The organism is Paracidovorax valerianellae (assembly GCF_900102625.1).
Lineage (GTDB): Bacteria > Pseudomonadota > Gammaproteobacteria > Burkholderiales > Burkholderiaceae_C > Paracidovorax > Paracidovorax valerianellae.
In genome coordinates this window covers 1-57,671 of the sequence record NZ_FMZC01000010.1, presented here as the reverse complement: position 1 = coordinate 57,671, position 57,671 = coordinate 1, and the positions used below count along the sequence as shown (strand labels likewise).

43 protein-coding genes, 1 tRNA gene and 1 pseudogene (1 of these 45 running past the window's edge) are annotated in these 57,671 nt (G+C 66.7%); 28 read left to right on the top strand and 17 right to left on the bottom strand.

Annotated features, from left to right (window positions below):
- The 3 genes from BLT03_RS15430 to BLT03_RS15420 all read right to left on the bottom strand — a co-directional run.
- On the bottom strand, nt 1–398 hold the 5' portion of the coding sequence (locus BLT03_RS15430; RefSeq protein ID WP_092744661.1) for a DUF2314 domain-containing protein. The gene continues 433 nt to the left of window position 1, outside the view; only the first 398 of its 831 coding nucleotides appear in the window; it begins with the start codon at nt 396–398; the stop codon falls past the left edge of the window.
- An 87-nt stretch (nt 399–485) separates the two neighbouring features.
- Nucleotides 486–1,289 carry an MlaE family ABC transporter permease gene (locus tag BLT03_RS15425; protein ID WP_092744775.1) on the bottom strand — a complete coding sequence of 268 codons (804 nt, stop codon included), beginning with the start codon at nt 1,287–1,289 and terminating at the stop codon, nt 486–488.
- 108 nt (nt 1,290–1,397) lie between these two features.
- Nucleotides 1,398–1,859, bottom strand: coding sequence for a Cd(II)/Pb(II)-responsive transcriptional regulator (locus tag BLT03_RS15420; protein ID WP_092744660.1), 462 nt, complete (start codon nt 1,857–1,859; stop codon nt 1,398–1,400).
- 79 nt (nt 1,860–1,938) lie between these two features.
- On the opposite strand from BLT03_RS15420, the gene BLT03_RS15415 reads away from it, so the two are divergent.
- The 10 genes from BLT03_RS15415 to BLT03_RS15370 all read left to right on the top strand — a co-directional run bounded on the left by BLT03_RS15415 (nt 1,939) and on the right by BLT03_RS15370 (nt 12,676).
- The gene (locus tag BLT03_RS15415) at nt 1,939–4,110 is read left to right on the top strand and encodes a heavy metal translocating P-type ATPase (RefSeq protein WP_092744659.1); all 2,172 of its coding nucleotides are present in this window, start codon (nt 1,939–1,941) and stop codon (nt 4,108–4,110) included.
- Nucleotides 4,111–4,420: 310 nt separating this feature from the next.
- Nucleotides 4,421–5,047, top strand: a complete 627-nt coding sequence (locus BLT03_RS15410) for a YitT family protein (protein WP_092744658.1) — start codon at nt 4,421–4,423, stop codon at nt 5,045–5,047.
- Between the two features lie 74 nt (nt 5,048–5,121).
- Nucleotides 5,122–5,658 (top strand): hypothetical protein, encoded by a 537-nt coding sequence (locus tag BLT03_RS15405; RefSeq protein WP_139160407.1) that lies wholly within the window; start codon nt 5,122–5,124, stop codon nt 5,656–5,658.
- A gap of 95 nt (nt 5,659–5,753) precedes the next feature.
- The gene (locus BLT03_RS15400; RefSeq protein ID WP_245711416.1) at nt 5,754–6,113 is read left to right on the top strand and encodes a hypothetical protein; all 360 of its coding nucleotides are present in this window, start codon (nt 5,754–5,756) and stop codon (nt 6,111–6,113) included.
- Nucleotides 6,110–7,549 (top strand): TolC family protein, encoded by a 1,440-nt coding sequence (locus tag BLT03_RS15395; protein WP_092744656.1) that lies wholly within the window; start codon nt 6,110–6,112, stop codon nt 7,547–7,549. The genes BLT03_RS15400 and BLT03_RS15395 overlap by 4 nt, the downstream gene beginning before the upstream one ends.
- 1 nt (nt 7,550) lies before the next feature.
- A complete protein-coding gene (locus BLT03_RS15390) occupies nt 7,551–8,966 on the top strand; it encodes a multicopper oxidase domain-containing protein (protein ID WP_092744655.1) in 1,416 nt (471 codons plus the stop codon).
- Nucleotides 8,967–9,191: 225 nt separating this feature from the next.
- Nucleotides 9,192–9,731, top strand: coding sequence for a DUF411 domain-containing protein (locus BLT03_RS15385; RefSeq protein WP_092744654.1), 540 nt, complete (start codon nt 9,192–9,194; stop codon nt 9,729–9,731).
- Nucleotides 9,728–10,156: a copper-binding protein gene (locus tag BLT03_RS15380; protein WP_092744653.1), complete on the top strand. Its 429-nt coding sequence runs from the start codon at nt 9,728–9,730 to the stop codon at nt 10,154–10,156. The genes BLT03_RS15385 and BLT03_RS15380 overlap by 4 nt, the downstream gene beginning before the upstream one ends.
- A gap of 34 nt (nt 10,157–10,190) precedes the next feature.
- Entirely contained in the window at nt 10,191–11,201 is a 1,011-nt protein-coding gene (locus BLT03_RS15375) for a P1 family peptidase (RefSeq protein ID WP_092744652.1), read from the top strand.
- Nucleotides 11,198–12,676, top strand: a complete 1,479-nt coding sequence (locus BLT03_RS15370) for a TAXI family TRAP transporter solute-binding subunit (protein ID WP_092744651.1) — start codon at nt 11,198–11,200, stop codon at nt 12,674–12,676. The genes BLT03_RS15375 and BLT03_RS15370 overlap by 4 nt, the downstream gene beginning before the upstream one ends.
- 42 nt (nt 12,677–12,718) lie before the next feature.
- Here the strand turns inward: BLT03_RS15370 and BLT03_RS15365 are convergent, their stop codons facing one another.
- Both BLT03_RS15365 and ettA read right to left on the bottom strand, forming a co-directional pair.
- Nucleotides 12,719–15,172 (bottom strand): DUF1631 family protein, encoded by a 2,454-nt coding sequence (locus BLT03_RS15365; protein ID WP_092744650.1) that lies wholly within the window; start codon nt 15,170–15,172, stop codon nt 12,719–12,721.
- Nucleotides 15,173–15,223: 51 nt separating this feature from the next.
- Nucleotides 15,224–16,885, bottom strand: coding sequence for an energy-dependent translational throttle protein EttA (gene ettA / locus BLT03_RS15360; RefSeq protein ID WP_092744649.1), 1,662 nt, complete (start codon nt 16,883–16,885; stop codon nt 15,224–15,226).
- Between the two features lie 461 nt (nt 16,886–17,346).
- Here ettA and BLT03_RS15355 point away from each other — a divergent pair, with 461 nt between their 5' ends.
- From BLT03_RS15355 to BLT03_RS15345, 3 genes are all read left to right on the top strand, one after another.
- Nucleotides 17,347–19,197: a DEAD/DEAH box helicase gene (locus tag BLT03_RS15355; RefSeq protein ID WP_092744648.1), complete on the top strand. Its 1,851-nt coding sequence runs from the start codon at nt 17,347–17,349 to the stop codon at nt 19,195–19,197.
- A gap of 62 nt (nt 19,198–19,259) precedes the next feature.
- Nucleotides 19,260–20,294 carry an endonuclease/exonuclease/phosphatase family protein gene (locus BLT03_RS15350; protein ID WP_092744647.1) on the top strand — a complete coding sequence of 345 codons (1,035 nt, stop codon included), beginning with the start codon at nt 19,260–19,262 and terminating at the stop codon, nt 20,292–20,294.
- 162 nt (nt 20,295–20,456) lie between these two features.
- Nucleotides 20,457–22,349, top strand: a complete 1,893-nt coding sequence (locus tag BLT03_RS15345) for a M14 family metallopeptidase (protein ID WP_092744646.1) — start codon at nt 20,457–20,459, stop codon at nt 22,347–22,349.
- A 184-nt stretch (nt 22,350–22,533) separates the two neighbouring features.
- Here the strand turns inward: BLT03_RS15345 and BLT03_RS15340 are convergent, their stop codons facing one another.
- Complete coding sequence (locus BLT03_RS15340) at nt 22,534–24,279, bottom strand: cation:proton antiporter domain-containing protein (protein ID WP_092744645.1); 1,746 nt, start codon at nt 24,277–24,279, stop codon at nt 22,534–22,536.
- A gap of 228 nt (nt 24,280–24,507) precedes the next feature.
- Between BLT03_RS15340 and BLT03_RS15335 the strand changes: the two genes are divergently transcribed.
- Nucleotides 24,508–24,584 (top strand) — tRNA-Arg (locus BLT03_RS15335).
- A gap of 224 nt (nt 24,585–24,808) precedes the next feature.
- Here BLT03_RS15335 and BLT03_RS15330 read toward each other — a convergent pair.
- From BLT03_RS15330 to BLT03_RS15320, 3 genes are all read right to left on the bottom strand, one after another.
- Nucleotides 24,809–25,015 (bottom strand): hypothetical protein, encoded by a 207-nt coding sequence (locus tag BLT03_RS15330; RefSeq protein ID WP_092744644.1) that lies wholly within the window; start codon nt 25,013–25,015, stop codon nt 24,809–24,811.
- Nucleotides 25,016–25,211: 196 nt separating this feature from the next.
- Nucleotides 25,212–28,589 (bottom strand): PAS domain S-box protein, encoded by a 3,378-nt coding sequence (locus tag BLT03_RS15325; protein ID WP_092744643.1) that lies wholly within the window; start codon nt 28,587–28,589, stop codon nt 25,212–25,214.
- Between the two features lie 141 nt (nt 28,590–28,730).
- Entirely contained in the window at nt 28,731–29,714 is a 984-nt protein-coding gene (locus tag BLT03_RS15320) for a GlxA family transcriptional regulator (RefSeq protein WP_092744642.1), read from the bottom strand.
- A 376-nt stretch (nt 29,715–30,090) separates the two neighbouring features.
- Between BLT03_RS15320 and BLT03_RS15315 the strand changes: the two genes are divergently transcribed.
- From BLT03_RS15315 to BLT03_RS15280, 8 genes and pseudogenes are all read left to right on the top strand, one after another.
- Complete coding sequence (locus tag BLT03_RS15315) at nt 30,091–31,197, top strand: S-(hydroxymethyl)glutathione dehydrogenase/class III alcohol dehydrogenase (RefSeq protein WP_092744641.1); 1,107 nt, start codon at nt 30,091–30,093, stop codon at nt 31,195–31,197.
- 32 nt (nt 31,198–31,229) lie between these two features.
- Nucleotides 31,230–32,147: an alpha/beta fold hydrolase gene (locus BLT03_RS15310; RefSeq protein WP_092744773.1), complete on the top strand. Its 918-nt coding sequence runs from the start codon at nt 31,230–31,232 to the stop codon at nt 32,145–32,147.
- 4 nt (nt 32,148–32,151) lie between these two features.
- A complete protein-coding gene (fghA, locus tag BLT03_RS15305) occupies nt 32,152–33,018 on the top strand; it encodes an S-formylglutathione hydrolase (protein ID WP_092744640.1) in 867 nt (288 codons plus the stop codon).
- A 91-nt stretch (nt 33,019–33,109) separates the two neighbouring features.
- Complete coding sequence (locus BLT03_RS15300) at nt 33,110–34,834, top strand: phosphoethanolamine transferase (RefSeq protein ID WP_092744639.1); 1,725 nt, start codon at nt 33,110–33,112, stop codon at nt 34,832–34,834.
- A gap of 46 nt (nt 34,835–34,880) precedes the next feature.
- On the top strand, nt 34,881–35,789 hold the full coding sequence (locus tag BLT03_RS15295) for a LysR family transcriptional regulator (protein ID WP_092744638.1): 909 nt from the start codon (nt 34,881–34,883) through the stop codon (nt 35,787–35,789).
- A gap of 201 nt (nt 35,790–35,990) precedes the next feature.
- Nucleotides 35,991–36,821, top strand: coding sequence for a putative hydro-lyase (locus BLT03_RS15290; protein ID WP_092744637.1), 831 nt, complete (start codon nt 35,991–35,993; stop codon nt 36,819–36,821).
- 57 nt (nt 36,822–36,878) lie between these two features.
- A pseudogene (locus BLT03_RS15285) lies at nt 36,879–37,110 on the top strand (MFS transporter); the annotation flags it as partial.
- Nucleotides 37,111–37,332: 222 nt separating this feature from the next.
- On the top strand, nt 37,333–38,976 hold the full coding sequence (locus tag BLT03_RS15280) for a methyl-accepting chemotaxis protein (protein ID WP_092744636.1): 1,644 nt from the start codon (nt 37,333–37,335) through the stop codon (nt 38,974–38,976).
- A 96-nt stretch (nt 38,977–39,072) separates the two neighbouring features.
- Here BLT03_RS15280 and BLT03_RS15275 read toward each other — a convergent pair whose 3' ends face one another.
- From BLT03_RS15275 to BLT03_RS15265, 3 genes are all read right to left on the bottom strand, one after another.
- The gene (locus BLT03_RS15275) at nt 39,073–39,951 is read right to left on the bottom strand and encodes a bile acid:sodium symporter family protein (RefSeq protein WP_092744635.1); all 879 of its coding nucleotides are present in this window, start codon (nt 39,949–39,951) and stop codon (nt 39,073–39,075) included.
- 12 nt (nt 39,952–39,963) lie between these two features.
- On the bottom strand, nt 39,964–40,731 hold the full coding sequence (locus BLT03_RS15270; protein ID WP_092744634.1) for a class II aldolase/adducin family protein: 768 nt from the start codon (nt 40,729–40,731) through the stop codon (nt 39,964–39,966).
- Nucleotides 40,732–40,834: 103 nt separating this feature from the next.
- Nucleotides 40,835–41,461, bottom strand: a complete 627-nt coding sequence (locus BLT03_RS15265; RefSeq protein ID WP_092744633.1) for an HD domain-containing protein — start codon at nt 41,459–41,461, stop codon at nt 40,835–40,837.
- Nucleotides 41,462–41,572: 111 nt separating this feature from the next.
- Here BLT03_RS15265 and BLT03_RS15260 point away from each other — a divergent pair, with 111 nt between their 5' ends.
- Nucleotides 41,573–42,289: a Crp/Fnr family transcriptional regulator gene (locus tag BLT03_RS15260; protein ID WP_245711415.1), complete on the top strand. Its 717-nt coding sequence runs from the start codon at nt 41,573–41,575 to the stop codon at nt 42,287–42,289.
- Between the two features lie 24 nt (nt 42,290–42,313).
- Here BLT03_RS15260 and BLT03_RS15255 read toward each other — a convergent pair whose 3' ends face one another.
- Entirely contained in the window at nt 42,314–43,186 is an 873-nt protein-coding gene (locus BLT03_RS15255) for a pirin family protein (RefSeq protein WP_092744772.1), read from the bottom strand.
- A gap of 160 nt (nt 43,187–43,346) precedes the next feature.
- Between BLT03_RS15255 and BLT03_RS15250 the strand changes: the two genes are divergently transcribed.
- Nucleotides 43,347–44,273, top strand: coding sequence for a LysR family transcriptional regulator (locus BLT03_RS15250; protein WP_092744631.1), 927 nt, complete (start codon nt 43,347–43,349; stop codon nt 44,271–44,273).
- A 36-nt stretch (nt 44,274–44,309) separates the two neighbouring features.
- Here BLT03_RS15250 and BLT03_RS15245 read toward each other — a convergent pair whose 3' ends face one another.
- A complete protein-coding gene (locus BLT03_RS15245) occupies nt 44,310–44,855 on the bottom strand; it encodes a GNAT family N-acetyltransferase (RefSeq protein ID WP_092744630.1) in 546 nt (181 codons plus the stop codon).
- 184 nt (nt 44,856–45,039) lie between these two features.
- On the opposite strand from BLT03_RS15245, the gene BLT03_RS15240 reads away from it, so the two are divergent.
- From BLT03_RS15240 to BLT03_RS15225, 4 genes are all read left to right on the top strand, one after another.
- A complete protein-coding gene (locus BLT03_RS15240) occupies nt 45,040–45,636 on the top strand; it encodes a putative glycolipid-binding domain-containing protein (protein ID WP_092744629.1) in 597 nt (198 codons plus the stop codon).
- 104 nt (nt 45,637–45,740) lie between these two features.
- Nucleotides 45,741–47,819, top strand: a complete 2,079-nt coding sequence (locus BLT03_RS15235) for an ankyrin repeat domain-containing protein (RefSeq protein WP_139160406.1) — start codon at nt 45,741–45,743, stop codon at nt 47,817–47,819.
- 899 nt (nt 47,820–48,718) lie between these two features.
- Nucleotides 48,719–49,858 (top strand): PQQ-binding-like beta-propeller repeat protein, encoded by a 1,140-nt coding sequence (locus BLT03_RS15230; RefSeq protein ID WP_092744627.1) that lies wholly within the window; start codon nt 48,719–48,721, stop codon nt 49,856–49,858.
- 120 nt (nt 49,859–49,978) lie between these two features.
- On the top strand, nt 49,979–50,653 hold the full coding sequence (locus tag BLT03_RS15225; RefSeq protein ID WP_092744626.1) for an ankyrin repeat domain-containing protein: 675 nt from the start codon (nt 49,979–49,981) through the stop codon (nt 50,651–50,653).
- Between the two features lie 412 nt (nt 50,654–51,065).
- Here BLT03_RS15225 and BLT03_RS15220 read toward each other — a convergent pair whose 3' ends face one another.
- The 3 genes from BLT03_RS15220 to BLT03_RS15210 form a co-directional block, all read right to left on the bottom strand.
- A complete protein-coding gene (locus BLT03_RS15220) occupies nt 51,066–51,332 on the bottom strand; it encodes a helix-turn-helix domain-containing protein (RefSeq protein ID WP_092744625.1) in 267 nt (88 codons plus the stop codon).
- Nucleotides 51,333–51,425: 93 nt separating this feature from the next.
- On the bottom strand, nt 51,426–57,005 hold the full coding sequence (locus BLT03_RS15215) for a DUF3320 domain-containing protein (protein WP_092744624.1): 5,580 nt from the start codon (nt 57,003–57,005) through the stop codon (nt 51,426–51,428).
- A 165-nt stretch (nt 57,006–57,170) separates the two neighbouring features.
- Nucleotides 57,171–57,671 (bottom strand): aldehyde dehydrogenase family protein (locus BLT03_RS15210; RefSeq protein WP_139160405.1); only part of this gene is annotated, 501 nt, incomplete at its 5' end.

The window sequence follows — 57,671 nt, the reverse complement described above, 5'->3', positions numbered from 1 at the left end:
GTCATGCCCCGGCGAAGCACGTCGACCGTGTAGCCCCCGTAGACCTTGCCGCCGATCACGTACATCCAGTCTTCCAGCTCGGCCAGCGGTGCCGAGACACGGTCGCCAGACTGCATCGACGCGATCCAGTCCGGGTCGTTGAGCAGCGTGCCCGAGACGGTTTCGCCGTCGAACTGCACGTCGCCGACCCACATGTGCTCGACAGGCGGCGCGTCGGCATCCGTGTGGCCGGTGGCGAAGCCCAGCTTGATGCCGGCGAAGTCCAGCCCCGGCACGACGCGGCGGTATTCCCAGGACAGTTCGCGCCACAGGAATTTGAAGGTCCGGCGCGCCTCGGCGTACGCCGCCAGCATGGCGGAGTCTTCGGAGTCGGCAGGAAAGATGTCTTGATCGACCATGAAAGCAGTTCCTCGGTGATGAAAAATGGCCCGCTTCGCGCGCCGTCGATAAGAAAGCGTGATTCAGCCAGTGATAGTCGGTATTCGTCAGTAGTAATTGCCCAGCAGGGAAGCGACTTCGATCAGCAGCAGCACCGCGAACATGCGCGCGAGACCGCCCAGCTCGGAGCCGTTGCGCCCCCGGCCATCGCCGTTGTCGTACAGCCCCGCCGCCATCGGGATGAGCGCCACGGCCAGGCTGAAAAAGAGCGTCTTGAGCACGAACACCAGGGTGACCGCCGGGGTGAACACCTGGCCGAACATGCGCGTGTAGCTCGGCAGCCCCGCAGTATTGAGCCCATACACCCCGAAATACGCCATGGCCAGCGCGACCACGCACGACAGCGCCGCCAGCGTGATGCTGGCGTAGATGCCCGCCACCACCCGCGGCAGCAATTCGACGCGGACGGGGTCGGTGCCGTGGTGGCGCAGCCGGTCGAAATGCCCGGCCTGGCGCATGAGGGCAAGCTGGGTTCCGTTGGGGATGGTGGTGCGCATGGCGACGAACAGCGCCGCGGTCAGCGGAATCAGCTCCAGCACCAGCACGCGGATGACCATCTCGAGCGCGTAGCGCGACAGGCCGTAGCTCAACGCGGTGACGACCACGATGCGGGTGATGACCAGGCTGACCAGCGCGGCCAGCACGGTGAAGCCCAGCAGGATGGGCGCCGTGTCCTGGTACATGTGCCGTGCGAGCCGCCACCGCATGGCGCGCCCGTAGCTGGACGGCGAAAGCATGAGCACCAGCGCCACCGAGCCCAGGTGCACGATGCGCCACCACGCCACCGCCCAGCCCCGCGCCGTGCGCCAGACGCGGTCGATCAGCGATGGGGAATTCAGGCCGGCGATCATGCGGCCATCATAGTGGACGGGGCCGTGGCGGTTCGTAACAAAAATGGCCTCCAGCGCATATTCCACTAGGGTGGTTAGCTATCAATTTCATTGCAAGTCGGGTTGGCGTCAGACGTGCCGCTTGGCCGTGGCGCCGAGCGGCGGCAGCGATTCGGCATCGGCGCGGGCATGCAGCGCCTCGATCACGTGGCAGCGGCCGGCGTCGGTGCCGTCGCAGCGGCCGCGCAGAGACAGCAGTTCCTGCTCCAGCGTGCGCAGTTCCTGCAGGCGGGTGCGCACGTGCTCCAGGTGCTCGTCCAGCGTGTCGCAGGCGGCATGGTCGTCGGCCGCGCCGCCGTGGTCCAGCGCGAGCAGGGTGCGGACCTCGTCCAGCGACATGTCCATGGCGCGGCACAGTCGGATGAAGCGCAGGCGGTGCACCTCGTCCGCGCTGTACAGGCGGTAGCGGTTGTCCGCCCGGGCCTGCTCGGGCAGCAGGCCTTCCTTCTCGTAATAGCGGATGTTGGCCGCGGGAACGCCCGACAGGCGGGCAGCATCTCCGATGCGGTGGCAGGGGCTTTGGGCAGACATGGCTTGACCTTCAAGCGGCTTCAAGGTTTTCAATGATGGCACGGCGGCGTTGCGCCACCCCGAAGTCCTCAGGAAAACCATGACAAAACACAGCCACGACTCTTCCCACGACAGCCATGACCACGCCCACGGCGGCGACGGCCATGCGGGCCACGAGCACGCACCTGCCACCACCACCACCACTACCACTACCACCACCGCTGCGGTGGCGGCTGCCCGGCCAGGCACCGGCCCCCGGCTGGACGTCTCCTGCTGCGGCGGTGGCTGCTCCTCGGCGCCGCCCCCGGCAGGCGCGAAAAAACCCTCCCCCGACAGCGAATCGCACGACGGCCACGACCATGCCTCCGGCGGCGATCACGACGGGCACGACCACGGCGCCCTGCCCGGCTGGGGCCGCCTGGCGGCCGCGCTGGTGGCCGCTACCGGCGCCGAACTGCTGCACCTGCTGGGCCCGGACACCACGCCGTGGCGCGTGGCAGGCATGGCGGTCGCCGCGGCGGCCATCCTGCTGGCGGGGCTGGGCATCTACCGCAGCGGCCTTCGCTCGCTGATGCGCGGAAAGCTCGGCATCAGCGCGCTGATGGCGGTGGCCGTGACCGGCGCCTTCCTGATCGGCCAATGGCCCGAGGCCGCCATGGTGATGGCGCTGTATGCCCTGGCCGAGCGCATCGAAGACCGCGCCGTGGGCCGCGCCCGCGACGCCATCGGCGCGTTGCTGGCCCTGAGCCCCGACCAGGCCGATGTGCGCGGCCCGGACGGCCAGTGGCGCACCGTGCCGGCCGCCCAGGTGGCCGTGGACGACACCGTGCGCATCCGCCCCGGCGGCCGCGTGCCGCTGGATGGCGTGATCACGTCCGGCCGCAGCGCGGTCGATGAATCCAGCGTCACCGGCGAAAGCCTGGCCGTGGACAAGGTGCCGGGCGACCCGCTGTACGCCGGCACGCTCAATGCCCAGTCGGAGCTGGAGTTCCGCGTGACGGCCGCGGCCGGCCAGACCACGCTGGACCGCATCATCCGCGCCGTGGAGCAAGCCCAGAGCGCCCGCGCGCCCACCCAGCGCTTCGTGGACCGCTTCGCCGCCGTGTACACACCCGCCGTGTTCGCCATGGCCGTCGCCGTGGCGGTCGGTGCGCCGTTGCTGCTGGACTGGACCTGGCTGGACGCCATCTACCGCGCCCTGGTGCTGCTGGTGATCGCCTGCCCGTGCGCACTGGTGCTGGCCACGCCGGTCACCGTGGTGAGCGGGCTGGCGGCCGGCGCGCGCCGCGGCATCCTGATCAAGGGCGGCAACTGGCTGGAGCTGGCGCGCGGCGTGCGCGCCGTGGCGTTCGACAAGACCGGCACCGTGACCGCCGGGCGCCCCGTGCTGGTGGGCCGCGAAGCCTTCGGCAGCGACGGCGCGGCCGACGTGGCGGCGGCACTGGCCGGGCGCTCGGACCACCCGGTGTCCAAGGCCATCGCGGCAGGGCTCGAGGTGCCTGCCGGAATGCCCGAGGTGGAAGATTTCACGGCCCTGCCCGGCCGCGGGGTGCAGGGCCGCATCGCCGGGGCGACCTGGTTCCTGGGCAACCACCGCCGGCTGGCGCAGGAGAAAGGCCTGTGGACCGATGCGGTGGAAGCCGCCGCCGCCGCGCACGAAGCCCAGGGCCGCAGCGTCACGCTGCTGGCCGACGGCCAGGCCGTGCGGGCACTGTTCGCCGTGGCCGACACGCTGCGCCCGCAGGCGGCACAGGCCGTGGCCGATCTGCGCGCGCTGGGCATCGTGCCGGTCATGCTCACCGGCGACCATGCCGCCGCGGCGCAGTCCGCCGCGCGCGAGGCGGGCATCGACGAGGTGCAGGCCAGCCTGCTGCCCGAGCACAAGCTGGCAGCCATCGCCGCCCTGCAGCAAAAGCACGGCATGACGGCCATGGCCGGCGACGGCATCAACGACGCGCCGGCCCTGGCCAAGGCCGACATCGGCTTCGCCATGGGCGGCGCCGGCACCGACGTGGCGATGGAGACGGCCGACGTGGTCATCATGAACGACGACCTGCGCCGCGTGGCCGAGACGGTGCGCCTGTCGCGCCGCACGCATGCCGTGCTGATGCAGAACATCGCTCTGGCGCTGGGCATCAAGACGGTGTTCTTCGGCCTGGCGCTGGCAGGCCACGCCACCATGTGGATGGCCGTGTTCGCCGACATGGGCGCCAGCCTGCTGGTGGTGGCGAACGGCCTGCGCATGCTGCGCAGCGAGTCGCTATCAAAATAATAGCTACCAGCGCAATAGATACGGCGGTGCAGGCCATTTTTCGCCAAAATTCTTGAAGGCGGCCTGCCGGGTGCGCACCGACCGGCAAGGCCTGCGCCGGCGGCGGGGCCCACCGGCGCATTCGAGTTCGCAGCCGTTTTCGCGACGGGCATGCGGCGCTTCGCACATTCGCTGCCGGGCGGGGCGGCGTGTGGGGTAATCCAAGGGTTGACGCCCCTCTAAAATTCGCCCACCTTCTGACTGGCGCCGGACCGCGATCTTTCAACGTCGCCGAGTCCCGGCATACGCCGCCTTCCCTCGCCCTTCTCGCATGAGCACCCCTTCCCCGACTTCCCTGCCGACCATGGTTCCCCATTCCGCCACCGAGGACACCGCGGCCCTCTTCACGGGCGTGCTGCTCATCTCGGTGGGCGTGGGCTTTTTCGGCAGCGCCGGCCTGCTCACGGGCGGCACCGCCGGGCTGGCGTTTTTGCTGCACTACGCCACCGACATGGGCTTCGGCAAGCTCTTCTTCCTGCTCAACCTGCCGTTTTACTGGCTGGCGTGGCGAAAGATGGGGCGCAACTTCACGCTGAAGACGTTCGTGGCCGTGCTGCTGCTGTCGGCGCTGACCGAGGCACAGGCGGGGCTGATGCAGTTCGTCGCGCTGCAGCCGCTGTACGCGGCGGTGGCGGGCGGGCTGATCACCGGCACGGGTTTCCTGGTGCTGTTCCGCCACCGGTGCAGCCTGGGCGGCATGGGCATCCTGGCGCTGTACCTGCAGGATCGCTACGGCTGGCGCGCGGGCAAGGTGCAGATGGCGGTGGACTGCTGCATCGTGCTGCTGGCCCTGTTCACGGTCGATCCCATGCGCGTGCTGTGGTCCATCGCGGGCGCTGTGGCGCTCAACCTGGTCGTGGCGATGAACCACCGGCCGGGGCGCTACATGGCCATGTAACCCTGTCGCGGGCCGGGGCCGCAGCTCGGAACTCTCGGGGCCCGGGGCTATCATTCCTCCCCATGCGCTGCGGCATGTTCCTCTTTCTCATCGTGCTCATGGCCCTGCGGGGCCTGGCGGGCAATGCGATGGCGGCCGGCATCGTGATGCCGGCGGGCGCGGCGATGCACATGGCCCACGCACCAGAGGCCCACGGACTGCCCACCGCCTTGGATCAACACGGTGAAGCCTTTCAGGAGTTCGCGGACCACGCAGCGGGTACGGACCACGGCACTCACCCACACACGCCTGAAGCCCCTGAAGTTTCCGCAGGCCACGCCCTGCACGCCGAACCCTCCGAGGCATCGCCGATGTCCTCATGGCAACCTCCCTGCCACGGGCAAGCCACTCCAGCACCCGCGCAGGGCAGCGATTGCGGCGCCGCCTCGCACCCCAGCACCTATGCGCACGACGGCGGTTGCTCGGCCTGCGGCATCTGCCACTCGGCCATGCTGACCCCTGCGCTGGCGGACCCGAGCCGCCCTGCGCTGCCCCGCGCGCCGCTGCCGATGGCAGAGCGCCGCTTCGCCAGCGCCCTGGCCGAGCAGGCCATCAAGCCACCCATTTCCTGAGCCCTGACGCCCGAAGTGCGTCCGCAAATCCGCGCCAGCCCCCGGCTGCGCGCGGGCCTGCGGCCGTTGTTTCCGCCTTTGCTCAAGAGATCGCCGTGCGCGCCCCCTCGTCCCGTTTCCTTTTTTCCTTTCGTACGCTGCTGCGCGGCGCCCTGATCGGCACCGCTCTGTTCCAGGCGTGGCACGCCATGGCCCAGGCGCCGTCGTCCGCCTCCGATCCACAGGTAGCGGCAGCCCCGCTGGCCCATCGCAGCGTCCCGGCAAGCCCCTCGCCGCTGGACGCCAAGTCCATTCCCTGGCGCGAAGCGAATGACGCCGTCGCCGCCACACCGCGCGGCCATGCCGACATCGTGGCGTGGGAGGCGCACACGGGCCAGGCCAAGCCACCCGCCGCGCCAGGCCATGGCGCACACCACCATGCCCCGGCCCCGCTGCCGGCCCGGGGGGCGCCATGACCGCGCCTGCCAGATCCCTGGGCGCGCTGGCCGCAGCCCTGCTGTTGGCCGGCTGCGCGAGCGTGGCGCCCGACGGGCTGCGCGGCAATGTGCAAGCCCTGGCCGATGGCCGCACGGCCGGCGTGGCCGCACCTGCGTTGCCCTCCACTGACCCTGCCGCACACGAGCAGGCCGATACCGCCGTGGCGCAATGGCTGGACGCGCCGCTGTCGGCGGATGCCGCCGTGCGCATCGCGCTGCTGCGCAACCCGGGCCTGCAGGCGCGGCTGGCCGCGCTGGGCGTGGCCGATGCGCAGCGCGTGCAGGCGCTCACGCTGCCCAACCCCACGTTGACGCTGGGGCGCTTTCGCAGCGGGCACGAGCGCGAGACCGAGCGCACGCTGGGCATGGGGCTGATCGACCTCGTCACCCTGCCCTGGCGCACGCGCTGGCAGGGCCAGCAGATGGAACAGGCCACGCTGGACGCCGCGCAGGACGTGGTGCGCCTTTCGTTCGACACGCGCCGTGCCTGGCTGCGCGCCGTCACGGCCGAGCAGGTGGCCACCACGCAGGAGCGCATGCACGAGGCCGCCGAAGCCGGCGCCGAACTGGCACGCCGCATGGCCCGCGTCGGCAACTGGAGCCGCCTGCAGCAGGCGCGCGAACAGGCCCTGCTGGCCGACAGCGCCGCCCAGCTGGCCCGCGCGCGGCTGGCCGCCGCCACCGAGCGCGAGCAGCTGTCGCGGCTGATGGGCCTGTGGGGCGCAGAGGCGCGCTACACGCTGCCCGACCGGCTGCCCGCCCTGCCGACAGTGCCGGAGGCCAGCGAAGGCATCGAGGCCCGTGCGCTGCGCGAGCGGCTGGACGTGCGCGCCGCACGGCTCGACCTGGACCGCGTGGCCGACACCGAAGGCTTTGCCGGCGTGGCGCAATGGGCCGGCGACATTGGCCTGGCGTACACCCGCAACACCACGACCGAGCGCGATACCGGCCATGCCGACATCAAGCGCGGCTGGGAGGTCGAACTGGCCGTGCCCCTGTTCGACTGGGGCGGCGCCGCGCGGTCCCAGGCGCGGGGCCGCACGCTGCAGAGCGCCGCACAGTTGCAGGACGTGGCCCTGCGCGCCCGCGCCGAGGCACGCACCGCCTGGCTGGGCTACCGCACCGCCTACGACCTGGCGCGCCAGCAGCGCGACGAGGTCGTGCCGCTGCGCCGCTTCATCAGCGAAGAAACCACCCTGCGCTACAACGGCATGCTCGCCAGCGTGTGGCAACTGCTGGCCGAGGCCCGCGCCAGCAGCCAGGCCGTGGCCGATGCGCTGCAGGCCCAGCGCGACTTCTGGCTGGCCGAAGCCGACCTGCAACTGGCGCTGGCCGGCACCTCCGGCGGCACCGCCGCTTCCCTGACCGGCGCCGCCACCGGCCGCGCCGCCAACCCCCCATCGCAAGGCCACTGACATGCAACGCCGCCATTTCTTTTCCGGCGCCGCCACGGCCGTGGCCGCCGCTTCCGTGGGCCGCGCCGCCCTGGCCGCCCTGCCCGAAATCCCGCAGCAGGGCTCGGCCGATACCGCCGTGCCACCCGCCCCGCCCACCGGCCGGCCGTTCCGCCCGGTCGTCACCCTGAACGGCTGGAGCCTGCCCTGGCGCATGAACGCCGGCGTGAAGGAGTTCCACCTCGTCGCCGAACCGGTGGTGCGGGAGTTCGCACCCGGCTTCATGGTCAAGCTGTGGGGCTATAACGGACAGAGCCCGGGCCCGACGATCGAGGTGGTCGAGGGCGACCGCGTGCGCATCTTCGTCACCAACCGCCTGCCGGAGCACACCAGCGTGCACTGGCACGGCCAGCGGCTGCCCAACGGCATGGACGGCGTCTCTGGCCTGAACCAGCCGGCCATTCCGGCGGGCAAGACCTTCGTGTACGAGTTCACCGCGCGGCGCCCCGGCACCTTCATGTACCACCCGCACGCCGACGAGATGACGCAGATGGCCATGGGCCTGATGGGCCTGTGGATCACCCACCCGCGGCTGGATGCGCGCGGGCGGCACCCGCTGATCGACACGGCGGACCGCGACTACGCCTTCCTGCTCAACGCGTTCGCGGTCGAGGCCGGCACGCGCACGCCGCGCGTGAACGAGATGACCGACTTCAACATCTGGGCCTGGAACAGCCGTGTGTTCCCCGCCATCAGCCCGCTCGTGGCGCGGCGCGGCGACCGGGTACGGGTGCGCGTGGGCAACCTCACCATGACCAACCACCCCATCCATATCCACGGGCATGAGTTCGAGGTGACCGGCACCGATGGCGGCGCCGTGCCGCGCAGCGCGCGCTGGCCCGAGGTGACCACCGACGTGGCGGTGGGCCAGATGCGGCAGATCGAGTTCATCGCCGACGAGCCCGGCGACTGGGCCGTGCACTGCCACAAGAGCCACCACACCATGGGCGCCATGGGGCACGACGTGCCCACCATGATCGGCGTGGACCACAGCGGCCTGGTGGGCAAGATCCAGAAGATCGTGCCCGACTACATGGTGATGGGCGAGCGCGGCATGGCCGACATGGGCGCCATGGAAATGCCCCTGCCCGAAAACACCCTGCCCATGATGACCGGCACCGGCCCCTACGGACCGCTGGAGATGGGCGGCATGTTCAGCGTGCTCAAGGTGCGCGACCACCTGGCGGCCGGCGACTGGCGCGACCCCGGCGACTACGTGCAGCCGCCCGGCACCCGGGCCTTCGAATGGCAGGGCGCGCCGGCCGATTTGCCGCCGGCACCGGCCGCGCCGTCCGCGCCCCCGTCGAGCGCTGCACCGCACGAAGGCGCTGCCAACGTCCGCAAGCCGGGCCCGGGCGGCCAGAGCCATGCGCACTGAGCACGACATGGGCAATTCTCAGAACGCTATTGATTTGATAGCTACTCTCCATAGGGGAATATGCGCTGGAGGCACTTTTCATTCAAACCCCTGCGGGGGTTCTCCGAATCGCCGCGGCACGGTGCAGAACGGCGCAGCGCTGCCGACCGCGACCGCGCGCCCGCTCTGCCACCGCGCCCTCTCCACGTTCTTTTGCCGAGTGTTTGACCTGAAAGGAAACCGACCATGAACCCCATCGACACACCCGCTGGCGACCACCGCTCGTCTTCTCCCTCGCGCCGGCAGGCGCTTCGGGGCCTGGCAGCCCTGGGCGTCGCCGCCGCCGCCGTGCCCTGGCCGGCCTTGGCCGCCGACCCGCAGCTCATCGCGATCGAAGTCTGGAAAGACCCGAATTGCGGCTGCTGCCAGGACTGGGTGGACCACATGCAGGCCAACGGCTTTCGCGCCACCGTGCACGACACGGGCAACGCAGCCGTGCGCGGCCGGCTGGGGCTGCCGCAGAAGCTGGGCTCCTGCCATACCGCGCTGGTGGGCGGTTACCTGATCGAAGGCCACGTGCCGGCGGCGGACGTGCGGCGCCTGCTGCGCGAGAAACCCAAGGCCCTGGGCCTGGCCGTGCCCGGCATGCCGGTGGGCTCGCCGGGCATGGACGGCGCCTTCTACGGCGGCCGGCAAGACCCGTACGAAGTGCTGCTCGTCGCGCACGGCGGCGGCAGCACGCGCGTCTTCAGCCGCCATCCCCAACCCTCCAAGGAACCCGCATGACCCACCGACTTTCTCCTTTAAGCATCGCCGCCCTATTCCTCGCGCTGGCAGGATCGATCGCCGCGCACGCGTCGTCGCACGGGGCATCGGGGCACGGCACGCATGGCGATCACGGCAATCACGGCGGGCAAGCCGGGCAACCGGCTGCGGACACGGCCGACCAGGCTGCTTCAGCAACCCCTTCGCCTTCCGCGCCGGACACCGAACTCGCTCGTGGCGAAGTCGTGCGCTGGGACCCGTCGGCGGGCAAGCTCACGCTGCGCCACGGCGAGCTCAAGAATCTCGCCATGCCGCCCATGACGATGGTGTTCCGCCTGCAGGCCCCGAACCCGGCCCTGGCGCTCACGCCCGGCACGCCGGTGCGCTTTCGCGCGGAGGACCAGCGCGGCGCGCTCGTCATCACCCGCATCGAGGCCGAGCGCTGAAGGCCGGCGGCGCGGCGCCATAATCGCCGCCCATATGACCCCAGCATCCCGTTTGGCCAGCGACGCCGGCAGCATCACCCGCGTGGCGGGCATCGAGGTCGGCCACCACACCGACGCCCGCCGCCCGACGGGCTGCACCGTCATCATGGCCCGCGAGGGCGCCGTGGGCGGCGTTGACGTGCGGGGCGCAGCGCCCGGCACGCGCGAGACCGACCTGCTCGCGCCCTCCAACCTGGTCGAGAAAGTGCACGCCATCGTGCTCGCGGGCGGCAGCGCCTGGGGGCTGGAGGCCGCCACCGGCGCCGTGCGCTGGCTGGAAGAGCGCGGCGTGGGGCTGGACGTGTCGGTCGGCCGCCTGCCCATCGTGCCCGCCGCCGTGCTGTTCGACCTGCTGGTGGGCGACATGCACATCCGCCCCGATGCCGCCGCCGGCTATGCGGCCTGCGCCGCCGCGTCGCGCGCTGATCCGGCGGAGGGCAACGTGGGCGCGGGCACGGGGGCCGCGGTGGGCAAGCTCTTCGGCATCGGGCGCGCCATGAAGGGCGGCATCGGCACGGCCTCGGTGTCGCTGGACGGAATCACCGTCGGCGCGCTCATCGCCTGCAATGCCGTGGGCGACGTGATCGACCCGAACACCGCCCGCCCCGTGGCCGGCGCGCGCACCGAAGACGGGCAGCGCCTCATGGACACCCGCCGTGCGCTGCTGGGCGGCGTGCCGCCCGTCAGCGTGCTGCCCGGCACCAACACCACCATCGGCGTGATCGCCACCGACGCCGTGCTGACCAAGGCCCAGGCACAGCGCCTGGCACTGTCGGGGCACGACGGGCTGGCGCGCAGCATCAACCCCGTGCACACCCAGCTGGACGGCGACACGCTGTTCGCCCTGGCCACCGGCGCCTCGGGCCGCCACGCCGGCATGCTGGTGCTGGCCACCATGGCGGCCGAAGCCGTGGCCCGCGCCACACTGCGTGCCGTGCTGGCGGCGCAGTCCCTGACCACCGACGAAGGCCTGTACCTGCCGTGCGCGGCGGACCTCGGCCGATGAACGCCCTCGCCGCCCGCTCCCGCACCGTCACGCGCCGGGTGCACACCGCGCTGCTCAACGTGCGCGACCTGATCCTCTCCGCCGGGCCGCTCGCCTTTCTGGCCGTGGGCCTGCTGGTGCTGGCGTACTGGTGGCTGCAGCCCGCGCCCCCGAAGCGCGTCACCCTGGCCACGGGCCCCGCGCAAAGCGCGTACGCGGACTTCGGCCAGCGCTACCAGAAGGCGCTGGCGGCCGACGGCATCGAGGTCGTGCTGCGCGAGACGGAAGGCTCGTCGGCCAACCTGCAGCTGCTGCGCAGCGGCGAAGCCGACCTGGCGTTCGTGCAGGGCGGCACCGGCGAGCTGCGACCCGAAGACACCGGCGCGCTGGAATCGCTGGGCAGCCTGTTCGTGGAGCCGGTGTGGATCTTCTACCGCACGGACGCGGCCCGGCGCATCGTCAAAAGCGGCCGGCTCGACAGCCTGGCGCAACTGCATGGCCTGCGCGTGAACGTGGGCACGGCCGGCAGCGGCGTGCCCACGCTGATGGAAAAGCTGCTGGAGGCCAACCGCATGGAACCCAAGGCGCTGCGGCTGTCCGAGCTGGGGCAGACGCCGGCCACCGTGGAATTTCTGGCAGGCCGGATCGACGCGCTGGTGTTTGCCTCGGCCCCGCAATCGCTCATGGTGCAGATGCTGCTGCAGACGCCGGGCGTGCGGCTCATGGACTTTCCGCAGCACGAGGCCTACGGGCGGCGCTTTCCGTTCCTCACGCCCGTGACGCTGCCACGCGGCGTGGTGGACCTGGCCGCCAACGTACCGCCCAGCGACGTGCGCCTGGTGGCCTCGACCACGTCGCTGCTGGCGCGCGAGGGCACCCACCCGGCGCTGCTGCAACTGTTCGCGCAGAACGCGCAGACGCTGCACGGCAGCGCGGGCTGGTTCAACCGGGCGCGGGAGTTTCCGAGCACCCGCCACAGCGAGCTGCCCATCGCCGCCGAAGGCGAGCGCGCCATCAACGAGCCCGCGCCGCTGCTGCAGCGCTACCTGCCCTTCTGGCTGGCCAACCTGATCGAGCGCATGTGGCTGGTGCTGGGCATCTTGCTGGCCGCCATGCTGCCGCTGTCGCGCGTGGTGCCACCGCTGTACCAGTTCCGCGTGCGCTCGCGCGTGTTCCGCTGGTATGGCCGCCTGCGCGAGATCGAGGACGAAATGGACGCCGGGCAGACCGCCCCCGAGGCGCTGCGCGAATCCCTCGACCGGCTGGAAGCGCAGGTCGAAAAAGTGAGCGTGCCGCTGTCGTATGCGGATGAGCTGTATGCGCTGCGCAACCACATCCATCTGGTGCGCAAGAAACTGCGGACGGGGACCGTTTCAGGTTCAGGCGTTGGGACCGGGGCAGGCGCAGGCACGGCGGTGGGATCAAAAGTGGCGCCTGCTGCGCCCGATGCCTCCGCTGCTGCGCCCACCGGACCTTCGGCGGATGCCACTGTCTGAAAATCCGCTGGCCGCTGGGCAAGCCCGGCCGCAGGTCGGCGCCTAGCGCGGCCTGACCGCCTTGGCGCCCTTGCTGCCGCGCTGAGCACGGGCCTGGGCCACCACCGAAGGCGGCGGGCCGGGCAGCACACGCAGCGCGCCTTCGGCAGTGAGCTTGTCGCGCATGCGCCGCGTCATGGACTGCGTGCTGCCGTCGGCCGCCGTGAAAAGGAACAGCGTGTTGTGCGGGCTGCACCAGGTGAGCTGCGTATGCACCGCGCGCTGGTTGCTGATGAGCTCCACCCAGATGCCCATTGGAAACTCGGCCGCCGCAGCATCGGCGCCGGACTGCGTCGTCTCGCTTTCGTCGGCCACGCCGGGCTCGTGCAGCGAGCCGTAGAGCGACTCCGGCGGCACGATCGTTTCCATGCTGTCGGGCTCGTCGGCCGGGGCGTTGGCGGGGTCCAGCGCCAGGCTGGCCGCCCGCTCCATGGCCGTCTGGTGCAGGCTGGCGATGCGCTCCAGCACCGTGCTGGCCATGTCCTCGGCATGGCCCACGCTGTCGAGCCCCTGTCGCACCGTGCCGAGCATGCGGGTGACTATGCCGCCCAGGCGGTCCGGCTCGGCCGCCGCCAGGTCGGGCTGGGCAACCCAGAACAGTTCGGGCACCAGCGCCAGGTAGCCGCCGGGGTCGCCGTCGTCGCTGCCGGGCTGGTCCATCTGGGCCAGCGCCACCACGTCGGCCCAAGGGCCGGCCGCGAAATCGAGAATGTCCTGCGGCACCTGCGCCGCCCCTGCCAGCGCGCGGATGTCGGCCGCGATGCGCTTGGACAGCGCTTCGCGCCGCTGCACGCGCAGGGCGGCCTGCCGCTCGGCCTCTTGCGCCTCGCGTATCTGGCGCTCTTGCGACGCCCAGGCTGATTCCAGCGCGGTGAGCACCGTGGCGAAGGTGTCGGCGTCCTGGCTCTCGCTGGTGGCCAGGTGGCTCACCGCCTCGTCCACGAGCCGCATGAAGCGGTCGAAGCCGGGGTCGGATTCGGATTCAAAACCCACCGCGCGCTGCGTCAGCTCGTCCAGCAGGCGGCGCGCAGGGTGCTTTTCATCGGTGAAGAACCGGCGGTCGTGCCGCACGAGTTGCTTGATGGCGGGGCGCAGGTTCTGCACGGCCCGCTGGATCGGCTGCGGCAGCCGGTTGTCCTGGGCAATGTTGTCCATCATGCGGCTCACCACTTCGGTGGCCGTGCGCGATGGCGAGGGCGCAGGGGCAGGCACTGCAACCACTGGGGCCACGCCGTGCACCGCCATCGGCGCGCCGCCCGCGCCGGCCCACGGTGCCAGCGCCGCCGGCTGGCTGCCAGCAAGCCGGCCCACCAGCCGCTCCAGCTGGGCGATGTCTTCCATCGCCTCGGCCGCTGCCGCACTGCTGGGCGGGAAATAGTCCGATCCGCCAGGCCCCATCTGCGAACTGACGGGGCCGCCGTTGCGGGCCTCGACCCAGGCGCCCTGCTGGGACGACGGCACCGCGCCGAACGCGGCCGCAGGCGCCATGCCGTAGGCCAGCGCATCGCCCGAGCTGGCGAGCATCTGGCGCAGCATGCCGACGGTCAGCAAGGCCTCTTCGGCCTCGGGGGCCAGCGGCACGCCCATGGATACCGGGCCGCCACCGCCGCCACCCATCCCGCCATATTGGCTGGCATATTGGCTGGCGTACGGGCTTCCGTACTGGCTGGCGTTCGGGCCGCCGTAGCCGCTCATGGGGCTGCCGTGCATCGAAGACTGCGGGCCGTACCCGCCGCCATGGCTACTGGGGTGGCCCGCGCCGCCATAGCCGGTCGAACGCCCCATGCCCTGGCCCGCCTGCCCCGCGACGGCATAGCCCACGGGCGCGATGCCGTTGTCTCGCAAGCTCTGGGCGGCGGCCTTGTAGACCGCGACCAGCTCGTCGCCCAGCACCTTGCGCATGTGCGCCATCCACACCTGACGGATTTCGGCGGAAACGCCCGTTTCGCCCACCACCTGCTGAAGGGCGCGAATGTAGTTTTCAGGGCGCAGCGGGTTGCGTTCGGGCTGCACGCGCTGCAGGCCCTGCGCCGAGCTCACGAGCGTGTTGAGCTCTGCCAGCGTGGCCTCGGTCGCGTGCACCGCGATCTGCTGCGCGCGCGACAGCTCGACCTGGGCCAGCACTTCGGACTCATCCATCAGCGACAGCTCGCCGAAGTCGATGCCCGTTTCGTCGCCCGATCGGGCCCGTGCGCTGGAGGGTGCAGGCCCTTCCGCGAACACCTCGAGCAGTGCCATCGGGTAGGCCTTGGCCAGGGTGTCCTCGTGCTGCTTGATCAGCCGCATCGCATCGGCCAAAACCGTGCGCTGCTGGATGTTGCGCTCGTTCGACTCATCGCTGGCCAGCGCGCCCTGGGTCACGCTGGTCAGCCGGCCCATCAATGCCTCGCCCTGCCGCACCGCGTTGACGACGCAGGCACGAAAGACCGTTCTGGACCGGGACGCGGACAGGGACATGTTGGGGGGGCGAAAAAAGCAGCTGCAGCGGCAATCCTAACGGGTTGTTGCTTACTTGAGTGCCTTGTAACGCATGCGCTTTGGTTTCGCGCCTTCTTCGCCCAGGCGTTTTTTCTTGTCGGCCTCGTACTCTTGATAGTTTCCGTCAAAGAAGACCCACTGGCTATCGCCTTCGGCGGCCAGGATGTGGGTGGCGATGCGGTCCAGGAACCAGCGGTCATGGCTGATCACGAGCACGGTGCCGGCGTATTCCAGCAGCGCGTCTTCCAGCGCCCGCAGGGTTTCCACGTCCAGGTCGTTCGACGGTTCATCGAGCAGCAGCACGTTGCCGCCGGCGATCAGCGTCTTGGCCAGGTGCAAGCGCCCGCGCTCGCCACCCGAGAGGCTGCCGACCTTCTTTTGCTGGTCCGATCCGTTGAAGTTGAACCGGCCCGCATAGGCGCGGCTGGCCATCTGGAATTTGCCGACGTTCAGGATGTCCAGGCCGCCGGAGATGTCTTCCCACACGGTCTTTTCGTTTTCCAGCACGTCGCGGTGCTGGTCCACGAACGCCATCTTGACGGTCTGGCCCACCACCACTTGGCCGCTGTCCGGCTTCTCGCGGCCGGCCAGCAGCTTGAAGAGCGTGGACTTGCCGGCGCCGTTCGGGCCGATGATGCCGACGATGGCGCCGGGCGGGATGCTGAAGCTCAGGTCGTCGATCAGCACGCGGTCGCCGAAGGACTTGCTGACGTTGTGGAATTCAAACACCTGCTGGCCGAGGCGCTCCGCCACGGGGATGAAGATTTCCTGCGTTTCGTTGCGGCGCTGGTATTCGAAATCGCTCAGCTCTTCGAAGCGGGCCAGGCGCGACTTGCTCTTGGCCTGGCGGGCCTTGGGGTTCTGGCGCGACCATTCCAGTTCCTTCTTCAGGGCCTTGGCATGGGCTTCTTCGCTCTTTTGCTCCTGCGCCAGGCGGTCGCCCTTCTGCTCCAGCCAGGTGCTGTAGTTGCCCTTCCATGGAATGCCGCGGCCGCGGTCCAGTTCCAGAATCCATTCGGCGGCGTTGTCGAGGAAGTAGCGATCATGGGTAATGGCCACCACGGTGCCGGAGAAGCGCTTCAAGAACACTTCCAGCCACTCGACCGACTCGGCGTCCAAGTGGTTGGTGGGCTCGTCGAGCAGCAGCATGTCGGGCTTGGAGAGCAGCAGGCGGCACAGCGCCACGCGGCGCTTTTCACCGCCGGAGAGCAGGCCGATCTTGGCGTCCCAGGCCGGCAGGCGCAGCGCGTCGGCGGCGATCTCGAGCTGGTGCTCCGAGTCGGTGCCCGCAGTGGCGATGATGGCTTCGAGCTCGGCCTGCTCGGCCGCCAGCGCGTCGAAGTCGGCGTCTTCCGCGCCGTAGGCCACATAGACCTCTTCCAGGCGGGCCTTGGCCGCGAAGACCGCGCCCATCGACTCTTCCACGCTTTCGCGCACGGTGTGCTCGGGATTGAGCTTGGGCTCCTGCTCCAGGTAGCCGATCGTCAGGCCCGGCATGGGGATGGCTTCGCCTTCGATTTCCTTGTCCACGCCCGCCATGATCTTCAGCAGCGTGGATTTGCCCGAACCGTTCAGGCCGAGCACGCCGATCTTGGCGCCGGGGAAGAACGAGAGGGAGATGTCCTTCAAGATCTGCCGCTTCGGCGGCACGGTCTTGCTGACGCGGTTCATCGAATACACGTATTGGGCCATTGGCTTTCTTTCCTTAGATGGGGGCTGCGCTGCCGGAGATGCGAGAGCGGCCGGGGAGGCCCGCCGGACAAGCGCGTTCGGTGGGATTATCGGATGCTTTGGCCGCGGAGCTTGCGGCAACCCCGCAACGCGGTGCCCATGCGACAGTTCAGCCGGCATTCTGCATGCCGTCGCCAGACGCGTCGAACGAGCCCTGGCGGGCCCTTCGGGTCGGGCCCATGCAGACCAGGCCACGAGCGCGCCGTGTAAAGCCTTGGACCGCCAGCGGGCATCTCGTGCCACAATAGCGCCCAGCCACCGGCTCCAGTGATCGGTGGCCTCAGCAACCTGCTGGGGACGAGGAAGCCGCCAAGCGGTGTTCTGGCTCCCATTCGTGAATCCCATCTGCCTTGACTGGCCGCAGCCCCACGGGTCTCGCGACAGGCCGATGCCCCCAGCGCCCGGACAGGGCGTTTCCTTGAATGAACTTTGACGAACTGAATCTGGCCCCAGCCATTCTGAAGGCCGTGCACGAACAGGGTTACGAAACCCCGACCCCCATCCAGGCACAGGCCATCCCGGCAGTGCTCGAGGGCCACGATCTGCTCGCCGGCGCACAGACCGGCACCGGCAAGACCGCCGCTTTCACCCTGCCCATGCTGCACCGCCTCTCGCAGGGCACCGCTCCCAAGAGCAAGTTCGGTGGCAAGGGCGTGCGCGCCCTGGTGCTCACCCCCACGCGTGAACTGGCCGCCCAGGTCGAAGAATCCGTGCGCGAATACGGCAAATACGTCGACATCTCCTCCACCGTCGTGTTCGGCGGCGTGGGCATGAACCCGCAGATCGACCGCATCAAGCGCGGCGTCGACGTGCTGGTGGCCACGCCAGGCCGCCTGCTGGACCTGCAGCAACAGGGTTTCCTGGACCTGTCCACGGTCGAGATCCTCGTGCTCGACGAGGCCGACCGCATGCTGGACATGGGCTTCATCCACGACGTGAAGAAGATCCTCGCCCTGGTGCCCAAGGACAAGCAGAGCCTGCTGTTCTCGGCCACGTTCAGCGATGAAATCCGCGAACTGGCCAACACGCTGCTCAAGAACCCGCAGAGCATCCAGGTCACGCCGCGCAACACCACGGTGCAGCGCATCACCCAGGTGATCCACCCCGTGGGCCGCGGCAAGAAAAAGCAAGTGCTGCTGCACATCATCCAGGAGCACGACTGGAGCCAGGTGCTGGTGTTCACGCGCACCAAGTTCGGCGCCAACAACGTGGCCGAGTTCCTGACCAAGAACGGCGTCAACGCCATGGCGCTGCACGGCAACAAGAGCCAGAGCGCCCGCACGCAGGCCCTGGCCGGCTTCAAGAGCGGCGACATCCGCGCTCTGGTGGCCACCGACATCGCGGCCCGCGGCATCGACATCGACGAGCTGCCGCACGTCGTCAACTATGAAATCCCGAACGTGTCGGAAGACTACGTCCACCGCATCGGCCGCACCGGCCGCGCGGGCGCCAGCGGCCAGGCCGTGAGCCTGGTCTGCATGGACGAAGAAGGTTTCATGATGGACATCGAACGCTTCACCAAGCAGGAGATTCCGGTCCAGATTCTGGAAGGCTTCGGCCCCGAACCCGGAGAAAAGGCCGAGCCCATCGCCATGGGTCGCCAGACGATCTGGGGCGGCGCAGGCAAGCCCCCGAGCCGCGAAGTCATGCAGGCGGCCGCCAAGGCCGCCCGCAGCGAAATGATGGACCGCATCCGCACGAACAAGGCTACCCAGGGTGGCGGTGGCGGCGGCGAGCGTGGCGGCAAGCCCGCTGGCGGTGGTGGTGGCGCACGCGGTGCGGCAGGCGGCGGAGCCCGCTCTGCGGCTGGCGAAGGCGGCGGCAACGGTGGCGGCCCGCGTGGTCGCGGCGGCAATGGCCCGCGTGCCGGTGGTCCTGGCGGCAATCCCCGTGGACCGGGCGCGCAGGCCTCCGGCCGCGGCGGCCGGGGTCCCGGTGGCGGTAACGGTGGCAACGGCGGCGGCAACAACGGCGGTGGCAATCGCTTCGACGATGGCCAGCCACGCCGCGAAAACGCGCACCTGGGCACGCAGACGGGTGGCCATCTCGGCGCCCCGCGCCATGCCGGTGCCGGCGGCGGACAGCCAGACCCTATGCGCACCAGCGTGGACAGCATGGCAGGCTCCGGCCGCCGTGGTGGTGGCGGCTATCGCAGCGGTGGCGGCGGCGGTGGTGGCGGCTACGGTGGTGGCGGTGGCGGCAACCGCGGCAACTCCGGCGGCGGCTCGCGCGGCGGCCCACGCAGCGGTGGCGGTGGCGGCTACGGCCGCTGAGCTCCTAGACCCGTTACGATGCACGGCGGTATGGCGGCAACCCGGTCCTGAACGAGGAACGCATGCGCCCTGCCGATCCCGTGCGGCCGATGGACACCTTGCTGGTGTCCACCTGCAACACCCTGAACCTCGCCCTGCCCGGGCGGGTGTTCTACCCCAATCAAGACGCCTACACCCAGGCCGAGTTCGAACGCAAGATCGACTGGCTGGGCGGCCGCATCCGCACGCTGAATGCCGACGTGCTCGCCGTTCAGGAGGTGTGGGACGAACAGGCTTTCCAGTCGGCCATCGGCCGCAGCGGCCTGCGCTACGACTTCGTGAGCGTGCCGGGCGCCGAGAACGGCGGAGCGTCGCACGGCGCCCAGGGCACGCCCCGGGTGGGCCTGGCGACTCGGCTGCGCGTCGAATCGCTGCAATCCATTGCTGAGTTTCCGCCTGCGCTGGCGGTCGAAGTGCCCGGCCTGGGCGTCCACCACCGGTTCGAGCGCCCGCCCCTGCTGGCGACCTTGCGCATGAAGCACGGCCAGACCGTCAACGTGGTCACCGCGCACCTCAAATCCAAGCGCCCCAAGTTTCTGCTCGATGCCCTCGGGCAACCCCTCGAAGACCGCGACGACCGCAAGGTGGCGGCTCTGGCGTCGCTGCGCTCGCTCATCATGAGAGGCGTGGAGGCCACCGCGCTGCGCTGCCTCGTCGTCGATCTGCTGCAGCGCACCGATGTGCCGCTGATCGTGATGGGCGATTTCAACGACACGCCCGACAGCGTGACCACGCAGCTCATCTGCGCCACCACCGAGGTCGCCTACGACCGCAGCGCCCGCGATGTGGCGCTGTACAACGCCTACGACGTGCAAGGCGATGCCGCACTGAAGAAGGACGTGGCCTATTCCCACATCCACCAGGGCATGCCTGCGGTGCTGGACCAGATCCTCGTCAGCGAAGAGTTCGTGCCGAACGCCCGGTCCGCCGCCAGCGCCGGGGACGTGCGGCGCGTCGATTACTTCAATGACCACCTGCACGAGGGGCGCGACCGCTCCCGTTCGGACCACGGCTTCGTGCGCGCCCTGCTGCGCCTGCCGACACCCGCCACGCCCTGAGCCGCCGCAAGCCCCTTCGGCGACGGCAAGGACGCGGCAGCCCGCGCGGGCAAAAACCTGATCGCCCGTTCACGGCAGCGCTTTTGACCGACACGCCGGGCTTGCAACGCCGGGTAACATCGCGCGGCCAGTCACTGCAGGCCCTCGGCCGGACCCCAGACCATGAAACAGCCCCTTATCCAACGCAGCGCGCTTTCTTCACCCCCCACGGCCGGCTTTGCCGGCGCAGAGCCCCCGAAGACGCGCTTTCTGGGGACTTGCAGCGCGGTGCTGGCGTCGGCCCTGCTGGCGGCGTGCGGCAGCACTCCGCTGCCGCCCTGGCCCTCCTCGGCGCCGCCCAAGGCCACGGTGCCGGCAGCGCCCCGTCCCCAGGCCGCCCGCGTCGTTCCGCCGCCGCTCGGCACGCAGCGCGCCGAGGTCGTGACCTCGCCGGTCACCTCCACCCCGATCATTCCCAGCGCGGAGCCCACCACGCCCGTCCCTGCACCGGCTGCTGCGACGGCACCGCCGGCCGACCTGCCCTACAGCGCCGCCGTGGCGGCCCGATTCCCGGCGCCTTCAGTCCACTACGACACCCCTGGCCTGGCCGAAGGCCGCCGCGCGTTCACCACCAACGCCGAAGCCTCCCAATGGCTGCAGCAACTGGCCTCGACGGCGCAAGGCGCCACGAAGGCCACCGTGCTCGACCTGGGCCAATCGCAGCGCGGCACGCCGCTGCAGGCGCTGGTACTCACGCACGCGCCCGGCACCGACATCGCCAGCCTGGATGCGAGCGGCAAGCCCACGGTGCTGCTGATCGGCCAGCAGCATGGTGACGAGCCCGCGGGCGGTGAAGCGCTGCTGGTGATGGCCCGCGAACTGTCGCAAGGCCTGCTGGAACCGTTGCTGGACCGCATCAACGTGGTGATCGTGCCGAGAGCCAATCCGGACGGCGCCGAAGCCGGCACCCGTGCCACCGCCAATGGCGTGGACATGAACCGCGACCACCTGCTGCTGAACACGCCCGAAGCGCAGGCCCTGGCGCGCATCACGCGGGATTACCGCCCCATCGCCGTGCTGGACGCGCATGAATACACCGTGGCGGGCCGCTTTCTGGAGAAGTTCGGCGCCATCCAGAAGTACGACGCCCTGCTGCAATACGCCACTACCGCCAACGTGCCCGAGTTCCTCACCAAGGCGGCGCGCGAGTGGTACCACCCGCCCATGGTGACCGCGCTGCAAAGCCAGGGGCTCACCAGCGAGTGGTACTACACGACCTCGACCGATCCGCAGGACCGCCGCGTGTCGATGGGCGGCACGCAGCCCGACACCGGCCGCAACGTGAACGGGCTCAAGAACGCCGTCAGCATGCTGATCGAGACGCGCGGCGTGGGCATCGGGCGGCTGGACATCCAGCGCCGCGTGCATGCCCAGGTCACAGCCCTGTCCAGCGCGCTGCGCAGCACGGCCGAACGTGCCGCCAACCTCGAACAGGTGCGCTCGTTCGTGGTGCGCGACACCGCGGCGCAGGCCTGCCGCGGACAAATCGCCATCGAAGCCGGCCCGACGGCCAGCCAGCGCGACCTGGTCATGCTGGATCCGGCCACCGGCGCCGACCGCACGGTGCGCGTGGACTGGAACTCATCGCTTGAACTGCGCACCGTGGCGTCGCGCACCCGGCCCTGCGGCTACTGGCTCTCGCCCACGGCGGGCGAAGCGGCAGAGCGCCTCAAATTGCTCGGCCTGCAGGTCATGCGCGTGGCCGAGCCCGGCTCGCTCCTGAGCGACAGCTACCAGGAAACCAGCCGCGAGGAAGGCGCCCGCCAAGACGTGCGCGGCGCCATCGCCGGCCAGCAGGACATCACCCGCGTTCGCGTGACCACCGTGCGCACGGCCATCGACGTGCCCGCCGGCAGCTACTACGTGCCACTGAACCAGCCGCTGGCCAACCTCGCCGTCGCAGCACTGGAGCCAGACACGCAAAACAGCTATTTCGCCAACCACGTCATCACGGGCCTCAGCGATACGGCCCGGGTCATGACCACGCCGTCGCTGGTGTTCGAAGAAGCGGACTGACCGGCAAGGAGCCTCGTACGAGGACGGCGGCGATCACGCGCGCCGGGTCCTCGGCAGAGGCGATGCCTGCGCAGGAACAGCGGACACCTGCGCCGCTGGCTGAACATCCAGCCCGGCTGCGCCAATTGCTATAAAGTTTATAGCAATCCACCCTAGTGGTATATGCGCTGGAGGCTTATTTGACTCAAACCGAAGCGGCCCGCTCGTCCAGGGCCGCCGGGGCGCTGGCCTCGGCCTGGCGTTCCCCGGCCCGGCCCAGCACGTGCGAGGTCATCGCAGCGGCCAGGGCCTCTTCGCCCAGGAACACCTTGGCCACGCCCTCTTCCTGCTCCAGCAGCCGGGCCTCGGCCTCGTTGTGGCTGCGCACCACGGTTTCGATGTCGGGGTTGAGCGTGCGTGCCGTCGCGATGATCTGGCGCACATCCAGCGTGTTGGGCGTGGCGATCACCAGCATGTGCGCCCGCGCGATGTGCGCCTGGATCAGCACGGCCGGCTCCACCGCGTCGCCGTACACGGCGGCCATGCCGCCATTGCGCAGCGCTTCCACCAAGTCGCGGTTCTGCTCGGCCACCACGAAGGGGATGTCGCTTTCCGCCAGCGCCGCGGCAATGCGCCGCCCCACGCGGCCGTAACCCACCAGCACCACCTGCCGCGCAAGGTATCGGCGGTGGGTGCTCAAGGGCAACTCCGCCAGCGGATCGTCGCGCTGCTCCAGGCGGCGCGCGAAGGCCGAGCGGGCCCGCAGCCACGCCTGCAGCGGCGCGATCGCGTGAAAGAGCAGCGGGTTGACGGCGATGGAAATGAGCGCGCCTGCCAGCACCAGGCTGGCCCCTTCCGGTGGCAGCAGCCCCAGCGAAGCCCCCAGCCCCACGAGTATGAAAGAGAACTCGCCGATCTGCGCCAGGCTGGCGGACACCGTGAGCGCCGTGTTGAGCGGGTAGCGGAACGCCAGCACCAGCGCCGCGGCGGCCAGCGTCTTGCCCAGGATGATGATCGCCACCACCGCTAGCACCTGAAAGGGCCGCTCGACCAGCACCCACGGGTTGAACAGCATGCCCACCGACACAAAAAACAGCACCGCGAACGCATCGCGCAGCGGCAGCGATTCCTGTGCGGCACGGTGGCTGAACTCGGACTCGCGCATCACCATGCCGGCGAAGAAGGCGCCGAGCGCGAACGACACGCCGAAGAGCGCGGCGGAGCCGAAGGCGATGCCCACCGCCGCGGCCACCACGCACAGCGTGAACAGCTCGCGCGATCCGGTGCGCGCCACCTGCCAGAGAATCCACGGAAACACCCGCCGCCCCACCACCAGCATGAGCGCGACGAAGCCGCCCACTTGCGCGATCGTCCAGCCCAGGGTCTTCCACAGGTCCGCCGTGCTGCCAGCGCCGGCGGTGCCGTTCAGCCATTGCGCCAGCGGAGGCAGCAGCACCAGGACCAGCACCATGGCGAGGTCTTCCACCACCAGCCAGCCGACCGCGATGCGCCCGGTGTACGAATCGAGAATGCCCAGCGTCTCCAGCGCCCGCAGCAGCACCACCGTGCTGGCCACCGACAACGCCAGCCCGAACACCAGCGCGCCACCCACCCCCCAACCCCACCACAGCGCCAGGCCCATGCCCAGCAGCGTCGCCACCGCCATCTGCACCAGCGCGCCGGGCACCGCGATCTTGCGCACCGCCAGCAGGTCGCCCAGCGAAAAATGCAGGCCCACCCCGAACATCAGCAGCATCACGCCGATCTCGGCGAGCTGACTGGCCATCTCGCCGTCGGCCACGAAGCCGGGCGTGAACGGCCCGATCACCACCCCCGCCAGCAGATACCCAACCAACGCCGGCAGGCGCATGCGGGTGGCGATGAAGCCCAGCACGAGCGCCAAGCCCAGCGCCGCGGCGATGGTGTTGATGAGTGAAAGACTGTGCGGCATGGAGTGGAGAAGAAGGACGGGCGCGTCGGGCAGGCGCCTGCCATTGCGTTATACCCGCAAGGCCCCGCTCCGCGCAAAATCCGCCACGCCGGAGAAAGGCCGGAACGCACGTGGCGGGCAGGTATCATTCACGCCTCGCACGAACTGCTGACCATCGCCCACCGCGGCCGTGGAACCCAGCATCCGGCCGTGCCGCGGTCGATGTTCACCGCACTTCTTTTTTCCAGTCTGCCCGTAGCTCAACCGGATAGAGCAATTGCCTTCTAAGCAATAGGTCGGGGGTTCGAGTCCCTCCGGGCAGGCCATCCATTCTTTTCAGTTTCTTGCCGCATCAAGCGCTCCAGGCGCGTGCGATCCAATGGATCGGCGGGAAACCCTGGCGCCCGTCCATCGGTGGTGCTCGTGTCTTCGCGCAGGGCAGGAGCAGAGATGGGGGATGGCGATCAGCTCAGCCAAGGCGTCTGCCAGACAGGTTGATCAAGGGGTGGAAGTTGCTCCTACCCCTTGCTAACAGTTAGAAAATTCTTCTTCAGCCCTGCGCCTGGGTTTCGAAACCGCGGCTTTCGCCATATTGGAATTCGCGGCCGGCAGAGCGGAAGATTTCCTGTCCGTCCGCATCCATGGCGCCGCCGCCCTGCTGCCACTGGCGACCGAAGCCGCCGAACTCTCCCATCTGCGCCGCAGGGGCGCCTTCGCCAAAGTACAGCGGCGATGGAACATCTGGGTTTGAAAACATGGGAAGCCCTCCTGAACACAGACCGGTCGTCTGGGCTGCCATTGGGCGCTTGGGAATCCGTGCGGCGCGTCGGAAGTGCGGGCTGGATGGGGTAGGCGCTGTCTGACGCGCAGCGTCAAGGCTGCGTGCCAAATCACCCTCCCACCCGCCTGCGTTGCCCCGCTCCGCAATTCGCTTTCGGAGCGGAATGGCGCTGCTACGCCTTCCCGGTCGAGGAATGCGCGTCCAGCAGGCTCGCCCGGCGCGCTTCGAGCCGCTCGACCAACTGCGCCGCCAGAAACTGAAGCACTTCCACCTGCCGGGTTTCCAATTCGCGCGGCACACGGTCGATCACGCAAAGGGTGCCCAGCGCCTGGCCGGTCGATGTGATGAGCGGTGCGCCTGCGTAGAACTTGATGTTGGGCTCGCCCGTCACCAACGCATTGTTGGCAAAGCGCTCGTCACGCGAGGTGTCGCACACGATCATCACGCTTTCCGGCTCCTGAATGGCATGGGCGCAGAACGAATGCTCGCGTGGCGTTTCGCGGGCCGCGATCCCCACCTTGGCCTTGAACCATTGCCGATCGGTGTCCACCAGGGAGACGAGGGCGATCGGTGTCTGGCAGAAGCTGGCGGCCAGCCGGGCGAATTCGTCGAAGGCGGCTTCTTCCTCGGTGTCCAGAATGCGCATGGACTCGAGTTCGGCCTGGCGCAGCATTTCCGTCTGCGCCGCGTCGGCCGCGGCCGAAGGCAGCACCGGCGTTGGCACTTTCCGGCGCCGGGGCCTGGCCGGGGCGCCGCTGCGGTGGATGCTGTCGTACAAGACCTGCGCCAATTCATCCAGCGAATAGGGCTTGGGCAGCAAGGTGAAGCCGTGGTCGGGGCTTTGCGCCAGCACGTAGCTGTAGCCGCTGGAAAGCACGATGGGCAGGGCACCGTAGCGCTGGCGAATCTCGCGCCCCAGTTCGATGCCGCTCATGCCGGCCATGACGACATCCGAAAACACGGCCACGAAACGGCCGGGGCCGGCCTTCAAGGCTTCCAGCGCCTTTTCGCCGCTGGAGGTCACCACGGTGGTGTAGCCCAGTTCGTGCAGGGTCTGCTCGACCGAGGCGGACACCTCGGCGTTGTCTTCCACGACCAGCACGCAGCCGCCCTTGCCCAGGGCCAGCCGGTCATCGCCCTCGGCGGCTTCCTGGCTGTGGCCGGGGCGCGCGGCGCGGGGCAGGTACAGCGTGAAACGGCTGCCCTCGCCCACGGTGCTTTCCACGCGGATGTCCCCACCGGACTGCTTGGCGAAGCCGAACACCTGCGACAGGCCCAGACCCGTGCCATGGCCCACACCCTTGGTGGTGAAGAACGGCTCGAAGATCTGGTTGAGGTGCTCCGGCGCAATGCCGGTGCCGCTGTCCAGGATGGACACCGCCACGAACTTTCCGGGCACGGCGGGTTGCGATTGCAGGGCGGGAATTTCCGGCACGGCCCGCACTTCGATGGTCAGCTTGCCGCTGCCCTTCATCGCATCGCGGGCGTTCACGGCCAGATTCACCAGCGCGGTGTCGAACTGGCTCGGGTCCGCATGCACGAAGCAGGCGGTTTCCGCCAGGTTCAGCTCGATCTCGATGCGCGCGCCCGCCAGGCTGCTGATCATGTCGCTCACCGCTCGGGTGTTCTGCCCCGCGTCGAACACCGTCGGCTGCAGGGCCTGGCGCCGGGCGAACGCCAGCAGCTGGCCCGTGAGCTTGGTCGCGCGCGTGACCGCGTTGGAGATGGACTCCATGAACCGGTGGCGACGGTCGTCCGACAGCTGCACGCGCCGCAGCAGGTCGATGGACGTGCGGATCACCGCCAGCACGTTGTTGAAATCGTGCGCCACGCCGCCGGTGAGCTGGCCGATGGCCTCCAGCTTTTGCGACTGGCGCAGGGCCTCTTCGGCGGTGCGTTCGCGGGTGACGTCGCGCGCCACCGCGTGGATGAACCCTTCTTCAGGCACGGCCGTCCAGCTGAGCAGGCGGTAGCTGCCGTCGTCCTTGCGCCAGCGGTTCTCGAACACCAGCGTGGTCACGCCGCGGGCCAGCTTGCCCAATTCGGCGGCCATCGCTTCCGCGTCTTCGGGGTGGATGAATTCGCCCACCGTGCGCCCCGCCATCTGTGCCTGCTCCCAGCCCAGGAGCCGGGTGGCGGCAGGATTCACGGCGGCGATCAGGCCCTGGAAGTCACACACCAGCATGAGTTCGCGCGACAGCTTCCAGAGCCGGTCGCGGTCACGAACGCTCTCCGCCTGCACCAGCTTTTGCTCATGGATGTCGGTGTTGGTGCCGATCCACCGGCTGACCGTGCCGCTGCCGGTTCGCAGCGGCAGCGCACGCACCAGGTGCCAGCGCATCGCGCCGTCTGCGCGCCGGATGCGGTATTCGGTTTCGTATTGCTCGCCCGAGGCCACGCTGGCCTCCCAGAGTGCCACCGCAGCGGGCAAGTCGTCGGCATGCACGACGCCGCCCCAATGGCCTCCGTCGAGCGAACCAGCGGCCACGCCGGTGTATTCGTACACCCGGTCGTTGAACCAGTCCAGTTGGCCGTCGCTGCGCGCCGTCCACACGTGGTTCGGCAGCGACTGGGCAAAGGTGCGGAACTCCGCCGCGCTGTCTTTGACGGCCTGCAGCGCGGCCTTGCGTTCGGTCACGTCCTGCACCACGCCGACCATGCGGGCGATGGCGCCGTCCGGGCCCCGTTCGAATTCGGCCTTGCGGGCAATCCAGCGCAACGCGCCATCGCTGGCCCGGCGGATGCGGTATTCGACATCCAGCGGGGCCGACTCGGTGCTGCGCGTCTCGCGTGCGGAACGCACCTGTGCATCTTCGGGCAGCACCAAGGCTTCCAGCGCCTTGGCGGGAACGCTCTCGGCCTCCGGCACGCCGAAGATTCGGTAGAACTCCCGGGTGCCGTACAGCAGGTCGGTGGACAGTTCCAGCGAGAACGTGCCCACGCCCCCTGCCTTCTGCGCGCGGTGCAGGCGCTCTTCGGATTGGCGCAGCGCCTCGGCCGCGCGGTGTTGCTCGGTGCGGTCGCGCAGCACCTTCACGAAACCGATGGGCTGGCCGTCCGCATCACGGATCGGGGTCATTTCGCCGTTCGCCCAGAAGCGCTCGCCGGACTTGCGCACATGCCACCGCTCGTCGGTGCCCACGCCCCGCGTGAGCGCGGCCTGCATTTCGATTTCCATGCGGTGCGCGGCGCGGTCTTCGGGGGTGAAGATGCGGGCGGCGTCGCGGCCCAGCATTTCCAGCTCGGTCCAGCCGAGCACGCGGCGGGCGCCTTCATTCCAGCGCGTCACTTTGCCTTGCAGATCGAACGCGACGATGGCGTAGTCGATGGCACTGTCCAGGATCTGGCGGTTGCGGATGTCGCCGTCCGGCAGCGGAGAAACCGCCTCATTGCCGATCCACTGGGCCAAGGCCGCACGAACGGGCTGCGGCCAGTGCTCGATGTTGCCAAGGGGGGTCAGAGACCAGTCGAAATCGTTGATCGCTCTCGCGTCGGGGCGGCTGTCCGCAGGTTCGGTGCCTGCGGCCGCTGGGCCGGGGACGGTATGCATTGAAAAAACCTTTGAATCGCTCGCTGGGTGGCCTCGTCGTGGGAACAGGTGCGGCCATCCATGGGTCGCGGGCCCTGCTCAGCCTTGCATCATGCCTTTTTTCGCCAGAGCCGATGGCAACCCACGGCCATACACGTGCCTTCAGCCCGGTCCGCCGAAACGCTCGCGGTAGGCCTGTGGGGTCACTCCCAGTCGGCGCAGGAAGAGCCTGCGCAGCGGTTCGTCCGACCGAAAGCCCACACGCGCCGCTACGGTTTTAAGGGGCAAGCCGTTCTCTTCCTCCAGCAGGCGCCGCGCGCCTTCCAGCCGCGCCGTCTCGATGAAATCCGAAGGGCTCTGCCCACTCTCGTGCAAAAAGACGCGGCGGAAATTGCGTTCGCTCATCGCCGCACGCGACGCCAGTTCCTGCAATGGCAAGGGCTCTGCCAGGTGAGAAAGAATCCAAGCCTGCACTTCACGAATGCCCGGGTGGCGCGTGCCCTGGCTGGCCAGGTGCATGCTGAACTGCGACTGCCCGCCCGGCCGCTTGAGGTACATGACCAGATCGCGGGCCACCTCCAGCGCCAGGGTGCGCCCGAAGTCTTCCTCGACCAGGGCGAGCGCGAGGTCCATGCCCGCCGTCACCCCGGCGGAGGTCCACAGGTTGCCGCTGCGCACATAGATCGCATCGGCATCCACCTGCACCGCGGGAAAGCGGCGCTGCAGCAGATCGGCGACGCTCCAGTGGGTGGCCGCCCGCGCCCCGTCCAGCAAGCCGGCCGCCCCGAGAAAGAAACTGCCGGAGCACAGCGCCACCATGTGCCGCACGCGCGGGGCGGTTTGCGCCGCCCAGGCGACGATGCCGGGAGACGATGCCAAGGCGGTTTCGATGTCGCGCGAGCCCACGATCAGCGCGATGTGGGGATCGGCCCCCTGCCCCAGTTGGCGCGTGGCGCGCAGCGACATGGCGGTGTCCGACGGCACATCGCCCAGGGCCTGCGCTGCCACCGAAACGGCATACCCCGCCGGCTGCCCGCGCCGCGCCAGATGCACGTTGGCATAGTCGAACACCGACATGGGCCCGACCGCCTCCAGGGCCTTGAAGCCGGGGTAGACGACGATATCGACGGAATGCGGAACGGGCATGGCAGCGGGGTTCAAGGACAAGAAGGGAGAAAACGGCGACGGCCTGCAGGCCGCCCGGCCCGCTCCTGCGGCCAAGATGGCCGGCAGGGCGGCCAAACATGGTGCGCTTGGCGCCGGATGGTCGCGGCACGGGCCATTCGCTTCTACATTGGCATCGACCCACCGCCGGCAAGGCGCGCGCTGCGATTGTCGCCGCGCTCGCCGGGCCATTGGCCATCGCGCCGAGAGGGCGGGCCGACAGCCCAACGGCGGCATCTGCTAGAAAGCCTGCTGCGGGCCGCCCGATGCAGGGCGTGCCGGGCCGGCGGGCGAGACCATTTGCGATAACCCGCCCTTGCGACCCTACCGAACCAACCACTGACAGGAGCCCTACCCCATGAAAACCCAAGCCGCCGTCGCCTGGAAAGCCGGTGAACCCCTCACCATCGAAACCGTGGACCTGCAGGGCCCCAAGTTCGGCGAAGTGCTCGTCGAGATCAAGGCCACCGGCATCTGCCACACCGATTACTACACGCTGTCGGGCGCCGATCCGGAAGGCATCTTCCCCGCCATCCTGGGCCACGAAGGCGCGGGCATCGTGGTGGACGTGGGCCCGGGCGTGACCACGCTCAAGAAGGGCGACCACGTCATTCCGCTGTACACGCCCGAATGCCGCCAGTGCAAGTTCTGCCTCTCGCGCAAGACCAACCTGTGCCAGCTGATCCGCGGCACGCAGGGCAAGGGCCTGATGCCCGATGCCACCAGCCGCTTCAGCATCGACGGCCAGCCGATCTTCCATTACATGGGCACCAGCACGTTCAGCAACTACACGGTGGCGCCTGAAATCTCCCTGGCCAAGATCCGCGAAGACGCGCCCTTCGACAAGGTCTGCTACATCGGCTGCGGCGTGACGACCGGCATCGGCGCCGTGCTGTTCACCGCCAAGGTGGAGGCCGGCGCCAACGTGGTGGTGTTCGGCCTGGGCGGCATCGGCCTGAACGTGATCCAGGGCGCCAAGATGGTGGGCGCCGACAAGATCATCGGCGTGGACATCAACCCTGCCCGCCAGGAAATGGCGCGCCAGTTCGGCATGACGCACTTCATCAACCCGAACGAGGTGGAAAACGTCGTGGACGCCATCGTGCAGCTGACCGACGGCGGCGCGGACTATTCCTTCGAATGCATCGGCAACACCAAGGTGATGCGCCAGGCGCTGGAATGCACGCACAAGGGCTGGGGCCGCAGCATCATCATCGGCGTGGCCGAGGCCGGTGCCGAGATCAGCACGCGCCCGTTCCAACTCGTCACCGGCCGCAAGTGGGAAGGCTCGGCCTTCGGCGGCGCCCGCGGCCGCACCGACGTGCCCAAGATCGTGGACTGGTACATGGAGGGCAAGATCGACATCGACAGCCTGATCACCCACACCATGCCGCTGGCCGACATCAACCACGGCTTCGATCTGATGAAGCGCGGCGAATCGATTCGCGGCGTGGTCATCTACTGACCGTGGCCCGGTAGCGCAAAAAGGTGCCCGCCATGGACCGCATGGAACCCCTGCGCCGGATCGAGGCCGGCGTGCTCGAAGTCGCGTACTTCGAGGCCGGCCCGGCCGATGGGCCGCCCGTGCTGCTGATGCACGGCTTTCCCTACGACATCCACGCCTATGCCGAGGTCGCGCCCATGCTGGCCGCGCAGGGCTGCCGCGTGGTGGTGCCCTTTCTGCGGGGCTACGGGCCGACGCGCTTTTTGAGCGATGCCACGCCGCGCTCGGGCGAACAGGCGGCGCTGGGCGGCGACCTGCTCGCGCTGCTGGATGCGCTGGCCATCGACCGCGCGGTGCTGGCGGGCTACGACTGGGGCGGGCGCGCAGCCTGCGTGGTCGCGGCGCTGTGGCCCGAGCGGTGTGCCGGGCTCGTTTCGCTCAACAGCTACAACATCCAGGACATCGCCCGGGCCATGGAGCCCGACACGCCGGCCAACGAGCACAGCCTCTGGTACCAGTACTACTTTCACAGCGCGCGCGGCCAGGCCGGGCTGGCGAAGGACCGGCGTGCGCTCACCCGGCTGCTGTGGCAACTGTGGTCGCCGACCTGGAAGTTCGACGACGCCACTTTCGAGCGCAGCGCCGCAGCCTTCGACAACCCCGACTTCGTGGACGTGGTGATCCACTCGTACCGCCACCGCTTCGGCCTGGTCACGGGCGACCCAGCGTTCGCCGAGATCGAGAACCGCCTGGCGGTGCAGCCCGCCATTCGCGTGCCCGCCATCACGTTCGATGGTTTGGACGACGGGGTCCGCCCGCCGGCTGACGCTTCGGCACACGCCGCGAAGTTCGCCGGGCTGCGCTCGCACCGCTGGGTGCCCGGCGCGGGGCACAACCTGCCGCAGGAGGCGCCCCAGGTTTTCGCCGACGCAGTGCTCGAACTGGTCAACGCGCAACTTTCTATCCGTTAACCCCATGACCTCACCTTTCAAAACCCCGTCGGAACACCACAGCTTCGGCGGCGTGCAGCGCTTTTACGAACACGAGTCCACCGAAATCGGCCTGCCGATGAAGTTCTCGGTGTACCTGCCACCGCAGGCCGCACAGGGGCCGGTGCCCGCGCTGCTGTACCTGGCCGGGCTGACGTGCAATGAAGAAACCTTTCCGGTGAAGGCAGGCGCTCAGCGCCGGGCCGCCGAACTGGGCCTGGCGTTGATCGCACCCGACACCAGCCCGCGCGGAGCCACGGTGCGAGCGTTGCCGGGTGCCACGGCCTGTTGGGACTTCGGCATCGGCGCAGGCTTTTACCTCGACGCCACGCAGGCGCCGTGGAACACCCACTGGCGCATGGAAAGCTATCTGGTGCAGGAGCTGCTGCCCCTGCTCGGCCAGCATCTGCCGATCGACCGGGAGCGGCTGGGCATCTTCGGCCACTCGATGGGCGGACATGGCGCACTGACGCTGGCGCTGCGCCATCCCGGCCTGTTCAAATCGCTATCGGCCTTCGCCCCCATCTGCGCGCCCACGCAATGCCCTTGGGGCGAAAAGGCGTTCACCGGCTATCTGGGTGCGGACCGCACGGCCTGGGGTGAGCACGACGCCACCGTGCTCATGGAGAACCAGCCGCTTGCGCCCTACCCGGCCGGCATCCTGATCGACCAGGGGCTGGGCGACAAGTTTCTGGCCGAGCAGCTGCACCCACAGCATTTCGAAGCCGCCTGCCAGGCCATCGGCCAGCCGCTCACCCTGCGCCGGCACGAGGGATACGACCACGGCTACTACTTCATCCAGACTTTCATGGACGACCATCTGGCGCACCACGCCAGCGTTTTGAACGGCTGACGCAGCGCGGGCTGGGGGCCCCGCGCCACCGGGCGGGCGCCAAAAGAGCCTCTTAATCTTGACTTAAGGCACGCGGCAAAGAATCCGCGCCATGCCTGACATCTTGCAGCCACCGTTGCGGGTTCTTACCCGCCAACGCGCCCCAACCGCCCGGCCCTTCGCTCCCACGCGGCGGCCCTGGCATCCCGCTGCAGTCATCGCTGTGGTCAGCCTCTGGCTGGCGACCGTGTGCAATGTGCACCTGTGGCAGGCGGTGATGGGGCTGCACGAATCGGGCGGCGCACGCGCTTGGGCGTTCTTGCTGATGTTCATGTCGGCGGTAGCGGCCGCCAATGCCGCCGTGCTCGGCCTGCTGGCCTGGGGCCGCCTTACCAAGCCGGTGCTGTCCATCGCCGTGCTGGCCGCCGCCTTCGGCACGTATTTCATGACGGCCTACGGCATCGTGATCGACACCGGCATGGTGACCAACGTGCTGCAGACCGATCCCCACGAAGCCGCCGACCTGCTCGACTGGCGCTTGCCACTCACCGTAGTGGCGCTGGCAGGGCCCGCCCTCTGGTGGCTGGCGCGCACGCCCATCAAGCCGCTGCGCTGGACCCGGCAGATCGCCTTTCACGCCTTGCTGCTGGTGGGTTCGCTAGCTTTGGTCGGCGGATCGGTGTTCGTGGTGTTCCAGGACTTTTCGTCCGCCATGCGCAACCACACGCAGTTGCGCTACCTGATCAACCCGCTCAACAGCCTCTATGCCGTGGGCAACGCCGCAGCCCGGCCTTTGCGCCAGGACGCCGGCCCGATGATGCCGCTGGGCCGCGATGCCAAGCTCGGCGCCACCTATGCGGGCCAGGCCAAGCCACCGCTGCTGGTGCTCGTGCTGGGCGAGACGGGCCGCAGCGGCAACTTCGGGCTCAACGGCTACGCCCGCCCGACGACGCCCGAACTGTCGGCTCGCACCGACCTCGTGAGCGCCCGCAATGCATGGTCCTGCGGCACCAGCACGGCGGCTTCGGTGCCGTGCATGTTTTCCAACCTGGGGCGCACAGCGTTCGAAGCACGCCATACCCGGTCCGAAGGGCTGCTCGACGTACTGCAGCACGCAGGCCTTGCCGTGCTGTGGGTGGACAACCAATCGGGCTGCAAAGGCGTGTGCGACCGCGTGGCCGAAGCCAGTACCTCCGCCAAGCCGAACGATCCCGAATGGTGCGCCGATGGCAAGGAATGCCTGGACGACATCATGCTCAAGGGCCTCGACGCCCGCATCGCCGCACTGCCCGCCGAGCAGCGTGCGCGCGGCACGGTGGTGGTGTTGCACCAGATGGGCAGCCACGGGCCGGCGTACTTCAAGCGCTCGCTGCCGTCGCAAAAGCCTTTCCAGCCCGAATGCCGCACCTCGGCCTTGCAGGAATGCCAGCGCCAGGAGGTGGTGAACGCCTACGACAACAGCATCGTCTCGACCGACCATTTCCTGAACGCCACGCTGCAATGGCTTGCAGCCCGTTCCGGCACCGAGCAGACCGCCATGATGTACGTGGCCGACCATGGCGAATCGCTGGGCGAGAACAACCTCTATCTGCACGGCATGCCGTACAGCATCGCGCCGGACGTGCAAAAGCACGTGCCGTGGATCACCTGGCTATCGCCGGCCATGCAGTCGCGCACCGGCACATCGACCGCCTGCCTGCAAAAGGACCTGAGCGATCGGCGCATCTCGCACGACAACTATTTTCACTCCATCCTGGGGCTGATGGACGTGCAGACCAGCGTGTACGAAAAGTCGAACGACATGTTCGCGCCGTGCCGCGCGGCATCGATGGGCTGACCAATCGACCCGCCGCACCTGCCCGCCCCGCGGCGACAATCCGCGCATGAATCTGCGGTTCGTCGAAGCATTCCATTGGGCAGCGTCCCTCAAGAGCATCACGCGGGCAGCGGAAAAGCTGCACATCACGCAATCGGCCTTGTCCAGCCGCATCGCCGCGCTGGAAGACGAATTGGGCGTGATCCTGCTGGACCGGCGCGAGCGCGTCTTTCGGCTGACGGCGGCGGGCCAGCGGTTTCAACTGCTTGCGGTGCGCCTGCTGGAGCTGCAGCGCCAGGTCAAGGAAGAACTGGGCACCAGCCCGCACGCACCGGTCGCGCTGCGCATCGGCGCCATCGAATCGGTGGTGCACACCTGGCTCACGGGCTGGCTGCAAGAGGTGCGCAAGGCCCGCCCCGACTTCGAGCTGGAGCTCACCGTGGAAACATCGCCCGTGCTGGTGGACCAGGTGCGGCGCGGGGCGCAGGACCTGGTTTTCACCTCACTCCCGGCCACCGACACCGCCGTGCGCACCCGGCTCATGCCTTCGCTGGAACTGGTGTTCGTCGGTCACAAGAGCCTGCACGCCGCCGGGCGCTACGACCTGCAGCGGCTGGCGCAGCATGACCTGATCACCTTCCAACGGGGCTCCCACCCGCACCAGGCGCTGCTGCAGTTGTTCCAGGAATCGGACGTGGCCGTGCCGCGAATCCACGCGATTTCATCCATTTCGGCCATGCTGCAGCTGATCGAAGCAGGGTTCGGCATCGCCGTTTTGCCCCGCGCGGTGACGCAAAGGCTCTCGCATCGCATACCGCTGCACATTCTGCGGGCCTCGTGCACCTTGGCGGACCTGCCGATCCATGCCAGCTACCGCGAAGACCCGGGCTCCGGAATCACCGAATCGGTGCTCGAATCCGCCCAGGCGTACGTCGCGAACGCAAAACCTGCCCGGAAAAAGCGCACGCCGGGCTGAATGCACTCGCCCGGTGCAAGGCACTCCGGGAAAGCCCGGATGGCCTCGGCACCAATTTCGCCTTATTGAAAATTCATGGGTCGTCATCGATTTTTTCGATGAGCTTCCTTCAGAATTTTGCGTTGGATTCCAACGCGTCCGGCTTCCAGAATCCGCGGCATTGCAACCACCGTAAGGCCCGCCGAAACGGGCTTCACCACCATGCCGTCCCACGCTTTCTCTCCCTCCCCCGACACGGCACACCGGCTGACCGCCCGCTCCAGCGCCAGCGAAGTGCGCGCTGCCATCCGCACCGGGCATTTCGTGGACCACACGAGCGGCCTGGCCAGCGAGTACGTGCAGGTCAACCTGGTGATCCTTCCCGAGGCGCTGGCCACCGACTTTCAGCGCTACTGCGAACGCAACCCCCGCGCCTGCCCCGTGCTGGGCATCAGCGAGCCGGGATCGTTCGCTTTGCCCGCGCTGGGGCACGACATCGACCTGCGCACCGACGTATCGCGCTACGCCGTGTGGCGCGACGGCGTGCAGATCGATGCCCCCATCGACCTGCACGCCCATTGGCGCGACGATCTGGTGACCTTCGCCCTCGGGTGCTCGTTCTCGTTCGAGCACGCGCTGCTGGCCGAAGGCATTCGCCTGCGCCATGTGGACGAAGGACGCAACGTGGCCATGTACCGCACCGACCGCGCCACCGAACCCAGCGGCGTGTTTCGCGGCCCGCTCGTGGTCTCCATGCGCCCCATGCCCGCGGCGGACGCGATCCGCGCCGTGCAGATCACCTCGCGCCTGCCCCAGGTGCACGGCGCCCCGGTGCACCTGGGCGACCCGTCGCTCATCGGCATCCGCGATCTCTCCAGGCCAGACTACGGCGATGCGGTGGACGTTCGGCCTGATGAGATTCCGGTGTTCTGGGCCTGCGGCGTCACCCCGCAGGCCGCCATCGCCGCAGCGCGGCCGGCGTTCTGCATCACCCATGCGCCAGGGCACATGCTGGTAACCGACCTGCTCAACCGCGACCTGGTTACCGGCTGACGCACACCGTCCGGCCAGCCCTTCAGCCCCGCGCTCACCACAACAGCCCAAAGCACGTTTCCCAGCGATGTGCGAGGCTCGGGCCAGGGGTTTTGCTACCACTTCGGCCGCGCCATCGGCCCGCCCCATCTGCCCGGCCCTGGTCGGCACGCTCAGCAACACGATGCCGCTGGGTCAGACCATCGGCTGGATCACGGCGATCTGCCATGGGCTCGTCATCATCGCGGCCCTGGCACTGCCGGAAACCTTGGGGCGCGAACTCAGCCCCGGAACCGAAACGGTCCCTTGAGTTTGTTCAAGGATTGCGCGGTGCGGAAAGGCTCAACGCAGCAACCTTTTTGCGCACCGCACGCGCCCTTCAGGTACGCATCGCGCACGTAACTTGCATATGTATCAAACCGTTGCTAACAGCCGACAGCGTGGCTTGCCGACTGGCTTACAACCTGTTTTCACGGCCATACTTCGCTGGACTCCAACACTTTCTGTTACGCCTTCCTGAAAGGACCCCTCCATGAAAAAACTGACCTTGCGGCAGAAGCTGTGGCTTCCGCTGGTCCTCGCGCTGCTGGGGCTTCTGGCGCTGACCTTCGTGAACGCGTGGCAGACGCGGCAGATCCAGTACGACTCCCGCCAATCGGCGCTGGCAGACATCACCGACATGGCCCTCACGGTGATCAGCGACTACGAAAAGCAGGCCCAGGCCGGCAAGATGAGCCAGGAAGAAGCCCGCAGCGCCGCCCTGGCGCGCGTGGCCTCGCAGCGCTACGGCAAGGACGGCTACGTGACCGTGATCGGGGCCGACTCCATCATGGCCATGCACCCCATCAAGGCCGAGCTGAACGGCAAGAACATGATCGGCTTCAAGGATGCCAAGGGCAACCTGCTGTACGTGAACATCGCCGCCACGGGCGCTTCGGCCAAGGGCCGCGGGTTCCTCGAATACTGGTGGCCGCGCCCGGGCAGCGACGCGCCCAGCCCCAAGATCGGTTACGTGGTGCGCTTCAAGCCCTGGAACTGGGACCTGGTGGCCGGTGACTACGTGGACGACATCGAACAGGCCTTCCGCTCCTCGCTGTACCGCGCCATCGGGCTGCTCGCGCTGCTGGGGCTGGTGATCTCGGCGCTCACCGGTCTGGTGGTGCGTGACATCGAACGCTCCGTGGGCGGCGAACCCCGCGCCGCGGCCGGCGCCGCGATGCGCATGGCCGACGGCGACCTGCAGGCGGACATTCCCCTGCGCGCCAACGACGAGCACAGCCTGATGTACGCCATCGGCTTCATGCGCGACCGGCTCGCCAGCATCCTGCACCGCATCCAGCAGGCCACCAGCACCATCGACCACGCCGCGAGCGAAATCGCCCAGGGCAATGGCGACCTGTCCCGCCGCACCGAGCAGCAAGCCTCGTCGCTGCAGCAGACCGCCTCCAGCATGGAAGAACTGACCGCCACCGTGCGCCAGAACGCCGACAACGCCCGCCAGGCGGCGCAATACGTCTCCAGCACCGCCCAGACCGCCGTGCAAGGCGGCCAGGTCGTCAACCAGGTGGTGGAGACCATGCGGTCCATCAGCGCCAGCTCGCGCAAGATCAACGAGATCATCGGCGTGATCGACGGCATCGCCTTCCAGACCAACATCCTCGCGCTCAATGCCGCGGTGGAAGCGGCCCGGGCCGGCGAACAGGGCCGCGGCTTCGCAGTGGTGGCCTCCGAAGTGCGCGGGCTCGCCCAGCGCAGCGCGGCCGCCGCCAAGGAGATCAAGACGCTCATCAGCGAATCGGTGAACGAAGTGCACACCGGCTCCGAACTGGTCGAAAAAGCCGGCAAGACGATGGGCGAAGTGGTCGAGTCGGTGCACCGCATCTCGGGCCTGATGGAAGGCATCGCCTCCGCCAACGTGCAGCAGACCGCCGGCATCGAAGAGGTGAACCGCGCCGTCTCGCAAATGGACGAGATGACGCAGCAGAACGCCGCCATGGTGGAAGAAGCCAGCGCCGCCACGTCGGCCATGGCTTCGCAGGTGGCGGTGTTGCGCGAAGCGCTGGCCGTGTTCCAGCTGAGCGAGGCCACGCTGCTGGCCGCCGAGCGCCACGCGCCGGCACCAGCGCCCACGGCTTCGCTGCGGTCGGCCACGAACACGCGCCTGATCCGGGCCTGATCCGCGTTGACCCCATAAAAAGCGGGCCCGGCAGCACTACGCTGCCGGGCCCGCTTTTCTTTGTGGCGCCGCCGTGCGCCTTGCGGGGCTGCGAGGCTAAGGGGAAGGCGCCAGCACCGGCGCCGGGCGGCGCAGCAGCAACAGCCCGAACAAGGGCGCGGTGATGTACATCAGCACCGAATAAATGGCCGCCGGCAGGGCCAGCGTATAGCTGCCCAGCACGCTCAGCGCCACGAAGATCGCCAGCGTCGAGTTGTGGATGCCGATCTCATAGCTCACCGCCGTCGCCATGGGCTTGTCCAGCCCGGCCGCCCGGCTCACGTAGTAGCCCGAGAGCAGGCTCACCAGGTTGAACACCAGCACCGCCGGGCCGATCTCGGCAAAGGTGTTGGCGATCGAGTTCCATTCCTTGGCGATCGACAAAATGGACACCACCGCCAGCACCAGGGCGCTGAAGACCTTCACCGGCTTTTCCATGCGCGCCGCGAAGGCCGGCCAGCGCGCGGCCGCCGCCATGCCCAGCACCACCGGCACCAGCACGATGGCGATCACCTCGATGAGCTTGCCGGTCTGGATCGGCACCACCTGCCCGCTCTGGGCGAAGTGGGCGATGGACGCGTTGGCGATCAGCGGCAGCGTCACGATCGACAGCAGCGTGTTCACCGCCGTGAGCGAGATGTTCATCGCCACGTTGCCCCCGAACAGGTGCGAGAACAGGTTGGCCGAGATGCCGCCCGGCGACGCCGCCAGCAGCATCAGGCCGATGGCGAACATGGGCGACAGCCCGAACACGCGGATGATCGCGTAGCACAGGATCGGCAGGCACACCACCTGCAGCCCCAGCGCAATGCCCACGGCTTTCGGGCTTTGCAGCAGCCGCCGGAAGTCGGCCACCCGCAAGGTGAGGCCGAGCCCGAACATGACCAGCGCCAGCGCGCCGAACAGAAAACGCGTGACGATGAGGGTGCTGTCCATGGGGCAGCCCGGTCAGTCGCGGTAGCCCGGATCGACGCGGTCGAGCTTGCGGATCAGCGAGGGCCAGACGAACTGCCCGCCCAGGCCGCCGGTCTGCACCTTCATCGCATGGCCGACGCCGTCCACGATCTGCGGGTGCACGCGCGTCAGTTCGCCGCCGCCGGACTGCGCGGCGATCTGGATCTGGCAGGTGTTCTCGAACGTGTACATCGAAAGAAACGCATCCGCCACCGTTTTGCCGCAGGTGAGCAGGCCATGGTTGCGCAGCATCAGGAAATTGGCGCGGCCCAGGTCGGTCTGCAAGCGCGCCTTCTCGTCGTCGCGGATCGCCACGCCTTCGTAGTCGTGGTACGCCAAGGAGGCGAGCACGAAGGTCGATTGCTGGCTGATGGGCAGCACGCCGTCTTTCTGCGCGCTCACGGCGATGCCGGCGCGGGTGTGCGTGTGCAGCACGCATTGAACGTCTTCGCGCACCGCATGCACCGCGCTGTGGATCACGAAACCCGCGGGGTTCACCGGATAAGGCGACTCGATCACCTTGTTGCACTGCGAGTCCACCTTGACCAGGCTCGATGCCGTGATCTCGTCGAACATCAGGCCGTAGGGATTGATCAGAAAGTGGTGCTCAGGCCCGGGCACCCGCGCGCTGATGTGGGTGAAGACCAGGTCGCTCCAGCCGTAGAGGGCCACCAGGCGGTAGCAGGCGGCCAGATCGACGCGCAACTGCCACTCCTCGGCGGAAACCAGTTGCCGGACTTCGTTGGGGGTGATCGCATTCATGAAGGCTCTTTCGATGGGGCATGGGTGTTTGCATGGGCATGGAACGCCATGCGTAGAAAAGGCGACACGGCGATACGGCGACACGGCGCCGCGCGCCGCGCCATCAGGCCGCGGCCGGCTGCTGCTGCTGCTGCTGCGGCTGCGACTGCGGCTGCAGCGCCGCCTTGTAGAGGCTCTGTCGCGGCTGGCCCAGCACGCGCTGCAGCATGGGCATGAAGGCATCGAGCGGCAGGGTTTCCGCCTTCGGGTCGAACGCCGGGTTGTCGTACAGCTCGCAAAAATCAGCGGTCTGCTGGTAGTGCGGGTGCTCCCGGAAGTTGTCGCGCAGATTGCGGTCCAGGCCGATGTGGTGAAAGAAATAGTGGCCCTGGAAGATGCCGTGGTTCTGCACCATCCAGTGGTTGGCCTCGCTCACGAACGGCTTCAGGATGGCCGCCGCGATGTCGGGGTGGTTGAACGACCCCAGCGTGTCGCCGATGTCGTGCAGCAGCGCGCACACCACGTATTCCTCGTCGCGGCCGTCGCGCAGCGCACGGGTGGCGGTCTGCAGCGAATGGGTGTAGCGGTCCACCGGAAAGCCGCCGTAATCGCCCTCCAGAATGCGCAGGTGGGCCGCCACCCGGTCCGGCAGGCCGCGCGTGAACTGCATGAATTCGCCGCCGATGGTCTGCCAGTCTTCGCGCGTGCTGTCCTGCATGCGCGCGAAGGTCGCTCGTTTGCTGTCGTGCATATCGTTGTCTCCGTGGGGGAACGGGGCCACTGTAGGCCGGCCCCGGCGCGCCAACTGTCCAATAATTGACAGTTCGACCCCTTGGTTTACCCGGCTCTGCCTCGCCCATCCATGCCCCTGAAACCCCCGCTTTCGCCGGCCCACCGCCGCACCATGGAGCGCAATCCCTGGTTCGCTGCGCTGCCGGCCGCGCAACGCGACGCCCTGCTGGGCGCGGCGGAACTGGTGCACCTGCAACGCGGGGCCATGCCCTTTCGGCAGGGCGATCCGGTGGGTGCGGCGGGCAGCGGGTTCTATGGCCTGCTGGCCGGCACGCTCAAGATTTCCACCCTGCGCGACGATGGTCGCGAGGCGATCCTCGTGCTGCTGGAGCCGGGCAACTGGTTCGGGGAGATCACCCTCATCGACGGCTCGCCGCGCACCCACGACGCCACGGCGCTCACCGGGGTGGACCTGCTCGTGGTGCCGCCCGCCGCCTTCGCCGCGCAGATGGGCGACCCCGTGTTCGCCAACGCCATGGCCACCTTGCTCGCATCGCGCGTGCGCGGGCTGTACAGCATGATGGAAGACGCCACCCTGCGCGGCCTGCGCGTGCGGGTGGTGCACCGGCTGCTGGCCCTGGCGCGCGGCGACGCCACCCAATCGGCCACGCTGCGGCCCAGCGTGGTCGTGCCGCAAGAGGCGCTCGCCATGATGCTGGGCGTGACGCGGCAGACGCTCTCGAAAGAACTCAACGCGCTCGCGCAGGAAGGCCTGATCGGCCTGCACTACCGCCGCATCGAACTGCTGAGCCTCGAAGCCCTGCAGCGCGTGGGCGGCGCGGGCTGAGCAGGATCAGCAAGCTGAACGCTTTCAGCCGCTGAACACCGCCGTGCGGCCCTGCGCCGCGGGCCGGGCCTGCATGCGCTGCGCCAGGGCCTGAATGCCCGCTTCGCCCTGCGCCAGCGCCTGCCGGCTGGTGTGCACCGAATATATGCCGGTCACCAAGTCGTGCGGGTGCGGCTTGGCAGAGCCGAGCACGAACACCGCACTGCGGTCCGGCGACGCCTGCAGGGCGATGGAGCCCGTCGGCCCGAACACCGCCATTTCGCCCGCGCTCACCGCGTTAGCGCCCACGAGCCGGCCGTGGCTCACCGCCAGCCAGGCGGCCTCGTGCCCCTCGGGCGGCTCGTAAGTCCAGGCCTGGCCGGGCTGCAGCGTCACCAGCAGGTAGTTGATGCCGGCCGGCGCGCGCACCGGGCTGACAGCGCCCACATGGTTGCCCACGATCACCGTGACCGGGCCGCTTTGCTGCATGGCGCGGGCCTCGATGTACTGGCTATCGACCGGGCCGTTCTCCAGCTCGGGCGGCAAGGCCAGCCACAGCTGAAACCCCGCCACCCGCGCCGACGTGCCGGCCGACATCTCCTTGCCGTGCCACACGCCGCCGCCGGCACGCATCCACTCCACGCCGCCGTAGCCCAGCTCGCCCTCGCCCGAGGCCGGGTCGTCGAAGCGCAGGTCTCCCTCGGTCACCACCGTGACGGTGGCCAGCCCCGAATGCGGATGGATTGGCATGCTGCCCGCAAACGACGCATCGCCCTCGAACAGGTCCAGGAACACGAAAGGCTTCAGCACCTGGCCCAGGTCGCCAGGGCTCATCAGCCGGACGATGGGGCCGTGGCCGCGGCCCCGGGTGCGCTGCACGATGGTTCGCTGGGCCGTGGGGGAAAGCAATGCGGACATGGGGCGCTCCTGAAAAAAATGGAAGGCCGGAAACCCTTCCGGCGGTACCGCGGCGCACTGCGCTGCGATCGGTTCATCCAATGTAGGGAGCCTTGACCCATCGGTGAAGCCTATTTTATTAGATATGATCCATCGACAAAAACGATAGGTGGTACTAAACATGCTCGATGGCGTCTCGCTCGATCACCTGCGCATCCTGGTCGCCGTGGTGGAAGCCGGCAGTTTCTCGGCCGCCGGGCGCCGCGTTGGCCGGGCGCAGTCGGTCGTCAGCCAGGCCATCGCGGGGCTGGAGGCGCAACTCGGCGTCACGCTCTTCACCCGGGCCGCGCGCCTGCCCGTTCTCACGCCCGAAGGGGTGGCGCTTGCCAGCCGGGCCCGCGACATCGTGCGCGCGGCCGACACCCTCAAGGCCGAGGCCCGCGCCATGGCGGCGGGCCTGGAACCCGAGCTGTCCGTCGTCATCGATGTGATGTTCCCCATGGCCGCGCTGACCGACGCCATCGCCGCCTTCGCGGTCGCCTTCCCCAACACCGCCTTGCAGTTGCAGGTCGAGGCCCTGGGCGCCGCCGCCCAGTGGGTGCTCGACGGCCGCTGCCGCGTTGGCGTGATGGGCTCCATGCCCATCGTCCCGCCCGAGTTCGAACAGGTGCGCCTCATGGCCGTGCCCATGGTCACCGTGGCCGCCCCGGGCTCGCCGCTGGCGCAGCACACGGGCCGGCTCGGCCCGCAGGAGCTGAAAGGCCAAGTCCAGCTCATCCTGACCGACCGCTCCGCCCTCACCGCCGGGCGCGACTTCGGCGTGCTGGGCGACACCGTGTGGCGCCTGGCGGACATTGGTGCCAAGCACGCCTTTTTGCGCGCGGGCCTGGGCTGGGGGCACATGCCGCTGCCCATGGTGGAAGACGACCTGCGCGATGGGCGCCTGGTGCGCATCGAGGTGGACACCGGCGTCGTCGGCGACCCGATGCTGGAGATGAAAGCCGTTTATCGCCGCGATGCGCTGCCCGGGCCGGCGGGGCGATGGCTCATCGAACGGCTGCGGCAGTACCCCGCCTGCGAACCAGCGCGCGCCAAAGGCTCTTCCTGAAGATCATTGCCAGCACACCGCCCGCCAATGGCCCGCCTAGCCGTCCACCGGCTCGTGCGGCGTCTCCAGCGTGAGCTGGTAGAAAGCCGCATCCAGCCAGCGCCCGAACTTGAAACCTACCTGCGGCATGGTGCCCGTGTGCACGAAGCCCATCTGCCGGTGCAGCCGAATGCTTCCCTCGTTGGTCGCATCGATGCACCCCACCATCGCGTGAACGCCCGCCGCCCTGGCCCGCTCCACCAACGCCCGCAGTAGCAAGCCCCCGAGGCCCCGGCCCCGGCTGTCCTTGTGCACATACACGCTGTGTTCGACCGTGTACTTGTACGCAGGAAACGCCCTGAACGTGCCCCAAGAGGCAAAGCCCAGCAACTCACCCCGTTCATCGACAGCCCCCACCACCGGAAAACCGTTGGCCCGCTTGGTGGCGAACCACGTCGCCATCGCAGAGCGCGGCCGGGGCACATAGTCGTAGAGCGCGGTCGAATTGACGATGGCGTCGTTGAGGATGCAGAGAATGGCGTCCGCATGGGCCTCTTCGGTGCAGTCGATCAGCCGGAGGTCTTTGGCAAGGGTCTGGGTCATGGGTGGAAGCTCGCAGAGTCGTGATGGGTCAAAATTTCCGGCGATACCGCTGTCGCCCGGCCTCCCGCCTTCTGGACAAGGCCATCGCCGTTTCCAATAAAGTAGAAATTCATTCCATCTTACTGGAACCGATAAAGCGTCCCCCTTCAAACGATGGCCTGCCCTGCCCTGAGGATTCAACGACATGTCCGCCAAACCCTCTGCCCCTGCCGCACCCTCTGGCGCCTCCGTTCTCTTATGGCGCCGAACCGATATTCACGGCCTGGAGCGCCTGGTGCTCCACATCGCGCCAGACAGCATCACGGCGGTGTCCACCGTGCTCTGCCTGGAAGACGGCGGTTTTCAACTGGAACATCGCTGGCGGCTTACCCCGGATTGGCGCGCCCAATCCGTCCACGTGCGATGCTGGAGTGCGCAAGGCCACGCCCGCCTGGCGCTGGAGCGTGCCGGCCCCGGCTGGACCGTGGACGGCGTGCCCCGTCCCGACCTGGACGGCGCCGAAGAGCCCGACCTCTGCGCCACCCCGTTCTGCAACACCTTTGCGATCCTGCGCACGCCGCAGGCCACAGGGGCCAGCCTCACGCTGGACACGGCCTTCATCGACGCGCCCACGCTGACCGTCACGCGGTCCCGCCAGCGATACGACCGGCTGGGGCCGCGGCGCCTGCGCTATGTGGACCTGGGCCTGTTCGCCGGCTTCGAAGCCGAACTCACGGTGGATGACAACGGCTTGGTGGAATGCTACGAAGGCCTGTTCGAGCGGTTGTACCCGCCGGCCTGACGCTGGGCCTGAGAACCATCGCGGCGGCCTGTTAACGTCGGTGCCGCCAGCCCACCCGCCGCTGCGCGCCGGCATAGCCGCCGCCAAGACTTCCAAGGCCCCCATTGACCCGTCCTTTGATCAGCCGCTCGACCCGTAGCTTTATCCGTCCGCTGTTCCGCACCCTTCCCGTCCTCGCTGTCTTGCTGGCAGTGCTGTTCACCTCAGCGGCGAACGCTGCGGACTGCCCCGAGGTGCTGCTGGGCGACTACTCCGACACCGCCGACGGTCCCGCCATCGTTCGTGTCGAAAGCGCCAACGGCCGTGTGCAGACGCGGCAGAAGGACGCCAATGGCCAATGGAGCACCGCAGTGTTCGACAGCCCCGTCGTGCCGCCGCATGAGGTGCGCAGGCTCATCGGCCCCATCGGCCGCTCGGTGCCGGTGTGCGGGCTGGGCGTGCAAGGCGGCGTGTTGCTCAAGCTCCCGGTCGGGCATGAATACGCCGTCAGCAGCGCCACCGAAAAATCCACCGTGCCCCAGAAAGCCGTGACCGGCTACCTGGTCTACCAGGCCAGCGGGTTCGCCGTGTCGGCGACCGACCTGTTCCCCGTGGCGCGCCAAGGCGCATCGCCCTTACCACCGCCGCCGCCTTCCAAAGCGGCCGTCGGCCTGGAAGTGCCCGCGTTGCCCGTCTGCGCAGGCCAGCGCCTGCCCGACATGAACCAGGCCGCCTTCGACGCCCTGCCCGCCACTGAAAAAAACCGGTTTCATCGGATGGAGGCCCCCGCGCAAACGCGGTTCGTGTGCGGGCAGCATCTGAACGACTTGATGAGCCAGGACACCTTCCTCAGCCCCGCCCTGGGCGCATCGCGCGGCGACACCCTCAACAGAATCACCGCCTTGCTGCATGCCGGGCAAATCCCCCGCAATGCGGCCGGAGAAGCGGCGTGGGTCACCGCATCGCAGGGCCTGCTCGCCCACAACCGGGCCACCGGCAAGGAGGCCATTCCGTTCCAGAACGAGTACTACGCGCTCTTCATCCGCGACATCGCGCCGCACCTCGGCGATGCAGCGGACAGCACCCTCAACCTCTCCCCGCTGGTCTACCTGCTCAAGGAAATGGTCCTGCTGCCGCCCGAGCTTGGCACCCTCGCGCTGAAAGCACTGGGCCAAAAAGGTTTGCTGCGCCGCACTTCGGACACCTCTGGCGAAACCATCGCGGTCCAGCTCCTGCAGCACAGCACCCCCACCATCCCGCCAGAGACCTTTGCGTTCCTGCTGGCCGAGGCCGGCCCCGGCGCCGCCAATCATTCAGGGGTGATGACCACGCTGATCGACAACCCCAGCGCCGAACGCATCCAGCTGATGCTGAACGCCGGCGCCCAGCCGGCCCAACGCGGCTGGCTGGCGAGAGCCCGCGCCAATCCCGCCGCCGCGTCCACCGTATACCCCTTGCTCTTGAACGCCGCAGCGGCCAATGCCCGGTCCAGCCCCGAACAGGCCCGCCGCTTCAGCGACGAGATCACCATGGTGCTCGGCAAGCTGTTGAAGCGCTGCCCCACAGAGCTCGCGGACTGGAAAGAGATCGACCGGCTGGTAGAGCAAGGCGCCAGGGTGCGCGGCGTGTTCGACAACCAGGCGTTTTCTGAAACCAACCTTGCCGTCTATGCCCTGCGCTGCCCCGATGGTTTTGAAGCGCTGCTGCAGCGGGGCCTGCCGCTGGACGCCAACTACCCCTACCCCGAGTACGCGGGCAAACGGCAGGACACGCCGCTGCTCATGTACGTGACCGTGCTGCTGGAAGACTACCCACCGCAACCCAGCACGCTGAAGGCCATGCTCACCCGGCACAACAACGCCAACGTGCGCCCCGCGTGCGAAGGCTGCAACCTGTTGAGCCCGCTGGAAATGGCCGTCCAGGCCGGCCATGTCGATGTGGTCAAAGTGCTTCTGGATTTCGGCGCCGACCCGAACGACCCGAACAAGGACGGCCGGCCCGCGTTCATCCGCGCCCTGGTGTCCAACAGCGTGGAAATGCTGCAGGTGATGAATGCGAAGAAAAAGCTGGACGTGCACCGCGTGGACCACAAAACCATCTCCATGCTGGCCTGGGCGAACTGCCTGGGGGCGAAGGAGGCAGCGGCGTGGCTGGCGCGTGAAGGGGCGGTGAGCCAGGGAGAGGCGCTGTGCCAGAAGCGGTGATACCGGGCAGGTGTCGGCGCTGGGGCCGGGAACAGTCAGGCGATGCGGCATCGCAGGCCGGCGAGGAAGCGAGCGCCGCACATTCGTTCGGGGGAAGAAAGGGCCAAGGCCTGGGACGCGGAGCGAAAGAACGCGAACGGCGACTTTGAGTGAAATTGGGCTCCAGCGCAATTAGCACTAGGGTGTATAGCTATATAAATAATAGCAATCCGCTAGAGCCCTGTTGGAATGCGGACTGCCGACTGGTGACCGGCGACTAACGCCTACCGATGCCCGCAGCACTGGCCGCGCCGAACCGCCCAGAGACTGCCCGCTTGTCCTTCGCACTGAACGCAGAAAGGCACCCATGATCCCGCTGTCACCCCCGCAAGAGAACCCGCCCGCCGCCGAACATGCCCGCGCACCACACGGGGTGTGCAGGTGCTGCGAAACAGGGCGCCGGAGGCCGCAAGCCTTCTTCATCAAGACCAAGGCGCGCCCTGGTTAGCAGGATGCGGTGGTACAGATGCTGCGGGACATCCGGGCCTGCGTCGAAGCCGAACCCGCCACGGGTTTGTGGTTCGCCGTTCGGTTTTCGGTATGCGCGCGGCGATCCCCGTCTTGAATACGTCCGCCAGATGAGCATCTGATCCACGGAAAGCGCCCAGCACCGTTGAAGCTTTCCTGGGCGTCAGCAACACTGGCAGCCGCCGGCACCGCTTTTCGAACTACGGCCTGAAGCGAGCAGCGGCCTACCAAGCTAGGGCTACCGCTATCCGTAGCCGAGCAGGGCGCATGCAGCCGTGGCCACAGGCATTGTTTGCCTCTGGATAAGCCGTCAAACGGGCGCGCCACTGGCATCCATAAAATCCATTCAGCGTCTACCTCCCCAATTCGCCATTCGATCCCCCTCTACCGCCATGCCAGCCATCCCTCCCAAACACCCCCAGTACACCTTCGGCGAGACCTTCTCCGGACTGTCGACCTTCGATCTGGTGGACGACACGCTGTACATCCTCTACACCGGCAACGACGACGCGGCGTTGGGCCCGCGCCAGCTGCTGCGTAGCTTCGACCTGCGCTCCGAGGACAGCAAGCACGAATGGGCGGGCCTGAACCGCATGGAGCGCACCACCGCGCGCGACGCCTCGTGCGACACCTGGGTCGATGGCGACGCCTACGTCATCTGCGGCGACACGCCCGAGCTGCTCGACCGGAACACCTTCGAGGTTCTCTACTCCGAGCGAGATGGGCTGCTGCAGGAGGGCTGGGACGACTACTCCTGGATCCACTACTGGGGTGGCGTGGTGTACCGCTTTGTCGACCTTGGCAATCCGGGCAGCGGCATCGACGTGGTCAGCCTGCAGGGCGGCACGCCCAAGGTGGTGGAGCACCTGGACGTGGATATCGACCCCTCCGGCACTGGCCATGGGCAGTACATCGCCGGCCTGCGCGAGGGAGGCGGCGCAGCGGTGTATGCGCTGGGTGAGCGGCGCTATGTGTTCGAAGCTGCCGAAGACGGCGTGCACTACCGCCACGGGCGGCAGACCAATGGCGTGGCCTTCGAAGGCGGCCGCGTGTTCTTCCTGCTGGGCGACACCCTGCTGGTCGGCAGTCTGGCCACTGGCGAGGTGCTGCACCGCATCAACTACCTTGCGTTGCCCAGGTTTCAGCAGTACCTGCAGGAGCACGGCCGTGAGGAACAGGCTTCGTTCGCCGCGGAAATGGCCGTGCTGGGCGACAAGGTCTTTCTGGGTGGCACCTGGCTGCGCGGCTACCTGCTGTGCATCGACCTGGCCTTGGGCGATGCGGCTTGGCTGCGGGCCAGCGCGCATCAGATCGAAACGCTGACGGCCCGGGGCGACTTGGTCTACGGCCTGGAAACCCTGGTACCGACCGCGTGGGATATCCATACTGGCGAGCCCGCCTGGCAGTCGGAGCAAAGCATTCGCGGCCACCGCGTGCAGATCAACGACCGCTGGCTGGTGATCGCAGGCTCCAAGGGCGACACGCACTGCTATCCGTTGAAGACACCGTACCTGACCAAGCAGTCTGGGTGACCGTCGGCAGGCAGCGCAAAAGGGTTGCCGACCGCAGTCAGGCCGTCCCGTGCACGACGTGTTGGGGGCAATGCCCGGTCCAGCCCCGAACAGGCCCGCCGCTTCAGCGACGAGATCACCATGGTGCTCGGCAAGCTGTTGAAGCGCTGCCCCACAGAGCTCGCGGACTGGAAAGAGATCGACCGGCTGGTAGAGCAAGGCGCCAGGGTGCGCGGCGTGTTCGACAACCAGGCGTTTTCTGAAACCAACCTCGCCGTGTATGCCCTGCGCTGCCCCGATGGCTTTGAAGCGTTGCTGCAGCGGGGCCTGCCGCTGGACGCCAACTACCCCTACCCCGAGTACGCGGGCAAACGGCAGGACACGCCGCTGCTCATGTACGTGACCGTGCTGCTGGAAGACTACCCGCCGCAACCCAGCACGCTGAAGGCCATGCTCACCCGGCACAACAACGCCAACGTGCGCCCCGCGTGCGAAGGCTGCAACCTGTTGAGCCCGCTGGAAATGGCCGTCCAGGCCGGCCATGTGGATGTGGTCAAAGTGCTGCTGGATTTCGGCGCCGACCCGAACGACCCGAACAAGGACGGCCGGCCTGCGTTCATCCGCGCCCTGGTGTCCAACAGCGTGGAAATGCTGCGGCTGATGAACGCGAAGAAGAAGCTGGACGTGCACCGCGTGGACCACAAAACCATCTCCATGCTGGCCTGGGCGAACTGCCTGGGGGCGAAGGAGGCAGCGGCGTGGCTGGCGCGTGAAGGGGCGGTGAGCCAGGGAGAGGCGCTGTGCCAAAAGCGGTGATACCGGGTAGGTGCCGACGCTGGAGTTGGCAACAGTCAGGCGCTTTGGCATTGCAGGCCGGCGGCGAAGCGGGCGCTGCACATTCGTTCGGGGGAAGAAAGGGCCAAGGCCTGGGACGCGGAGCGAAAGAACGCGAACGGCGCCTTTGAATGAAATCGGGCTCCAGCGCAATTAGCACTAGGGTGTATAGCTATATAAATAATAGCAACCCGCTAGAACCGCGTTGGACTGGCGATTCGCGATTCGCGACTGGTGACCAGCGACTAACGCCTGCCCCCCCCGCAGCGCTGGCCTTGCCGAACCGCTCAGAGGCTGCCAGCTTGTGTCGGCGGCTGGCCATGTATTCGCGCGTATTCGTGGCTGAACTGCGAGGCGCTTTCATACCCACCTCGAAAGCGACCTAGCTCATGCTTTAGCCCTGCGACCGGATCAGGCGGTGCGCCTCCATCAACCGCAGGTGCTTTTGGAACTGCAGCGGCGACAGCGAGGTGATGGCACGAAAGTGCAGGTGAAACGCCGAGCGACCCATGCCGCCTGCCGCTGTCAGGCGCTCGATGGACACCGGCTGCGCGGGGTCGGCACGCAGGATCGCCACGGCGCGAGCAATGCGGCGCGCGTGGCTGTCGGGCAAGCCATGTTGGCGAATCGCAGCGCCCTTGGCGGGCGAACCAGCGGGCATGGCACTCCGGCGAGCCCATGACCAGATCGGTGCTCACTGCGGTGTCAGAGTTCCAACAGACACACATCTCCACCGAGCTCTTGCCACTCATCCTTAAGGGGTGGCGTGCCCGCGTGCTGAGTCTTTACCAATCACAATCATTGAGTTGTCACGACGCAAAAAGTTATTGACCAGAAGGTCTGAGACCACTGCGTTGACAGCATTCTTCAATGGCAGACTAGTGCTCCTAAACCCCAGTCCGCGAGCAACTCCGACGGCGATCTCATCATCGGTAGCTCCTAGATTGTCACGCACCAGATCAAGAACACCTGCTGCTATTTCTTCCGAGGAAATCATTTCTGCCTTTCGCAAACCTGCTGACTGAACTAACTGCCGGTCTCTCAGCACAGGCGTGCGCGAAGGGTGCTTCAGGAATTGTCCAGAACGAGCGATAGATCTCCGCTCATGTGCAACGTCAACAGCACGGGCTACTGCGGCCTCAATCCTGGCTCCGGCTCTTTGTAGCCCCCACGCTCCTCGAAGGCGAACAACTAGTTCATCAAAGTGAAGAGGCGACTCCACCTCCACAACTTTCACGACCAGATCTGCCATAAATCCAATCGGTGTTTCATGAAGCTCATATTCAATGTGGCGATCCGGCGTAGATTCCACATACAAATCTCGCGACTGTAGGCCGTCTGATACATCAACGAGCCCGACCTCGGGAACTTGTCCTCGATCTACAGTGATGATCTCTACTGGAACGGCCCGGTGAGACATCAAAGGATTTTCCGAGCGTTCATCAAGCGCTCTTTTTGCCGCTTCGACCGCCGCAATGGTCCGCTCCAATTGCTCTTTAGGACGCTGAAACCAGTCAGTACTCCAAATGCGATGAATGATCCAACCATGATCTTCAAGCACAGCCTGTCGTAGACGATCTCTATCCCTCGCGGAACGCGCAGAGTGGTAAGCGGCACCGTCACACTCAATTCCCATGAGATAGCGGCCGGGCCTTTCTGGGTCTGCAATGGCGAGATCAATGAAAAATCCGGCAATGCCTACCTGCGGATGCACTTGATAACCCGCACGCTGTAGAGCTTCAGCAACTTGTTCTTCAAACACGCTTTCTAGCGCTCGATTTGACGCTTGAGCCATCGAAATACGACCAGTCCGCGCGTAATGAAGAAAGAGTTTGAATGCGAAAACGCCCTTGCCCTTGGCTCGCTCAAGGTCAATGTCCTCGTCTGTAATTGAAGAGAACACTTCGCAGCGTCGCTTAGCTCGACTGATCAAAACATTTAAACGGCGCTCACCACCATCTGAGCCAAGAGGGCCAAATCGCATCGCCATGTACCCTTGAGCATTTTTAGCGTAGCCGACGGAAATCATGATTACGTCACGTTCATCTCCTTGAACATTTTCAAGGTTCTTAACGAAAAAAGGCTCGCTGGGATGTGCATAGAAGAAACTCTCTGCAGCAGGGTTCAGCCGCCGCAGTAGCTCAAGTTCATCTTGAATGACGCGCCGTTGAGCCACTGAGAACGTGGCGACGCCCAAAGACAGGCCGGGGTAGTCAATCGCATGCTGAAGAATGGCTTTGGCGACAGCTTTGGCCTCCACAGTATTTGTTCCCGTTCCTCCAGAATCAAATACGCCATCCGGGACAAAGCGGAACTGCAACCCCATTCCCGCCTCGCTTGTGTAAGGGCTGGGGACAATGAATAGCTTGTTCTCGTAGAACTGACTATTGGAAACTGCGATAAGCGATTGATGCCTGCTCCGATAGTGCCAACGAAGCATGCGCTGCGGGAGTCCACGCGCTACAAAAAGTCCAAGAATGCTCTCGATGTCGGTCACCTGCGTTGTTTCGTCATCGTCCTCCGTTTCCCCGTCGGTCATCTTGGAGAAAAATTTAGTGGGAGGAAGTTGACGCTCATCTCCCACAACGACCACTTGCTTTGCACGTGCGATTGCCCCAATCGCATCTACTGGCTGAATTTGGCTGGCCTCATCCATGACCAGCAAGTCAAAGGTCTGCTTGCCAGGAATCAAGAACTGAGCGACTGAAAGAGGGCTCATCATCATCACCGGCTTGAGGGCCTGAATCGCAGGTCCTGCCCGCTGCATCAACTGGCGAATAGGCATGTGACCGCGACGCTTGGCCATTTCGCCTCGCAGCACGCCTACTGGACCTGCCCCACCCTCTCTCGAAGGAATTCTGCGATGGTGCGCGTGGGCAACCTCGACACAAGCCGCCTTGATTCTGGAGCGGTCTAGTTCGGCAAAACGGCCTACATCTCTGGAATGAAGTGCGCCGTCGAAGCGGGCAATATCAGGATTTAATTCCGTGACCTCCCTCAATTGATCTTCGTAATAAGCCATCTCCAATGTGGAACGAGCACTAGCATTGGACAATTGCCCGCTGGCCAACTCAGCAACCAGCTGTCCCATTCCTGATTCGGACGCCTTACGGGCCTGATGCCGATAGGCAACCCACTTAGACAATTGCTCTGCATTAATCAGCCAAGATCCAAAAGTCTCTCTGGCAGCATCAATCAGGAAGTCATCTCCTTCCCTGGCTTGGAAAAGATTTGCGGGATCTGCTTTGAAGAGCCCTGCGACCTCAATCAAACGAGTGTGTAAAGCATTCGCTGTTTCGTTAGCTTTCGCCGCCAATTTTGCAACTTCGATTCGGTCGTGAATCCGCGCGGCGTGCAGCCGTTGCGTTGGATGTGCTACCAACCAATCGAATGATGTTTGCAAGACTTCCCAAGCGGATGTGCGCCCTTTGTAGGCTTCTGCAAATGCTGCATTCCCCAACTCCGCCGAGCTATCAACAACGTGTGCGATGGCTTGTAATTCCTGAATCTGCTCTACATGCGACTTCACGGCCTCATTAAAAGCAGGACGAGCAAGCATCAGCCGGTTCAGCAAATCATCGACGGACACAATGATTCCAACCCTCACCTGCCAGTCCGAGAGAGGCACGCGATCCGCAGAAACCTCATTTGCAAACAGACCTGGCGTCTTGTCTCCCAATTCGTCCCACAAAGCAGACAAGTGCTTCTTGACCTGCTCAATCAGCTGTCGGACTAACTCCGAACGAATTTTGACGCCTGATCGATCTGCCATCTGACTCGCAAGAATTCTCGGCTCAGCGCCTAATCCGCGCAAAGTCCGCATCCACTCCACCAAGGCCAATAACGATGCTGCTTGGCTACGCTCTCCGTTCCAATCGGTACCAAAGGCAGAACGACCAAAGGAATCGCCTGCTTGCACCTTCGCTACCGCGGTTTTTGCTTGCGCTAGTTCGTCAAGCAATGTGATGAGGGTTGGGATGGGCTGATTGGGATCGCGGACGATTGATCTCACCAGTGCTTTGGCCTTACGCCAATCTCCACTCAAAAATCGGAACACGCCAGTTTGGGTTGCAAGAGTTTGCCGAGCTGCAGCGAGGTCGATCTCCCAAGCAGCATCAAGCACTTTTTTGGTCAAAGACGCTCGCGCGGATGCCAAGGATGCAACCGCATTTACGAGCTCTGCCGCTTGTTCAACCCCTTGCTCCCAAATCGTCGCAACAAATGCTTCAGGACAAGCGTCCGGCGCCAGTGCAACACGCTCACCCGTCATCGTCAGTCGGGTTACCTCTGCTAGGGTGCCTGTTCCCCCTTTAGTGCCCAAGTCCTTCGCAAGCCGCTGTGCTTCGCTTTGAAGCTTCGGAAGCAAAACATGCAATTCTCTGGCAGCAGCAAATCCCGAGCGATCAAATTGATTGGGAAGATTCTCCAGCTCTTGTACCAGTTCATTGCATGGCACTTCTATCGCAGCAGGCTGCAGCCAAGCTTGCATATCGTTTTGCTTGTATCGCAGTTGTGCTCCTGCCCTAAGTAGGTCAGCGATGTGATCTGGCTGCTCCCACGTTGGTGATGCCAGCGCATGGGAACTTAGCGAAGGAGCTGCAGCGACGGTCTGAGCAAGATGATTCAGGGCCGACACGTCTTGGAGGAATGAGCGCGGAACTGGCTGTTCAAAACGTATCGCTAACGTCGCCAGTTCATTGCTCCATTCCGTGAGGTCCGACGACAAATTTTGCAGGAGCGGCAACAGCCGATCCAGTTCTGTTGGCAAGATGGACTCTAAGCCTACGCCTCGCCAAGGATGTTCATCAGGGATGCCAATCTCGTTCAAACGCTCCAGCAAATCACCGAGCAGAGCCAATCTCTTACCCAAATCATCTGCCGTCCATTTTCGACTTCCCTCCAACAGAATTGCAGTTGGAGGCTGGCCCTGAGCACGAAGTCGAACCAAGTGGCCGATGATCTGGTAGGGCGTGAATCCAGACTTTCCGTGAGCGAGATGTAAACGCTCTGCATGACCATTCAAAATATCTCGAAGTTCTGTCAGGCTGGCCACCAAAGCATCCGGAAAACTCCCCTTTGGAGACCCGAGATCCCAGGTGCGGCGAAGCTCTTCTAGGACAGCGCGTTTGTTAGCCTTGTGGCTGTGTAATTCAAGGCACGCATCCCCGACCCCAGCTTGATCTAACCGCCTTTTAACGACTTCAAGCGCTGCCATTTTTTCAGCAACAAATAGAACGGTTTTTCCGTCTGCAATGGCAGAAGCGATGACGTTAGCGATGGTTTGCGATTTGCCAGTCCCCGGAGGTCCCTGGATCACCAAATTCTTACCCTGGCGAACATCATGTATGGCTAGTGCTTGTGAGCTGTCGCTATCGACGATGTGCATCATCTCCTTCGGGGGAATGTGCTGATCAATAGAAACCTCTTCGCCGATCAAACATTCTGAAGCCGGAAATCCCTCTCCAAACAGCGACCGCACGATTGGCTGATTCGTGAGACGCACCTCTTCAGGCCAGTTACTAGGGTCCAAATCCCGGTACATCAAAAACTTGGCGAATGAAAAGAACCCCAGAACGATTTCGTCTCGTTGGACAGACCAATCCGGCTTTGTCGCGATTGCCGTAGCTACAGCGCCCATATAAGTGGCAATGTCGAAATCGTCTCCGCCTTCAAACTCTGGAAGCTTCAGCTTGTGAACCCGGTCGAGATAGGCTTCCAGCGACAAATTAGCAGTCTGATCCTCTGCACGCGCTTTAAGCCGAAATCGCTCACCAGCAGTTCCACGCTCCAGTTCAACCGGTACCAGAACCAGTGGGGCGTATCGAACATTTTCTTTGTTGATGGGATCTATCCACTTCAGAGTTCCCAGTGCCAGGAACAGGATATTGACCCCTTGCTCTTCCTCAAGCGTCCGAGCATCGTGGTAGAGGTCTAACAGACGCGTTTGCAAACCTTTGGCAGACAAACGAGTCTGCAGCTTTGTGTCTACATGCCTCGCGTTCAAACCAGAAGAGTGATCTGCTTCCTCATCTGGTTGCGCGAGTTGGGACAAAGGAATTTCATCACCGTCATCGACACTTTTTCCGTCTTCGATAGCATCGGCTTTCGACAGACGACCTGGCACAAAAGTGAAGACTTTTGAGTCTTGCACCAGCAATCGATAAACATGCTCTGAGAGTTCATCGACTATTTCGATATGTTTAGCGGTTTTTGAGCGCGGAATGTTCAGAAGGCGATTTCGCGCTGACAAATCTAACAACTCCGTTCGGGCTCGCTCAAGCTTTTCCTCGATGGTCGATCCACCTTGGAACGTCGAAATTTTTTCCTCAGCCATTCACCTCTCCTTTGGATTTGATTACGCCGCGCGCGAACAAACCAAAGAAGGTAGTCGTACGGGTTTGCAAACATTTTGCAACATACGACCTTGCTAAGAAACTGTCCATTTCCCCAGCGTATCAATGCACGATCAATGGGTGCGATGCCCTGAGCATTGCAACGATCAATCCAACCCGCCCTGGCACACATACTTCGTGTGCAGGTAATCCTCCAGCCCGTGCGTGGAGCCCTCGCGCCCGTAGCCCGATTCCTTCACACCGCCGAACGGCGCAGCCTCCGCTGCCAGCGCCCCTTCGTTGATGCCCACGATGCCCGTCTCCAGGGCCTCCGCCACGCGCCAGATGCGACGCACGTCCTGGCTGTAGAAGTACGCGGCCAGGCCGAACGGTGTGTCGTTGGCGGCGGCGATCACTTCCTCTTCCCTCTCGAAGCGCGTGAGCGGCGCCACCGGGCCGAAGGTCTCTTCGCACGCGCAGGCCATGGTGGCGTCGGCGTTCTCCAGCACGGTGGGGGCGTAGTAGGTCGCGCCCAGCTCGGTCAGGCGCTTGCCGCCCGTGAGCACTTTCGCGCCCTTGGCGATGGCGTCCTGCACGTGGCGGTCGATCTTCTCCACCGCGCGGTTGTTGATCATCGGGCCGATCTGCGAGGCCGGGTCGCTGGCTGG

What these genes read in the sequence shown, in the direction of transcription:
- BLT03_RS15425 (WP_092744775.1), bottom strand. Translation starts at nt 1,289, where the DNA reads ATGATCGCCGGCCTGAATTCCCCATCGCTGATCGACCGCGTCTGGCGC.
- BLT03_RS15420 (WP_092744660.1), bottom strand. Translation starts at nt 1,859, where the DNA reads ATGTCTGCCCAAAGCCCCTGCCACCGCATCGGAGATGCTGCCCGCCTG.
- BLT03_RS15415 (WP_092744659.1), top strand. Translation starts at nt 1,939, where the DNA reads ATGACAAAACACAGCCACGACTCTTCCCACGACAGCCATGACCACGCC.
- BLT03_RS15410 (WP_092744658.1), top strand. Translation starts at nt 4,421, where the DNA reads ATGAGCACCCCTTCCCCGACTTCCCTGCCGACCATGGTTCCCCATTCC.
- BLT03_RS15405 (WP_139160407.1), top strand. Translation starts at nt 5,122, where the DNA reads ATGTTCCTCTTTCTCATCGTGCTCATGGCCCTGCGGGGCCTGGCGGGC.
- BLT03_RS15395 (WP_092744656.1), top strand. Translation starts at nt 6,110, where the DNA reads ATGACCGCGCCTGCCAGATCCCTGGGCGCGCTGGCCGCAGCCCTGCTG.
- BLT03_RS15390 (WP_092744655.1), top strand. Translation starts at nt 7,551, where the DNA reads ATGCAACGCCGCCATTTCTTTTCCGGCGCCGCCACGGCCGTGGCCGCC.
- BLT03_RS15385 (WP_092744654.1), top strand. Translation starts at nt 9,192, where the DNA reads ATGAACCCCATCGACACACCCGCTGGCGACCACCGCTCGTCTTCTCCC.
- BLT03_RS15380 (WP_092744653.1), top strand. Translation starts at nt 9,728, where the DNA reads ATGACCCACCGACTTTCTCCTTTAAGCATCGCCGCCCTATTCCTCGCG.
- BLT03_RS15375 (WP_092744652.1), top strand. Translation starts at nt 10,191, where the DNA reads ATGACCCCAGCATCCCGTTTGGCCAGCGACGCCGGCAGCATCACCCGC.
- BLT03_RS15370 (WP_092744651.1), top strand. Translation starts at nt 11,198, where the DNA reads ATGAACGCCCTCGCCGCCCGCTCCCGCACCGTCACGCGCCGGGTGCAC.
- BLT03_RS15365 (WP_092744650.1), bottom strand. Translation starts at nt 15,172, where the DNA reads ATGTCCCTGTCCGCGTCCCGGTCCAGAACGGTCTTTCGTGCCTGCGTC.
- ettA (WP_092744649.1), bottom strand. Translation starts at nt 16,885, where the DNA reads ATGGCCCAATACGTGTATTCGATGAACCGCGTCAGCAAGACCGTGCCG.
- BLT03_RS15355 (WP_092744648.1), top strand. Translation starts at nt 17,347, where the DNA reads ATGAACTTTGACGAACTGAATCTGGCCCCAGCCATTCTGAAGGCCGTG.
- BLT03_RS15350 (WP_092744647.1), top strand. Translation starts at nt 19,260, where the DNA reads ATGCGCCCTGCCGATCCCGTGCGGCCGATGGACACCTTGCTGGTGTCC.
- BLT03_RS15345 (WP_092744646.1), top strand. Translation starts at nt 20,457, where the DNA reads ATGAAACAGCCCCTTATCCAACGCAGCGCGCTTTCTTCACCCCCCACG.
- BLT03_RS15340 (WP_092744645.1), bottom strand. Translation starts at nt 24,279, where the DNA reads ATGCCGCACAGTCTTTCACTCATCAACACCATCGCCGCGGCGCTGGGC.
- BLT03_RS15330 (WP_092744644.1), bottom strand. Translation starts at nt 25,015, where the DNA reads ATGTTTTCAAACCCAGATGTTCCATCGCCGCTGTACTTTGGCGAAGGC.
- BLT03_RS15325 (WP_092744643.1), bottom strand. Translation starts at nt 28,589, where the DNA reads ATGCATACCGTCCCCGGCCCAGCGGCCGCAGGCACCGAACCTGCGGAC.
- BLT03_RS15320 (WP_092744642.1), bottom strand. Translation starts at nt 29,714, where the DNA reads ATGCCCGTTCCGCATTCCGTCGATATCGTCGTCTACCCCGGCTTCAAG.
- BLT03_RS15315 (WP_092744641.1), top strand. Translation starts at nt 30,091, where the DNA reads ATGAAAACCCAAGCCGCCGTCGCCTGGAAAGCCGGTGAACCCCTCACC.
- BLT03_RS15310 (WP_092744773.1), top strand. Translation starts at nt 31,230, where the DNA reads ATGGACCGCATGGAACCCCTGCGCCGGATCGAGGCCGGCGTGCTCGAA.
- fghA (WP_092744640.1), top strand. Translation starts at nt 32,152, where the DNA reads ATGACCTCACCTTTCAAAACCCCGTCGGAACACCACAGCTTCGGCGGC.
- BLT03_RS15300 (WP_092744639.1), top strand. Translation starts at nt 33,110, where the DNA reads ATGCCTGACATCTTGCAGCCACCGTTGCGGGTTCTTACCCGCCAACGC.
- BLT03_RS15295 (WP_092744638.1), top strand. Translation starts at nt 34,881, where the DNA reads ATGAATCTGCGGTTCGTCGAAGCATTCCATTGGGCAGCGTCCCTCAAG.
- BLT03_RS15290 (WP_092744637.1), top strand. Translation starts at nt 35,991, where the DNA reads ATGCCGTCCCACGCTTTCTCTCCCTCCCCCGACACGGCACACCGGCTG.
- BLT03_RS15280 (WP_092744636.1), top strand. Translation starts at nt 37,333, where the DNA reads ATGAAAAAACTGACCTTGCGGCAGAAGCTGTGGCTTCCGCTGGTCCTC.
- BLT03_RS15275 (WP_092744635.1), bottom strand. Translation starts at nt 39,951, where the DNA reads ATGGACAGCACCCTCATCGTCACGCGTTTTCTGTTCGGCGCGCTGGCG.
- BLT03_RS15270 (WP_092744634.1), bottom strand. Translation starts at nt 40,731, where the DNA reads ATGAATGCGATCACCCCCAACGAAGTCCGGCAACTGGTTTCCGCCGAG.
- BLT03_RS15265 (WP_092744633.1), bottom strand. Translation starts at nt 41,461, where the DNA reads ATGCACGACAGCAAACGAGCGACCTTCGCGCGCATGCAGGACAGCACG.
- BLT03_RS15260 (WP_245711415.1), top strand. Translation starts at nt 41,573, where the DNA reads ATGCCCCTGAAACCCCCGCTTTCGCCGGCCCACCGCCGCACCATGGAG.
- BLT03_RS15255 (WP_092744772.1), bottom strand. Translation starts at nt 43,186, where the DNA reads ATGTCCGCATTGCTTTCCCCCACGGCCCAGCGAACCATCGTGCAGCGC.
- BLT03_RS15250 (WP_092744631.1), top strand. Translation starts at nt 43,347, where the DNA reads ATGCTCGATGGCGTCTCGCTCGATCACCTGCGCATCCTGGTCGCCGTG.
- BLT03_RS15245 (WP_092744630.1), bottom strand. Translation starts at nt 44,855, where the DNA reads ATGACCCAGACCCTTGCCAAAGACCTCCGGCTGATCGACTGCACCGAA.
- BLT03_RS15240 (WP_092744629.1), top strand. Translation starts at nt 45,040, where the DNA reads ATGTCCGCCAAACCCTCTGCCCCTGCCGCACCCTCTGGCGCCTCCGTT.
- BLT03_RS15230 (WP_092744627.1), top strand. Translation starts at nt 48,719, where the DNA reads ATGCCAGCCATCCCTCCCAAACACCCCCAGTACACCTTCGGCGAGACC.
- BLT03_RS15225 (WP_092744626.1), top strand. Translation starts at nt 49,979, where the DNA reads ATGGTGCTCGGCAAGCTGTTGAAGCGCTGCCCCACAGAGCTCGCGGAC.
- BLT03_RS15220 (WP_092744625.1), bottom strand. Translation starts at nt 51,332, where the DNA reads ATGCCCGCTGGTTCGCCCGCCAAGGGCGCTGCGATTCGCCAACATGGC.
- BLT03_RS15215 (WP_092744624.1), bottom strand. Translation starts at nt 57,005, where the DNA reads ATGGCTGAGGAAAAAATTTCGACGTTCCAAGGTGGATCGACCATCGAG.